Raw genomic sequence first — 53,942 nt, forward strand, 5'->3', positions numbered from 1 at the left:
GGGCCATGACCACCATGGCACGCGACGTCCCGGCGTGGCGGGCGGCGAAGCTGCGCATGAACATGTTGAGTGCTGCCTTGCTGCCACGATACACCTCGCGCCGGCCGGTCTCGTTGTTGGCGATGCTTCCTTGACCGGATGACATCACGCCAACGAGACCCGTCGCCGGGACGTATTGTTCCAGGCTCTCGAGAACGCGCATCGGGCTCAGCGAATTTGTGACCATCACTCTCACAAACTCGTCGGTCGTCACATCCGCGATCGTTTCAGCCGGGTTGTTTGACACCCCGCATTGACGAACAGCATGTCGAACACCCTGCCCGACAGACGGTCGCGCAAGGCCGCAACCTGATCCGGTTCGCAGATGTCCACCGTTTCGATTTCGAGCCGACCTTCGAATTCATCCGCGAGATCGTGCAGCTTGGTCCGGCCGCTGCTGCGGACCGTGCCGACCACGTTCCATCCCTTCTTCAGGAATTCGGCTGCCATGGCGAGCCCGAGGCCGCGAGAGGCGCCGATCAGAAGGATCGTGCCGGATGGAGTGTTCAAAACGCTAGCGGACATGGGTGCATCTCTCTCGTTGGCTGGGGTAACCGCAGATAGGAGCAACCGGATGCGAGGCGCCAGACGCGTCAAATTCAAAGTATAGTTGCGTCCGGCGCTATGTCGGGCGAAGCAGGGATAGGCTTGCCTGATGGACAATGTCGACCTGAACCTGCTCTTGGCGCTGGACGTGCTGCTTGCCGAAGGCAGTGTGACGGGAGCAGCCCGCCGCCTCGGCTTGAGTTCCTCGGCCATGAGCCGGACGCTTACACGGCTTCGGGCAGCCACAGGCGACCCGCTGCTCGTCCGGGCCGGGCGCGGGCTTGTGCCCACGCCGCACGCTGCCGAGTTGCGCGGTCGCGTCCATGAGCTTACCCGGGATGTGCGAGCGGTTCTTCGGCCACAAAACACGCAGCTGGACGTGGCTGCACTCGAACTGACGTTCACCATTCGCGCCAGCGAAGCGTTCCTGGAATTCCTTCCGGCCCCGTCGTGACTGCCATAACCCAGGCGGCGCCGCGCATCCGCCTGCGCTTTGCACCCAAGCCCGACAAGGACGCGCGTCCGCTTCGCGAAGGTCTCATTGACCTGGAGATCGGCCTGCTTGGAACGTCGGCGCCCGAAATCCGCACCCAATTCCTGTTTTATGACAGATATGTCGGCGTGGCTCGTGTGGGGCATCCGCTACTGGCTGGTGCTGGGGTTACGCCCGAACGGTATGCCGCCTGCAAACATATCGTTGCGTCACGGGAAGGCAATGTTGCCGAGCCCATCGATGGTGCTTTGCAGAAACTGGGTCTTCAAAGGACGGTAGTGGTCGTGGTGCCAGGCTACCCCGATGCCATGCGGATCGCAGGCCAATCCGATCTGGTGACGACCGTGCCGCATTCGTGTCTGGGTAACACCAGTGGCCCCGTCGCGACGACAGGTCTCGAAAGCTTCGAGCTTCCGCTCCCTGTTCCAGAGTTCAAGATATCGGCGATGTGGCATCCTCGCATGGACGCCGACCCGGCGCATCGTTGGCTGCGCGACACCGTGATGTCGGTTTGTCGGGCAGCCTATTCGCGGCGATGAGGCCAGGCGATGCTCAGTCGGATTGCTGGGTGCGCTCCGCTATGGCAAATGCCTGTCTTCGACATGGTGTTCGGAAGCTCCAATCCCACCACAACCATCGAACCGTCCAGTGCCGAGCATGAAGACCTGGCAGCTGACATCGACGGGCATGAACCAGAGAACCCGCCGCCCCTTATCGGCGCGGCGGTTACCTCAATCACCGCCTACTTGACCAGGATGGTCGCCCACATTCCGTTCATGAAGTGGCCGGGGATATTGCAAAAGACGGCATAGTTGCCTGGCTTGAGGTCGAGCGTCAGAGATCCGGTCTTGCCCGGGTCAAGCTCGGACACTTCGCCGAGATGGCCTGCCGCATCCTCGTTGACGCGGTTTTCATTTGGCACATAGGGCAGCATCGTCTTTTTGGGGTCGCTGACCGGCACCACGATCATCTCATGGACCGTGTCCTTGGAGCTGTTCTGAACTTCGAAGATAACTTTGCCCGCGGATACGACGGTCTGATCCAGCTTGATCCTCATGGTTGCCATGCTCATGTTCGCCGGCATGCCCATTCCCATCTTTGCTTCCGGGTTCGCGACGCCTTCCTTGTCCCAAAGCTTGACGTTCACGATCGAGTTGGCGAAGGCGGGTGCCGATACGGCTAGTAGGACAAGGACCAGTCCGGTTTTGAAAGGCTGCATGTTCGAAAAGCTCCTGATCGTTTGCGGCGACCCGCAAGCGCTGATTGGGAATGATTCTTGGTCGCGGCGCCGGGCTAGAACAGCCACGCTGACAACAAGCTGACAGAGGAGGTATGGCCGGCGCGATCCGGCCGCGGCACGATTTCTGCTGTCAGCCAGTTGTCAGGTTGAAATGGTTATGCCGAACCCATGACGGTCATCCGCCGTCTGACCGGAACTGATCGAATCCCACCCCAGGCTCGACCTCCGCGCCCAACCATTCCGAATGGAGCCATCATGTATCGCACTCTTATTCTAGCCGCCCTCGCCGGCGTCATTGCAGGGCCGGCATTTGCTGCCGGCGGCAGCTGCAGCACCGCCCCAAAATCGCAATTCAAGCCCAAGGCAACACTCGAGGCGCAGTTGACTGGCGAAGGCCTCACCGTGCGCCAGATCAAGGTCGAGAAGGGCTGCTACGAAGTTTACGCGGTCGACAAGGCCGGCAAGAAGGTGAACATGGCCTATAATGCCGAGACCCTTGAAAAGCTCGACAATGCCGAAGCCGGCGAAAACTGATCAGAGCGGCTCGGCAGTCATGGACGCGCACCGATCGCCAGAAATGGTGCGCGTCTGGGACCGGATCGTGCGCAGCTTCCACTGGGCGCTGGTGCTCAGCTTTGTCACCGCCTGGCTCACCTCGCATTCTTCCGAGACTATTCATCACTGGGCTGGCTATGCGGCCGCCTCGCTCGTCGCGATGCGGCTCTTGTGGGGCATTGTGGGCACGCGCTATGCGCGGTTCTCGCAATTCGTGCGCCATCCGGCAACGGTGCTGCGCTATCTCTTGGCATTAGTCAGCGGTCGTGAAGCCCGCTATATCGGCCACAATCCGGCTGGCGGCGTGATGGTGATCGTGCTGATCGCGGCAATGGGGTCGACCGCAATGACCGGTTGGTTGATGACGACAGACGCCTATTTCGGCGTGTCGTGGGTCGAAGCGGCGCACAGCCTGGCCGCGCACGGCCTACTCGTGCTGGTCCTGTTCCATATTGCCGGCGTCGCGCTGGCCAGCTTTCGCCATCGCGAAAACCTGGTCCGGGCCATGATCACGGGGCGAAAACGTGAGGCCGAACCGGCTAATATTGCCTAGTTATCCGCCGATGGATTGCAGTGGCTGCCGGATTCTTGGGGTATCGTTCAGATTGAAAGATGGCTTCGGGCGGCCGCGTGCAGAACGCTTTTTGTCGTCGAATCGGCTAGACCTTCAGGCATGAACGAGACCTCTCTTTATGCGCCGGTGAAGCGGTTCCTCGAAAATCTCGACTTCGTCGTGAAGGGGGAAATCGGCGGCTGCGACATCGTTGCGCTGCGCGAGGGCGAGCCGCCGGTGGTCGTCATCTGTGAATTGAAGCTGCAGTTCAATCTCGAACTGGTGCTGCAAGGTGTCGACCGTGCGGCCGTTTGCGACGAAGTATGGCTTGCGGCGCGCATGTCGGCTCGTGGCAAGGGGCGCGAAAGCGACGCCCGGTTCCGTAATCTCTGCCGTCGGCTTGGCTTCGGCATGCTTGGCGTGACAGCCAATGACAAGGTCGAAGTGCTTGTCAGTCCTGCCGCGCCGGAGCCGCGCAAGAATGCGCGACGGCGCTCTCGCCTTGTTGATGAGCACCAGCGCCGCCGCGGCGATCCAGTCGCTGGCGGAGGATCACGCAATCCGATCATGACCGCCTATCGCCAAAGCGCCCTCACCTGCGCCTTCGCGCTTGTGGATGGCCCCAAACGGCCGCGCGATCTGAAGGCTCTGACGCCGATCGCGCCGAAGATTCTGCAGCACAATGTCTATGGCTGGTTCGCGCGCGTCGACCGCGGCCTCTACGATCTCACGGATGCTGGCCGCGCCTCGCTGGTCCGTTGGCCACAGGCCTCGCACGATGCGCCACGACACGAGATTTTGATTGCGCCGCCCCCCTGAATGCGGCGGCCTGCCGAGCATGAAGCGCCCCTCTTGGTTGATTTTTCAGACAAAATATGCTGCTTGTCCCGCCCATGAAGACACTCTGCATGACAGCCATTGCGTCCCTGACGCTGGCATTCCCTGCCAGCGCAATGGACAACGCCTTGCGCAACGGCCTTATGAAACTCGATCCGCAAACACGCCTTGAGCAGCGCTGCGATGCAGAAATCCTGGACCGGATCACCCACGATGATCGCAAGTTCAAGGCCGACCGTGTAGTTGCTTACGCCTTTGCCACACCCGAGATGAGCGCCGATGCGATCAGGAGCACTGGCGCGGCGTTCCGCAGCAAGGGGCAGTGGTACCGGTTGAGATTCAAATGCCAGACGGGGCCGGACCATATGGAAGTCCTGCAGCTCCGCTACCGGATCGGCGACGAGATCCCCGAAGCCGACTGGGCCAAGTACAATCTCTACGACTAATTTTTATAGACTGGCTTCCGCGCAAGCTTGCACGCGGCGAGTGATGAAAATCCCCTTGTAATCCCACTGTAACAAAAGTGGTTTTCCAACGTTGTCCGATGCAGCGTCTTGACGTCAGCGGACCATGCCATTAGGCCCGTCTGGATAGTCGACGACCAACACTCGGCGAACAGGCAAGGGGCTTCCAGATCGATGGAAATATTCACTGCCGCAGGCTTATCGGCTCTTCTTCAGGTCATTGCTATCGACCTTGCGCTGGCAGGTGACAACGCCATCGTCATCGGCCTCGCCGCGGCCGGCCTGCCGGCCAGCCAACGCCAGCGGGCCATTCTCGTCGGAATTGCCGCGGCCACCGTTCTTCGCATCTTCTTTGCCTTGATCACGCAATGGCTGCTCACCATTGGCCCCATGCTGCTTATCGGCGGCGGCCTGCTGCTGTTGTGGGTCTGCTGGAAGATGTGGCGCGAATTGCGTGTCAGCCATGAGCAGGAGCGCGATGCCACCGAATCGCTGTCGAACGGCGACTTCGACAAGGACGGCGTCGTTGGCGGCAAGGGGCCGAGCAAGACCTTCTCGCAGGCCGCCTGGCAGATCGTCATCGCCGACGTTTCCATGTCGCTCGACAATGTTCTGGCCGTGGCGGGAGCGGCCATGAACCATCCGACGGTGCTGATTGTCGGACTGGCCCTGTCGATCGCCTTGATGGGCTTTGCCGCCTCGTTCGTCGCGCGCCTCCTGCACAAATATCGCTGGATTGCCTATCTCGGTTTGGCAATCATTCTCTACGTTGCGGTGAAAATGCTGCTCGACGGTGCGGTACAGCAGTACCCCGCTCACTTCGCGTTCCTGGCGCCCTGGTTCGGGTCGGGCGGGCACTGACACGTGGTCGGCGTCGAGCCGGCGCCGGTCTTGTTTGCTTGATTGCTGAACCCGTGCTATTGCGCCGCCCAAATCGAGCTCCTGCGGGAGCCGTGCAAACCGTCATATGTTGAGACTGCGGACCGGATCGATGTTTCCGGCCTCCTGTCCATTGGAAACGTGCCCTATGTCCGCCCCTCGCGTCAGTTTCGTCAGCCTTGGATGCCCGAAAGCGCTCGTGGATTCCGAGCGCATCATCACGCGCCTGCGTGCCGAGGGCTACGAAATCGCCCGCAAGCATGACGGTGCCGATCTCGTTGTCGTCAACACATGCGGTTTCCTGGATTCGGCCCGCGACGAGTCGCTCAATGCCATCGGTTCCGCACTTTCGGAAAATGGCAGGGTCATCGTCACCGGCTGCCTGGGCGCGGAGCCGGACGTTATCCGCGAGAAGCACCCCAACGTGTTGGCCATCACCGGGCCGCAGGCCTATGAGAGCGTGATGGCGGCCGTGCATGAGGCGGCACCGCCTTCGCACGATCCCTACATCGATCTCCTGCCGCCTCAGGGCGTCAAGCTGACGCCGCGCCACTATGCCTATCTCAAGATTTCGGAAGGCTGCAACAATCGCTGCACCTTCTGCATCATTCCCGCACTGCGTGGCGACCTCGTCTCCCGGCCGGCGGCCGATGTGCTGCGCGAGGCCGAGAAACTGGCCAAGGCCGGCGTCAAGGAGCTGCTGGTCATCTCGCAGGACACCAGCGCCTACGGCATCGACATCAAGTACCAGACGTCCATGTTCGGCGACCGTGAAGTGCGCGCGAAATTCCTCGATCTTTCCGAGGAACTGGGCAAGCTCGGCATCTGGGTGCGCATGCATTACGTCTACCCCTACCCGCATGTCGCCGACGTCATTCCGCTGATGGCCGAGGGAAAAATCCTTCCTTACCTGGACATCCCGTTCCAGCATGCGTCGCCACAGGTGCTGAAGAACATGCGCCGGCCGGCGCATGGCGAAAAGACGCTCGAGCGCATTCGCGGCTGGCGTGACGTCTGCCCGGATCTTGCCATCCGCTCGACCTTCATCGTCGGCTTCCCCGGCGAGACGGACGAGGACTTCGAGATGCTGCTCGACTGGCTCGACGAGGCAAAAATCGACCGCGCCGGCTGTTTCAAATACGAGCCGGTCAAGGGTGCTCGCTCCAACGATCTCGGGCTTGAGCAGGTACCCCAGGAGATCAAGGAAGCACGCTGGCATCGTTTCATGCAGCGCCAGCAGAAGATCTCGGCGACGCAACTCGCAAAGAAAGTCGGCAAGCGCCTGCCGGTGCTGATCGACGAAGCGCACGGCACGTCGGCAAAGGGCCGCACCAAATACGACGCCCCGGAGATCGACGGCTCGGTCCACATCCAGTCGCGCCGTCCAATGCGCCAAGGCGACATCGTCACCGTCAAGATCGACCGTGCCGATGCTTATGACCTCTACGGTTCGGCTGTCTGAGCTTTCCCTCGTTCTCTTAGCCGTCGGTTCTCCCGGAAATGAAAAGGGCGCCTCGCGGCGCCCTCTCCATATTCGGTATGTGATGATGCCTTATTGCGGCAGCTTGTCGTCGACGCCCTTGACGTAGAAATTCATGCCGAGCAGCGTGCCGTCGTCGGCGACTTCGCCGTCCTTCAGCCATGCCGAGCCGTCCTGCTTGGCGATCGGACCGGTGAAGGGGTTCCAGCCGCCGGCGATCTTCTTCTCGGTCGCCTCGGCCATCGCCTTCACGTCGTCGGGCATGTTGGTGTAAGGGGCGAGCTTCACCGCGCCGTCCTTGATGCCGAGCCAGACATTGTCCGGCTTCCAGGTGCCGTCGATGGCTGCCTGGACCCGGCTGATGTAGTAAGGACCCCATTCGTCGGTCAGCGAGGTCAGCTGCGCGTTCGGTGCGAACTTGATCATGTCGGAGGACTGGCCGAAGCCGTGCAGCTTGCGCTCCTCGGCCACCTGCAGGGCAGCGGTCGAATCGGTGTGCTGGACGATGATGTCGGCGCCCTGGTCGAACAGCGCCTTGGCGGCGTCGGCTTCCTTGCCCGGATCGAACCACGAATTGACCCAGACGATCTTGGCCTTGAAGTTCGGGTTGATCGACTGCGCGCCGAGCATGAAGGAGTTGATGCCCATCACCACTTCCGGGATCGGGAAGGAGACGATGTAGCCGGCGACGCCGGATTTCGATTCCTTGGCGGCGATCTGGCCGAGCACGTAGCGGCCTTCATAGAAACGCGCATTGTAGAGGCCGAGATTGTCGCCGGACTTGTAACCGGTGGCGTGCTCGAACATCACCTTTGGAAACTTCTTGGCGGCCTTCACCTCGGCGTCCATGAAGCCGAAGGACGTGCCGAAGATGAGCTTGCAGCCTTCACGCGACAGGCGTTCGAAAGCACGGTCGGCGTCGGGGCCTTCGGAGACGTTCTCCAGATAGGCGGTCTCGACCTTGTCGCCGAGTGCCTTCTGGACCTCGAGCCGCCCCTGGTCGTGCTGGTAGGAGTAGCCGAAATCGCCGATCGGGCCGGTGTAGACCCAGCAAGCCTTCAGTTTGTCGGCAGCCTGCGCGGACGCAGCCAGCGACAATGCCGCTGTCGTCGTCATCAGGGCAATAAGCAGTTTTTTCATTGTGTTACCTCTCTGAGTTTAAGCCTTGGAGCTTCCCGTTTGTTTTTATTGTCAACGATCCGGAACGAATGGCTGCCCCAGGGATGCCGGCGTGTTCATCATCGTCAGACGCTTGTTGCGCGAGATTAGAACGAGAACCACGACGGTTGCCAGATAGGGCAGAGAAGAAAGCATCTGTGAGGGCACCGGAATGCCAAAAGCCTGTGCATGAAGCTGGCCGATCCACACCGCGCCGAAGATGTAGGCGCCAGCCAGCACCCGCCACGGTCGCCAGGACGCGAACACCACCAGCGCCAGCGCGATCCAGCCGCGGCCCGCGCTCATGTTCTCGACCCATTGCGGCGTGTAGACAAGCGACAGATGGCCACCGGCAAGGCCGGCGCAGGCGCCGCCGAAGATCACCGAGAGATAGCGGTAGCGGATGACCTTGATGCCAAGCGCATGTGCCGAGGTATGGCTGTCGCCGATCGAGCGCAGCGTGAGGCCAGTGCGTGTCTTGAACAGGAACCACATCACGGCAGCGGTCAGCGCGATCGAGATGTAGAAGATCGGATCCTGGCCGAACAGCAACCTGCCGATCACAGGAATGTCGGTCAGCACCGGGATATCGAGATTGGGTAGCCTGACGCCGGGCTGGCCGACGAAGCTCGTTCCGATCATGCCGGAGAGACCGAGGCCAAGCAGCGTCAGCGACAGACCGGTTGCAACCTGGTTGGTGGCGAGCGACAGCGTCATCACGGCAAACAGCAGCGAGAACAAGGCTCCCATGGCGATCGCCGCAAGCAGGCCGATCCAGGGCGATCCGGTCAGATGGCCGGCTCCGAAGCCGCCGACTGCGCCCATGATCATCATGCCTTCGACACCGAGATTGAGCACGCCGGAGCGCTCGACCACCAGTTCGCCGATCGCCGCGATCAACAGCGGCGTCGCCGCCGTGGCAATGGTCAGGAGGATGTTGACGGCGATGTCCATCAGCGGGCTTCCTTCAGCTTGGGTGCGGCTTCGAGCTGTGCAGCACCCTTCGGCTTGGTCAGTGCGACGCCGATCAGGCGGATGCGGTAGTGGATGAGCGTGTCGCAGCCGAGCACGAAGAACAAAAGCATGCCCTGGAACACCCTTGCCACCTTGTCGGAAATGCCGAGCGCGCTTTGCACCGCCTCGCCGCCGAGATAGGTCAGCGCCAGAACCAGGCCGGCGGCGACGATGCCGAGCGGGTTGAGGCGGCCAAGGAACGCCACGATGATGGCGGTGAAGCCATAGCCGGGCGAAATCACCGGCTGCAATTGTCCGATGGCGCCGGAGACCTCCGAGATCCCGGCAAGGCCTGCCAGTGCACCCGACAGCAGGAAGGCGAAGAACACCATGCGGTTGAGGCCGAAGCCGGCGAAGCGCCCTGCCCGCGGGCTTGAACCCAGCACGCGGACCTCGAATCCCTTCAACATGCGGCTCATCAGGATCCAGACCAGCACGGCAGCAACCAGCGCAAAGACAAAACCCCAGTTGGCGCGTCCGGCGTCCGGCATCAGTTCCGGCAGCACGGCCGAGTCGCCGAACTGGATCGTCTGCGGGAAGCCGTGGCCCTGCGGATCGCGCCATGGGCCGCGCACCAGCCAGTCCAGGAAGAGCTGGGCGACATAGACCAGCATCAGGCTGGTCAGGATCTCATTGGTGTTGAACCGGGTTTTCAGAAATGCGGGTATCGCAGCGTAGGCCGCGCCGCCGACCATGCCGAGCAGAAGCATCAGCGGCAGCACCAACGGGCCTTCGAACTGCGGGAACAGCACCGGAATGGCCGAGCCGAAGATGGCGCCGAAAACGAACTGGCCTTCGGCGCCGATGTTCCAGATGTTGGCCTTGTAGCAGACCGACAGGCCGACGGCGATCAGGATCAGGGGTGCTGCCTTGATCGCCAGCTCATGCAGCTGCCAGACCTGGCTGGCCGGTTCGATGAAGTAGATCCGGAACGCGGTCAATGGATTGACGCCGAGTAGCGCGAACAGAACCGCACCGGCGATGATCGTCAGCGCGAAGGCGATGAACGGCGACAGGGCCGAAAACAATGCGGAACGCTGCGGGCGTTTGACGAGTTCGAGGCGCATCATGCCGGCTCCAGCGTGTGTTCGGCGTGGCCGGGCTCGGCACCGCCCATCAGCAGGCCGACCTTCTCGAAGGTTGCCTCGGCGATCGGCATCGGCCTGGAAAGTTCGCCATTGTGCATGACTGCGATCGCGTCCGATATCTCGAACAGCTCGTCGAGATCCTGGCTGATCACCAGCACCGCCGATCCGCTGCGTGACAGCTCGATCAGCGCCTGGCGGATATGGGCGGCGGCACCGGCGTCGACACCCCATGTCGGCTGGTTGACGACCATGACGCTTGGCCGGCGGTCGAGTTCGCGGCCGACAATGAATTTCTGCAGATTGCCGCCCGAAAGCGCTGCCGCTTCCGGATCCGGCGCGCTCTTGCGCACGTCCATCGCTACGATGATGCGTTGAGCGGCCGCATAGATCGCGGCCGCCCTGACCATCCCACCGCTGCTGACGAAAACCTTGCCGTCGGTGGCATGGCGTGACAGCAACAGGTTTTCCGAGAGTTTCATGCGTGGCGCCGCACCATGGCCGAGACGCTCTTCGGGCACGAAGGCGGCACCCAGCAGGCGCCGTCCGGTAATGGTGAGGCCACCTGCGTCCTTGCCACGGATGCGCACAGAGGCGGCATCCTGCTGTAGCACCTCGCCGGAGACGGATTCGAAGAACTCGCCCTGGCCATTGCCGGCGACACCGGCAATGCCGATCACCTCACCGGCTCGGACATTGAGGCTGATGTTCTTGAGCGGAATGGAAAACGGCGTTGCCGGCTTGCGGCTGAGGCCGCGGATTTCGAGCAACGGCTGCGCGGTTTCAATCCCTTCGACTGGCGCACGCACCACGGCCTGCACCTCGTTGCCGACCATCATGCGGGCCAGTGACGAGGCGGTTTCCTCGCGCGGGTTGCAGTGGCCAACCACCTTGCCATGCCGCAACACGGTGGCGCGGTCGCAGATGCGTTTGACCTCTTCCAGCCGGTGCGAAATGTAGAGGATCGATTTGCCTTCCGAGCGCAGCCGCTCCAGCGTCTCGAACAGCTTGTCGGCTTCCTGCGGCGTCAGCACCGAAGTCGGCTCATCCAGGATGATGAGCTGCGGTGTCTGCAGCAGACAGCGGATGATCTCGATGCGCTGGCGCTCGCCGACCGACAGGTCGCCGACCAGCGAGTCCGGATCGAGCGGCAGGCCGTAGCTGAAGGAGAGCGCCCTCGCCTTGGCGGCGATCGAACTGATCGGCGAACCGTCATCCAGTGACAGCGCGATGTTTTCGGCTGCGGTCAGGGCCTCGAACAGCGAGAAATGCTGGAACACCATGCCGATGCCGAGCTTCTTCGCGGCACCCGGGCTGGTGATCCGCACTGCCTGGCCGTTCCAGAAAACCTCGCCGGAATTGGGCTCCAGCGAGCCGAACAGCATCTTGACCAGCGTCGACTTGCCGGCGCCGTTCTCGCCGAGCAGCGCGTGGATTTCACCCTTGGCGATATTGAGGTCGATATGATCGCACGCCGTCAGCGTGCCGAATATCTTGGTCAGGCCACGAACCTCAAGCAGGTTCGCCCCGTCATGATCTGCACTCACAGTGCCTCCCATCTGGTTAGCCAGATATGTTCTGTGTTCCCGCAAGCATGGTAGGCGCCGCCGGCTCTCATCGGAAAGCGGCACGCGTCTTGAAAGAGCTTCAAGAATTTCAGCGGAAATTCAAGGGATAGCAAGGCAGAAGGGACTAAGGGATGAGAATGGTCGTCCCTGTTGTCCTGCGGCCCTCGAGGTCGGCATGCGCCTTGCCCGCATCCTTGAGCGCGTAGCGCTGGTTGATCTGGATCTTGACGGCGCCGCTGAGAACGACCTCGAACAGCGCAGCCCCGGAGGCATCGAGGTCCTCGCGTTTGGCGTTGTAGACGAACAGCGTCGGCCTGGTGGCGAACAAGGAGCCCTTCTGGGCCAGCAGCGACATCGAAAACGGCGGGATCGGTCCTGAGGATTGGCCGAAGCTGACGAACATGCCGAGTGGCTTGAGACAATCGAGCGAAGCCGGAAATGTGTCGTTACCGACTGAATCGTAGACGACGTCGCATTTCCTGCCGCCCGTAATGGCCGCGACGCCAGCGACGAAATCCTGCTCCTTGTAGTTGATGACGTGATCGAAACCATGTGCCCTGGCGAGCTCGATCTTGTCGGTTGTACTCGCCGTGCCGATGACGGTTGCGCCCAGATGTTTCGCCCATTGGCCGAGAATGAGGCCGACGCCGCCGGCCGCGGCATGGAACAGGATCGTGTCACCGGCCTTTACCTTGAAGGTCCGGCGCAGCAGATACTCCGCGGTCATGCCTTTCAGCATCATCGCGGCGGCCTGTTCGTCGCTGATGCCTTCGGGAATCTTCACCACGCGGTCGGCGGCAATGACACGCTGCTCGGCATAGGCACCGACATTCGTCGAATAGGCAATCCGGTCGCCCGGCTTCAACCAGTCGACGCCCTCACCGACCTCCAGCACCACGCCGGCGGCTTCGCTGCCCGGAATCAGAGGAAAACCGCCAGGCGGCGGATAAAGACCGGTGCGGTGGTAGACATCGATGAAGTTGAGGCCGATCGCCGTATGCCTGATCAGGATTTGCCCCGAACCTGGCTGGCCGGGATCGGTGTCCTCATAGGTCAGAACTTCCGGGCCACCATGGGCGTGGATGCGGATTGCTTTGGGCATGGATTGGGATTCCTCTGGCGGATCAGGCCTTTTTGGCGCCGAGATTTGGAAAGAACTGCATGATCCCACCGATAGAGGCGAGGTAGAGCCCGCTGACGGTGATGCCGATCTTGATGAAAGTGCTGACCTGCTCGCCCAGCACGCCGATCTGGTCGTAGAAGGCGGCAAGTGCCGCCTGCGCTAGAGCAAGCGCACCGAAAGCGCACCACAACAGGGTCATTGTGAGATTGATGCGCCGAAGCCGCACCACCCGCACCGGATGAATGAAATTGATCGGCACGAAGGTGAGAATACCGGCCACCACCACAACAGCGAACGAAACCCATTGTCCCGGTTCGATGACAAACAGCGTGAACACCACCATGTTCCAGACCACGGGAAATCCCTTGAAGAAATTCTCCTTCGTCTTCATGCCGGTATCGGCGTAGTAGATCGCGCTGGAGACGACAATGATCGCCGCCGACAGGAACGACAGGCCCTCGCCCATGAAGCCGCGCTGATAGAGCGCAAAGGCCGGGATCAGCACGTAGGTCACGTAGTCGATGATGTTGTCGAGGAGTTCGCCCGACCAGGTCGGCAGGATTTCCTTGACCTCCAGCTTCCTGGCGATCGGCCCATCGATACCGTCGACGAAAAGCGCCAGTCCAAGCCACCAGAACATCGCCGTCCAGCGCTCCTCGCTCGCCGCCACCAGCGACAGGAAGGCAAGGAACGAGCCTGAAGCCGTCAGCAAATGGACGGAGAACGCCCTTGCCTGTGGCCAGGTGACTTTCTTCTTCGGTCGCGGAATCCGGTCCGTGATCTTCTTGGCGGCTTTGCGTGCCGCCAGGTTCCTGGCCCCCATATTCCTGGCAGATGTGTTCTTGCTCACGGGCCCCGCCAATCCAGCTTGCAGATTTCGGCCGAGCGGCCGGCGAAATTCCAGTTGCGGCCAAAGGCCCGCATCTTGCTCTTGTCGGACCGAGCCACGATGATCTCCGGCGCGATCCAGTATTCCGAATTCGTGATCACCGTATCCTTGTCGCGATCCTTGCCGGCGATTGGCGTGACCGCCCCGTCGATGATCTTCGGTATCTGGAAGATTCGCGTCTTGTCGCGCGTCTCATAGGTGATCGGCACCTGTTCGACACCTAGAAATTTTCCTACCAGGATCGACAGCAGCGACGTTGTCCCGCCGGCCTTGCCGGTGAAGATCTTCGTCAATGCCTTGACCGCGTAGACCGAGGCGCGTTTGTCGATGAACAGGCCCGCGGTCCAGTTGCCGCGGCTCATGTAGCCGGGAATTTCCATGACCAACCCAAGGTTGAGGCCGGAGAGGTCGACCTCGCCGAAATGACCGGCATCGATACGGAAACCCGCCCAGGTCTGGCAATAGCCCTCGGTCGGAGGGTGATTGCCGAGCGACAGCACGCAAGGGCAAAAAACCGTGCAATTGCAGGAGAGTACGAGCTCTCCTTTCATTGCCCAGCCTTGATCTGCCATCGAATTCCCCCCACTCACAGCGAGACTACTAGCAGCGCGGCTGCCCAGACAAGCAGTATCGCACCGGCCAGCCGGGTTGGAAGGCTGGTCGCTGTCTGTTTTTCAATCAGGGTGAACACGCCGATCAGCGCCATCCAGAAGATGTTCATCACGCCTACGGCAAACATCACCAGCATCAGTGCCCAGCAGCAGCCGAGGCACCAGATGCCTTGCACAATGCCGAGCCGGAAGACGCGGATGGGTTTGGCGCTCCAGTTCGAAAACAGGATCGAGAACGGGTTGCGGCATTTCTTCAGGCAGGCTTCCTTGAGACCACTGAACTGGTAGAGGCCGGCAATCAGCAATGCCAGCGCGCCGGCAACGCCAAGCACCGGATCGAATATCCCGCCGGGCGCAGCGACTGTATGCACAGCCAGCGTCAGAGCCGCGAACAGGATCGAGGCGGCAAACCAGACGCCGAGATAGCCGGCAACCAGCACCAGCGGATGAACGACAGGCTCGCCCTTGATCCGGGCTGTATCGGCGATCTCGCAATAGGTGCGGATCATCGGCGCCGCGGACGGCAGCATCGCCGCGATCGCCATCAGCAACCACATCGCTATGAGCACCAGGGCACGCGGACCGATGCTTGCGTCCAGCGGCGCCGGCGACAGGCAAAGCGCGAAGAACCGTTCCAGGAAATCGGGCAGCGGCAACTGTGGCAGGCCGCGCAGGAGCGTGTCGCCCGGCGCGCCGCCCCCGGCCTCGGCGCCGCGTATCGCCATCGCGGCGAGCAGCAGCCAGGCGAGCAGAATGCTTGCGCCGACGACGATATTGACGGCCAAGCGCGGGTTGCGCGCGATACCAGCCGTGGCGCGGCCGGCGCGGTCGAGATGGCTGAAATCGTCGTGCTGGCCGATCATGATATCCGAATGGGCCGAATCGCCGCGTTGATCAAGCCGCATGAACTGACCTATATGCTGCTAGACTGGCAGGTTCTGGTGGACCGCCTCGCATAGCAAGCCGGAAGCCGACCTTGGAGCATCAGGAAACAGCGCGGATACTGATCGCCGGCACCGGGCCGGCAGGGCTGATCGCAGCGCTCGCTTTCGCTGATGCCGGGTTTCCGGTGACGCTGGTCGGGCCTGAGGCGTCGGCACCCGATGGCCGCACAACAGCGCTCATGAACCCAGCCCTGAGGGTGCTTGAGCGGCTCGATGTCCTCCAAGATATCAAACCCAAGGCCGCGCCCTTGCGAGTGATGCGCATCGTCGATGCGACCAGCCGGCTGATCCGCAGCCCTGTCGTCACCTTCCGCGCCAGCGAGATCGACGAGGATCAATTCGGGTTGAACCTGCCCAACAGCGTCTTTGGCCCGGCGCTTGCCGGCAAGGTGGCTGCGCATTCCGGGATCGAATGGCTGAGGTCGATGGTCAGAACCTGGACTCTCGGCGCCGACAAGGCCCATGCAATGCTCGCCGACGGCAGCGAGGTTGGCGCATCTCTGGCGGTCGCGGCCGATGGACGCCAGTCGCCTGCCCGCGAGGCCGCGGACATCTCGACTGCCGCACGCTCCTACCCGCAGGCAGCGCTGGTGCTCAATTTCGGCCATAGCCGCGAGCATGCCTTCACCTCGACGGAGTTCCACACCGAGACGGGTCCGTTCACGCAGGTTCCGCTGCCCGGCAATCGCTCAAGCCTCGTCTGGGTGGTCAAGCCGGAAACCGCCAAGGCGCTCGCCGCGCTGGATGACGCCACGCTCTCACTGCGGGTCGAGCAGCAGATGCAGTCGATGCTGGGTCGGGTGACGGTAGAGCCGGGCCGGCAGATCTATCCGCTTTCGACGGTGACTCCTTTGCGCTTCGCCCGACAGCGCGTGGCGCTTGTCGGCGAGGCCGCGCACGTGTTCCCTCCGATCGGTGCGCAAGGTCTCAACCTTGGCATCAGAGATATTGACGATCTGGTTGGCATTGCAGGTGAAAATCGTGAAGATCCGGGCGCGGCCAAGGCGCTTGCCGCCTACGATTTCAGGCGCCGACCCGACATTCTGGCGCGCAGCAGCGCTGTCAATCTGCTCAACATGTCTCTGCTCTCCGATATGCTGCCGGCGCAGATGGCGCGCGGCGCCGGTCTCAGCGTGCTCGGCGGCTTTGCACCGCTGCGCGCCTTGTTCATGCGTGAGGGGCTTCGCCCCGGCAGCGGCTTTGCGGCACTTGCGGGTGGCCTGCGAAAGCCAGTGCGGTAGCAGTAGCGATCTTGCGGGCTTTATCGCGACATCGCGACGTCAATCAAAAACCTTTGCTCCGAATTCTGCGTAGCTTGAAGGCGCTCAAACGCTTCGGGATTGAATTGACTCGGAGTCTGCGCCAAATAAAGTCAAGGAATTCAGTGGTGAGTGCAATGAAAACAGCCAAATTCGCGATCGGACAGGTGGTTCGCCACCGGCTGTTTCCGTTTCGGGGCATTATTTTCGACGTCGATCCGCAATTCGCCAACACCGACGAATGGTACGAAGCCATCCCCGCTGATGTGCGGCCGCGCAAGGACCAGCCCTTCTACCATCTGCTCGCCGAGAATTCGGAAACCGAATACATCGCTTATGTCTCGGAGCAGAACCTGCTCGAGGATCAGTCGGGAGAACCTGTCCGCCACCCGCAGATCAAGGAGATGTTCGACAAGAAGCCGGATGGACGCTACGAGCCGAAACGGCAGTCCAGGCACTGAGATCCGGGCGCTCCTGGAACGAAAAAAGCGGGGCATGCCCCGCTTTTTCTTTGGCTTTCGGTATTGGCCCGATGCCGGTGATCAGTTGGCGGTCTTTGCCTTGTCCTGCTCGTCCTTGAGCTTCTTGGCGAAGTCCTGCTGATTCTTGGCCGCGTAATCCTGAAGCTTCTTCTGCCGGTCCTCGATGTCGGACTGCTGCAGCGGCGGGCCGTCATAGGCGCCGCTGAAGCCATTCAGCGCGACCTTGATCGGGTTCGGCTGGTTCTGGAAATTGATCGAGGTCAGCGTGATCGCCTGTCCCTTCTTGAAGGCGCCGACGAGTTGGTCGGTCAGCGGCACTTCCGCCACGCAACGGTCGGGGAAGCAGACCACGTAGTCGAGCTTCTGCGCCTTGCCGGTGTCGATCTGCAGGCCGATGCCGGCACCGACCAGACGGCCGGTGGGAACGGTCACCTGGAACACCTTGCGGTTCACCTTGCCCTTCAACTCGATCAGGCTGACGCCAGTGACCAACTGGCCGTTTTGGGCGGTGGTGATGTTCTGGACGTTGCAGATATCGACGTCTTCCTGCTTGGTGCAGGCCTTGAACCAGCCCTGCGGAATCTGTTGCTGCTGCTGTGCGGAAGCAGAGGGAAGTCCTGCGCCCAGAAAGCCGATCACGCCAGCGGCCATGACCGACAGGCGGTACGCATTGCTGTTCAGGCTCGTCATGTCGTGCACTTCCTCTCAAATGATCCCGGGACCGGCTTCTTCGTGCCGTGTGGTCCAGCTACCTGTTGCCGAAATGAGGCAACAGAATGACTTCGGACGGCGTGTTACACTGCAAGCGGTGCCGAATCCAGCCCGCCCACTTGTAATTCTTGAAGACCCCATTGGCCGGCAGACCGCTGCCTCATGCTAGGGTGCGCACCGAATCATCAAGCCGACCTGTTAAGGAGACGGTCATGGGCCGCGTTCTTGTTTGGCTGATCACCGCGATATCGTTTCTCTCTCTGTCACCGCCCGCGCTGTCGGGGCCAAAATACGCGATTGCGATGCAGGGCGAACCCGCCTTGCCGCCCGACTACACGCATTTCAGCTACGTCAATCCCGACGCGCCGAAGGGCGGCAGCATTACCTATTGCGTCGTCGGAAGCTTCGACAATCTCAACCCGTTCATCCTCAAAAGCCTGCGCACGACGGCGCGTGGCATGATGGACACGATCTTCGGCAATCTGGTCTTCGAGCCGCTGATGCAGCGCAACTATGACGAGCCCTTCAGCCTCTACGGCCTGCTTGCCGACAGTGCCGACATGGATCCGGAACGCAAGTCGATTGAGTTTCACCTCAACCCGAATGCAAAATGGTCGGACGGCCAACCGGTGACACCGGAGGATGTGCTGTTCACCTACGATGTCTTCACCGACAAGGGCCGCCCCCCCTACAGCGCCCGCATGAGCCTGATCGCCAAGCTTGAAAAGACCGGTGACCACAGCGTGCGCTTCACCTTCAACGACAAGGCCAATCGTGAAACACCCCTGATCATCGCGCTTACGCCGATCATCCCGAAACATGCCTTCGACAAGGAGACTTTCGATAAGACAACGCTGAAGCCGGTCGTTGGCAGTGGACCTTACACCATTGGCCAGGTGGCGCCCGGCCAGCGCATCGTGTTCAAGCGCAATCCCGACTATTGGGGCAAGGACGTTCCGGCCAAGCGCGGCTTCGACAATTACGACCAGATCACCATCGAATATTTTCTCAACGCCAACGCCAAGCTCGAGGCCTTCAAGAAGGGTCTCTGCGCCATCGACGACGACAGCGATCCGGTCAAGCGTGAGCGCGATCTCGATTTCCCGGCCTTCCACAGGGGCGACGTGATCGCCGAGACCTTCGATACCGGCATTCCGCCTGTTGTGACCGGCTTCCTGTTCAACACCAGGCTGCCAAAGTTCTCCAACCCGGTGGTGCGGCGTGCACTTGGCATGCTCTACGACTTCGAATGGGCCAACAAGAACCTGTTCGGTGGCAAGTACGCGCGCGCCATGAGTTACTGGCAGAACTCTGAGCTTTCCGCGCTCGGCCACCCGGCCGATGACAGGGAAAAGGCGCTTCTGGCGCCCTACCCCGGCCGCGTACCGGCCGATGTCATGGACGGTACATACCGGCCACCCGTCACCGATGGTTCAGGTCAGGACCGCAAAGTGCTGAAAGCTGCCTTCGATCTGCTTAAAAGCATCGGCTATCACGTTAAGGACGGGACGATGCTCGATCCCGGCGGGCAACCCTTCGGTTTCGAAATGCTGGTTGCTTCGCAAGATGAGGAGCGCCTGGCCGGCATCTATCAGCGCACACTTGAGAAGATCGGCATCAATATCACCATTCGCAGCCTCGACGGTGATCAGATTCAATCGCGCAAGCAGCGCTTCGATTTCGAGGCCCTGATTGGTTCGAGCGGCTTCAACAATTCACTTTCGCCCGGCTTCGAACAGCTCGGACGCTGGGGATCCGAGGCGGCTAAGGCGGAAGGCTCCTTCAATCTTGCCGGGGTCGCCGACCCGGCTGTTGATGCGGCGATCGAGGCAATGCTGCGCGCTCGTTCGAAGGAAGACTATGTCGCGGCCGTGAGGGTACTCGACCGGCTGCTGATCTCGGGCAACTACATGGTGCCGACCCAATACAATACCCAGCAATGGATCGCCTATTGGAGCTACTTGGAACATCCGAAGAAGACATCCATATTTGGCTATCAACTGCCGACCTGGTGGCGCAAGGCTAACTGAAGATTCGGGAGATCGAGATGAGCGAATTGAACGCCATCACCGTTGATGTGGTGTCCGACGTCGTTTGCCCCTGGTGTTTCATTGGTCAGAAACGGCTCGACAAAGCATTATCAGCTGTTGGCGACGCCGAGGTGCATGTCCGCTGGCGGCCGTTCCAGCTCGATCCGACCATTCCGCCGCAAGGCAAGGACCGCCGGGAGTACATGCTGGCCAAGTTTGGCAGCGACGAGCGCATTCGCGAAATCCATGCCCGCATCGAACCGCTTGGCGAGGCAGAGGGCATTTCCTTCGCCTTCGATGCCATCAAGGTAGCGCCAAACACGCTCGATGCGCACCGCCTGATCCGCTGGGCCGGCGCTGCTGGCGAAGCCGTGCAAAACAAGCTGGTCCGTCGCCTGTTCCAGCTGAATTTCGAGGAGGGCGCCAATATCGGCGACCATGCCGTGTTGGTCGAAGCCGCCCGCGAGGCCGGCATGGACGCGTCCGTGGTCGCAACGCTCTTGCCGACCGACGCCGATGTCGAAGCGGTACGCACCGAGATCGCCACGGCATCTCGCATGGGCATATCAGGCGTGCCGTGCTTCCTGCTCGAAGGCAAATATGCCGTGGTGGGAGCACAGGACGTCGACACGCTGGCTGATGCCATCCGCCAGGTGGCGGCCGCCAAGGCGCGCGGTGAACTGGACAAGGTCGGCTAGGGCCTTCGCCTCCGCGGACATTGCAGCTTATTGCACCGTCACCTTGGCTTTGCTGACGAAGAACCCGTGACCATTGCTGCCGGTGCAGGTCAGCCCCTTGGTCGAAGACTGGCAGGTGAACGGCCCCTGGCTCCAGCTGTTCCCATAGTCGAGCTTGTCTACGTCGCTGCAGCAGCTCTGTTCACCGGGGTTCTTGATCAGGGTGGCCGGCCCTTTCGGGCCGAGGATTACGGTCACGTAGCTCGGTTCAACCCGGGAGCAGCTCAGCTCCGGACCGCCGTCCTGTGGTGAATAGGTACTGGTGCCGCCTTTCGGCGTGTAGATGCAGCCGATGTTGCCGGAGGGGGCATTGAATTCGACCTGCCCTTCCGAACTTGCCGGGATGGACTGATCGCCGGCATGCGCCACAGGCAACCAGGCGAAAAGCAACAGGATTGCGGGTGCGGCTGCGCGTGCAAGCATTGGAAAGCTTCCTTGTTGGAGAACCTGATATGCATTGGTGCCGACAGCCCCAGATTAGGTTCAACCTCATGTGCGTATTTTGTCAAACGGCACTCTTCGCATAACGACCCTGCCGCGAAGGCCGTCTCAGGTCATTTCTCGGCCTCCGGCAAGCACGATGACGGTAAGTCTGGTGAGACTACGAACGGCATTTTTCAGCCGTTCAGGTCCGTCCGCGGTAAAAAGTCGACCTGTTCGGACGATTTTTTGATTCACAAAACCGTGTGCGATGCTTCCCCTGGGGAAGCCTTCAAATATACGCGTCGGCTTCGGTCAACACTTTGAAATCAAGAGAAATATCCTGGTTTTCGCCAGCTGTTTTGAAGGCTATTCAGCCTTGAATCTGTTGCCTCAGGGCAACGGCTTTCGGGGCAATCCGGTCGGCTGGGTTTAAAATTAATGGAAAATGATCAATTGGTGTTACCATCCGTAACAAAACAAAAAAGGTTTGGGCGGGATCGTGATTCGGATCGGCAGACGATCGCAGGAGTCAGTACCGGATAGACTACAAAGCGATGCCCCAGGGCGTTCGCAATTAACGCCGGTATCCTCGATGCGCAGTTTCTGGGGCCTGATGAAGGCCTACTGGGTCTCGGACAGGTGGAAAGAAGCCTGGACGCTGACGCTGGTGATTGCGCTGCTCACGGCGCTGTCCAGCAAGGCGGGCGTCTGGTTCGCCGAAGCCTCGGGGGAACTGGTCAACTCGATCGCCTTCTTCCATGACGCCGCCAACACCACCCCGCTGCGGACGCTGCTGGTCAATGCCGGCATCCTTGTCTTGCTGGTCGTGCTCAAGGATGCCGGCTTCACGGGCATCCGCAATCTTGTCTCGGTGACCTTGCACCGCAAATGGCGCGGCTGGCTGGACAGCCGTTTCAACGAGGCGTTGCTGGACGGCAATCACACGCATTTCCATGCCCAGCATGCTTCGACGGGTGCCGGCACGTCGGCTCCCGACAACATCGACCAGCGCATGCAAGAATCGATCAAGGACATGACAGGTGGCGCCATCGGCCTCGCCATGGGTGTGCTTGGCGTCGCCACCTCACTCTATTTCGTCGGCCAGAAACTGCTCGAAACGTCGGTGGAGGTGAAGGGGCTGGAATTCCTTGGCAGCTACGGCAGTGCCGTCCTGGCCTTCCTGGCAGTCGCCACCTATGTGCCCCTGAACACCTGGATCGCGGTCAAGCTCGGCGGCCTGCTAGAGCGCCTGAATATTCGGATGCAGCAGGCCGAGGGCAGCTACCGCGGCGAACTGACCACCTTCCTGCGCCGCAGTTTCCATGTCGCGGCATCGCACGGTGAAGGCGTGCAGAAGACCATGCACCGCCGGCTCTATGTCGATATCGACGGAACCTGGTCGCGGCTGAACATCGTCAACACCGTCTACATGTCATTCGAGCTGATCTACAATTTCATCGGTGCCCGCATTGTCGCCTATGGGCCGGGGCTGGTGCCGTTCATCCACAATGGCCTTGATCTCAAAGGCTACATAACCGGCTCCGAACTGGTCAATTCGCTGATCGGCCAATGTTCGTGGTTCATCCATGTCATGCCTGCCATCGCCTCGCTGCGTGCCAACAGCCAGCGTGTCACCGAACTCGCCAACGCGATCGAGAATGTCCAGCATCCGCAGGAGTTCTACGGCCAGACCGGTCAGTCGGACTTCCACTACGGTACCCAGAACCCGGTTTTTGGCCTGACCATCCAGAAGCTCGAGCTGGCACATCAGGGGGAGGACGCCACACCGTTCCTGAGCGCCGCCAATTTGCGCTTCCGCCGTGGCGAATGGACGTTCCTCAAGGGCGAATCCGGTTGCGGCAAAACCTCGCTGATCAAGGCGATCAACGGCCTGTGGCCGTATGGCCGCGGCACCATCGTCTTCCCCGACGGGGTGAAGAGTTTTTATGCTGCCCAGGAGGTCAAGCTGCAGCAAGTGTCGCTGAAGCAGCTGGTCTGCCTGCCGGGCTCCGAGTACGACCATGGCGACGCCCAGGTCGCGTCCGCGCTGCACAAGGCCGGCCTCGGCGACTTCATCGAACACATGGCCAATGAGAACCGCGAAGGCAAAAGCTGGGACCAGGTTCTGTCGGGCGGCCAGAAGCAGAAGCTGGTGGTGGCTCGCATCATTCTGCAGCAGCCGGGACTGCTGTTCCTCGATGAGGCGACCGGTGCGCTCGACCCGGAGGGCAAGATTGCCTTCCATCAGGCGATCAGGGACAACTGCCCCGATGTCACCGTGATCAGCGTCATGCATGAGGCGGTGGCGCCGCGATCGGCCGCCGGCACCGAGTTCTACCACTCGATCGTCCTGATCGCCGACGGTGTCGCCACCAAGAAGCCGCTGGCGCCGGCCTTGCCTGTCGAGCTCACCACGATTCTGGCGCAGCCACGGCCGGTCGAGGACAAATGGCTGCGTTTCTCGCGCCGGCTGAAGCAGAAATAACGATGATTTCACCGTGACTTGCCGCATCTGGCGGCAGTCGGTGATCACAGTCTCGCGATCGGAGCCATCGGGCACCGTTTTCCCTCCCCACCGCGATTGACTCGGCAAGGCGCGCTCCTATGTTGCGCCGGCTTGCTGACAGTCGAATCCGAACCCGCAAGCGGAAAGGTCACCGCGCCATGCCTGGCGACAGTATTAGTCGAACGCAACCGCCGTCCGCCTAGACGTGACCTGAATGGTTCATGTCCTGCCGGACGGCAAGGAGTGAACCATGAACGATTTTTCCCCTGTAGCGGACGACGAGGCTGTCGCCATCGCCCGCATCCTTGCAAACGACCACGTCGCCGACGTGGTCGAGGCGCTCAATCATGAATCGCGCGAGACCGCGACGGATCTGCTTTGCGCCGTACCCTTCGAGCGGCTGGTCGAGATATTCGATCAGCCTGAACTCGAGGGCGCGCCCGAACTCGCGGAGGCCCTGCCCCGTCCCAAGGCAAGCAAGCTGCTCACCGCCATGTCGGTCGACCGGACGGCCGACATCCTGCGCGAACTCGATGAGCCGGCACGCTCCGAGCTGCTCGGTGCGCTAGCGCCGCCGCTGCGCGCGACGCTGCTTTCCATTCTGGGCTATCCCGAAGGCAGCGCCGCATCGATCATGACGACGGAGTTCGTCAGCGTTCCCTCGGATTGGACCGTCGGGCGCACACTCGACTACATCAAAAAAGTGGAGCGGACGCGCGAGACCGTCTACGCGATCTACATCGTCGATCCCGAGACGCACCTTCTGGTGCGGTCGACCGGCCTGCGCCGGCTCATCACCGGTGAGCCGGAAGACTCGATCATGTCGGTCGCTCCGGACCGCGTGCCGGTAACGGTCACCCCGTTGACCGATCGTGAAACCCTGGCGCAGACGATCTCCAAATATGATCTGCTGGCCGTCCCGGTGGTCGACCATGGCAAGATCCTCGGCATCGTTACCATCGACGACATCATCGATACGATGATTGAGGAGACGACCGAGGACGTGCACCGTTTCGGCGGCATGGAGGCGCTCGACGAGCCCTACATGAAGATGAGCTTCCTCGCCATGATCAAGAAGCGTGGCGGCTGGCTGTGCGCGCTGTTCATCTCGGAGATGCTGACCGCCAATGCCATGCAGAGCTATGAGGGCGAACTGGAGAAGGCGATCGTGCTGACCCTGTTCATCCCGCTGATCATGAGCTCCGGCGGCAATTCTGGCTCGCAGGCGACCTCGCTTGTCATCCGGGCGCTGGCGCTGCGCGAGATCGGTCTTCGTGACTGGTGGCGGGTGGCATTGCGTGAATTGCCCACCGGTCTCGTGCTCGGCGCCATGCTTGGTGTGGTCGGCATCTGCCGCATCGCGCTCTGGCAATACATGGGCTTCTACGACTATGGGCCGCATTGGCCGCTGATCGCCACCACGGTAGGTGCGGCACTGGTCGGCATCGTCACCTTCGGCTCTTTGTCGGGCTCGATGTTGCCGTTCGCGCTTAAAAGGATCGGTTTCGACCCTGCCAGCGCGTCGGCGCCATTTGTCGCCACGCTGGTCGATGTGACCGGGCTGGTGATCTATTTCTCGGTGGCGATGGTCATCTTGCGCGGCACGCTGCTGTAGCGGCGTCAACTGTCTCCGCTGCCGGCGATCGGCGGCGGAGAGTTCGCCTTCAGGCCGGCTTGCCGTAGATGGCGTCGCGGAGTGCATCGGGGAAGGCGCCTGTCATGCCGGCGATTGCCGTGTTTGTCAGCGCCACCACCGTCAGCTCCAACGCCGGATCCACGAACCAGGAATGACCGTAGACGCCGCCCCAGCGCCAGGTGCCGGCGGTCTGAGGCGTCGATGCGGCGAGCGGGTCGCGCAGGACGCCAAATCCCAGCCCCCAGCCCCAGCCGGGCATGGTGGTTTCCAGGCCCGGTATTGCATCGGAGGTCATCGTCGTGGCCGTTTCGGGGCGGACGACCGGCCCGCCGCCCGATCGCAGCGCCTCGAGCAGCTTGAGGACATCGCCGGCGGAGCCATTCATGCCGGTGCCGCCCGAAGCGAAGGACGCAAGGTCGAAGACACGCCCGGGCGAGAAGGAGATGAAACCGTCTCCAAAGGGCACGCGGTGATGTTCATCCATCTCGACGGCCTTGCCAGGCCCATCGGCGTAAGGCGTCGCCAGCCGGGATCGATCGCGCACGGTAAAGGCGGCGTCGTGCATGCCGAGCGGCTGGACGACCAGGCGATCGACTAACTCCGGCAACGAGGCGCCAGTGGCTCTCGCCATCGCCTCCCCCAGCACATCCATCGCCACCGAATAGCCCCAGGCCGTTCCCGGCACATAGGACAGCGGCACCGAGGCGATGCGACGGAGATTCTCGGCCATGGAGAGGCCCGGCTGGTCGAGACCGTCGGAGACATCGGCGCGATGGTAGGGTCCATCGGCTACCTGGCGAAAACCATAGTCCAGCCCAGCGGTATGGGTCAGCAACTGTAGGATGGTGGTGACAGGCTCGCTGCCATCCGCGAGCTTCGGCCGGAATTCCGGGATGAATCTTGCCACGGGATCATCGAGATCGATGACGCCGGTCTCGACAAGGGCAAGTGCCGCGGTCGCGACGACGGGTTTGGTGACCGACGCGAGCCGGAAGATCGCATCCGCCGTCATCCGTTTCTTCGCTTCGCGGTCGGCAAGACCGGCGGCGCGGCTGTAAAGGATTTCGCCGCGCCGGGCGACGAGGATCACGGTGCCGACAATGCGTCCCGCCTCGATCGCCATGTCGACGACCCGATCGACACGTCCGCCGAAGTCATGATCGAGCGGCTTGGAACCGGTTACGGACATGAATCACCCCATCGGCGGCAGGCGAATGTCAGACGCGCACGCCGTTCTTCACCCGGTAGGTAGGCTTGTACATGGTGACGAGCTCCTCCGCCGCGGTCGGGTGCACGGCCATTGTGCGGTCGAAGTCATCCTTGGTCAGGCCGGCCTTCAGCGGAATGCCGAGCAGCTGCGCCATCTCGCCGGCATCCGGGCCAAGGATGTGGGCGCCGATCACTTTCTTCGAAGCGCCGTCGACCACCAGCTTCGTCAGCATCTTTTCGTCACGACCCGACAATGTGTGCCGCATCGGCCGGAATGTGGCGCGATAAATCTCGATATCGGGGAACCGCTTGACCGCATCATCTTCGGACAGGCCGACAGTGCCGATTTCCGGTTGCGAAAAAACCGCGGTCGCGATCGTATCGTGGTCGGGTGCGGTCGGGTTGTCCTTGAATGCCGTCTCGATGAAGCACATCGCTTCGTGGATCGCCACCGGCGTCAACTGGACTCGGTTGGTGACGTCGCCGATCGCCCAGATATTGTCGATGTTGGTGCGCGAATAGTCGTCGACCTTGATCGCGCCGGCAGCGCTCATCTCGATGCCGATGCCCTCCAGGCCCATATTCTCGGTGTTGGGGATACGCCCGATGGCCAGCATGACCTGGTCGACCGTCAGTGTCTGGCCGCTGGAGAGAAGGGCATCGAGCCTGCCGTCCGGCCGCTTGCGCACGGATTGGGACACCGAATGGCAGAGTATCTTGATGCCTTTCTTCTCCATGGTCTCGTGCAGCATGCGGCGCAGATCCATGTCGAAGCGGCTGAGGATTTCCTTGCCGCGATAGACCAAGGTGGTGTCGACGCCGAGGCCGTGAAAGATGTTGGCGAACTCGACCGCGATATAGCCGCCGCCTTCGATCATGATCGCCTTTGGCAGTTCCTTGAGGTCGAAAGCCTCGTTGGAGAAGATGCAGTGTTCGTGGCCGGGCAGCGCCGGATGCGCCGCCGGACGGCCGCCTGTGGCAATCAGGATCTGGTCGGCGGTGACGGTACGGTCCTCGCCCAGAAGATGCACCACATGCGGGTCGACGATCATCGCCCGCGAATGAAAGGCCTCGCCGCCGGCGCCCTCGACGTTCTTCTTGTAGATCGCCTCCAGCCGGCTGATCTCACGATCCTTGTTGGCAACCAGCGTGCGCCAGTCGAAACTGGCTTCTGGCACCGTCCAGCCATAGCCCGCCGCATCGGCGAAATGCTCTGGAAATTGCGAGGCGTAGACATAGAGTTTCTTCGGCACGCAGCCCCTGATGACGCAGGTGCCGCCAAAACGATATTCCTCGGCGATGCCAACGCGCTTGCCGAGTGCCGCGGCGACGCGCGCCGCCCTCACCCCGCCCGAGCCGCCGCCGATGACGAAGAGATCATAGTCATAACCGGCCATGGCGCGGCTCCTTGAACGTCGGAAAATGTGAGTGACAGGTAGGCCGCAAACGGTCAAAAGAAAAGCCCGGACAAGCCGGGCTTCACCGATGGCCGCAAAGGCCGATTTGAAAACGCAGGATCAGTTCTGCGTGCCGTCGGCAGGAGCCGAACCATCGGCGGGAGCCGTGCCATCAGCGGGCGCGGCAGCGCCGTCCGCCGGCGCCGCATCGTCAGCGGGCGCGGTAACAGGTGCAACCGGCGCATTTGCCTTGGAGGCCGCCGCCAGCGTTTCACCGACCTGCTGGGCGAGATCACGGGCGAGGCCGTTTTGCCAGATGTCGGCTGCCTTGATCAGATCGCGCGTCACGGCCGGGCCGCTGTCTAGGAGTTTCTTGCCGGTGTCCGAGCCGTAGAAAGTCGCGATGTCGTTGAGTTCCTTTTCGGAAAACACCTTCGCATAGGCAAGAGCCGCTTCCTTCTCGAGATCCGCGCGGCGCGAGGCCATCTCGATTGCCTTGTCGTTGATGGTCTTGCCGATCAACTCCTGCATGTCCGGGTTCTTCTGGATGAGCTGCGATTCGAGCGCGGCCGCCGCCTGCGGCAGGATGTTGTCGAACGAATCCGTTGCATGGATCGCTGCGATCGCCGCCCGGGCCGCCTTCAGGTGCGAGTCCGTGACGTCCTGCGAGAATGCCGGCGAGGAAAGGGCAAAGACGGCCGAAGCCGCCAGAACGACGCAAAGGCTGCGAACCCGGTTATGCAACATCATGATCGGTAGAACTCCCTGGTTTTCGGGCAGCATGGACGGTTTTGATACCGTCGCCGCCGGCGATTATGGCCGCTGACGCCAGCCCGATGAAAAGACCATGCTCGACCACGCCCGGAATGGCATGGAGAGCATTCGAAAGCGCTCTTGTATCCGGAATGCGGCCAAAAGATGCATCGAGGATAAAATGGCCGCCGTCTGTAACAAAAGCCTCGCCTCCCGTCATCCTCAATGTAAGCGGACCGGAAAGGCCGAGTTTTTGAGCCGCGGCACCAATCGCAATCGTGGTTGCGCGCAGGCCGAACTGGTTGACTTCGATGGGCAGCGGAAAACGGCCGAGTGTCTTGACCATCTTCGATTGGTCGGCAATGACGATCATACGCTGCGAAGCCGCCGCCACGATCTTCTCGCGCAGCAGCGCGCCGCCGCCGCCCTTGATCAGGGTCAGTTCCGGGTCGACCTCGTCGGTGCCGTCGATGGTCAGATCGAGCTCGGGCGTTTCCTCCAGCGTCGACAGTGGCACGCCAAGCTCGCGGCACAGTGCGGCTGTGCGCTCCGAAGTCGGCACGCCGATGACGGTCATACCGGTGGCAACCTTGTCGGCGAGCAGCCGCACGAACTCTTCCGCCGTGGTGCCGGTGCCGATGCCTAGCCGCATGCCGTCGGTGACATGAGCAAGGGCCGCCCGCGCGGCCTCGACCTTCAACTGTCTCGCATCCATGCTGCTTTGCCGCCCCGGGAAACTGATGTTCGGGCTCCTAGCATTTTTGCCGGTCGGGTCAAAGCCCTTGGACGCCTGTCCACCGGTCTGCTTGCCTTCACGCGCCGCAGCCGCTATCGCCTGCCGATGCACAAACCTGCGCAGGATGGATCATGACTCGCCCGATCATCGTGTTCGACCTTGACGGAACGCTGATTGACACGGCGCCGGACCTGCTCGACAGCCTCAACCACAGCCTGGCCGCCAGCGAGCTCGCGGCCGTCGATGAAGCCGGCTTCAGGCGCTTCGTCGGCCATGGTGGCCGCGTCATGATAGAGCGCGCGCACGCCGCCCAGCAGCGCTCGCTTGATGTCGCCGAGCACGACCGGCTCCTAAAAGTGTTTCTGGATCACTACACCGACAACATTCCCGGCAAATCCCGCCCCTACCGCGGCGTCGTCGAGGCGATCGCGCGCTTCGAGAAGGCGGGCTATCTCCTGGCCATCTGCACCAACAAATACGAGGCCAACTCGCTGGCGCTGATCGAAGCGCTCGGCCTGACCAGCCATTTCGCGGCAATCGCCGGACAGGATACGTTCGCGTTCCGCAAGCCCGACCCGCGCCACCTGATCGAGACCATTAAGCTGGCCGGCGGCGACCCGCACCACGCGCTGATGGTCGGTGATTCGCAAACCGACATCGACACCGCCAAGGCCGCAGGCATTCCGGTGGTGGCGGTCGATTTCGGCTACACCGACCGGCATGTCCGCGAATTCGAGCCCTCGGCAATCATCTCGCATTTCGACGCGCTGACAGTGGATCTGGCGCAGAAGCTGATCAACGCTGCCGCAGGATACTGATCGGCGGCCGGCTTCACTCGGAAAAACAGGCTCCAAAGTGCGGCAATCCGATCCTTGTCAGAACGCGTGACACCGCCTTGACTTAACCGGCCGGCCTCCCTTATATCGCGGCTCGCTTGGCCTTCGGGCAACGAGCGGGCGATTAGCTCAGCGGGAGAGCACACCCTTCACACGGGTGGGGTCGCAGGTTCAATCCCTGCATCGCCCACCATTTTCCTTCCTGAAATTGCACTCCAGGCCAGTAAAGCTAGCAGCTGCAACTAGCCCCCTCCCCACCAAAATTCTTCTGAGCGAAATTTAGCGCGCTGCTGTAGCTCGTATAGCTCTGGAACTGGCAGACGTTGGAGCCGTTCCGCACCTTCATCTGTTCGATATCCCAGAACGACACCTCGATGTGGTCGTTGGCGCAATAGACCGTGTACTTTTCAGGTTCCAGCGCCCTGGCTTTCTGCACGGGCATGGAAACGGCCGGGATGGAAAGCACGGACAGTGCAAGCATGACGAGACGACGCGTGCGCATAGAGACCCCCAATGAAACGCCGGCAATATGGCCGGAAATATAGAAGCGGCGCATCATGGTTTTTTGGCGGACGTCTTTTTTCCCGCGCGCAGCCGCGAGTCGATGGGCTGAATGGTGCTGTATTCCGGCTACGGAACCAACCAGCACGCCAGCGAGTTTCTCTGCGTTGAAACTTGAGGGAAAACCATGTCCAGATTTCTCGTGGCAACCAGCGTTGCCTTTCTTCTCATCGCCGGCCCGGCTCTGGCCGCGGACGAGGACCCGTTGCCGCCGCCCAACGCCAAGAAGCTGTCGGAAATCCTGGCCAAGGTGGAGCAGCGCGACGGCTTTCGCTACGTGAAAGAGGTCGACTGGGACAAAGACGCCTACACCGTCACCTACTACACATCTGACAAGGCCAAGGTCGAAATCAATTACGATCCGGTGACCGCCGAACCAAAATAGGACCCTCGACCGGCATTTCTCCTGATGTCCGCGATCGCTGGCCGGACTCGCCGCAAAATGTCCATTGTTGGCGTGTGATATCCACGTCAGGCGCGGGGCAGCGCCATAGGCAATCCTGTTGGCTTGGGGGCATGCATGCGATTTTCCGTTCGAACCGGTGTCTTGCTTGTCTGCGCCATTATCCTGGCTGGCGGCATCCTTGCCGCGCCTCCGGCGCGGGCCGAGGGGCCGTCCTTCGACTGTGCCAAGGCAAGCCTGCCGGCGGAGAAGGCGATCTGCGCCGATCCGCAACTGTCGGCCATCGATCTGCTGGTTTCCAAGGCTTATAAGGGATTCGAGCCGGCATTCGGCGGCGACAAGCGCAAGATCGCACGTGGCTTGATTGCTGACCGCAACGCCTGCAAGAGCGACACCGCCTGCATCGTCAGCGCGCTCAACAACGCCCTGCAGACCTATGGCAATGCGCCGTCATGGGTGCAGGATTACAACATCGCCCTGATCGGCAAGAAGGCTCTGGACGCGGCGGCGCACAACCCCGGCAACAAGGACCAGCCCCTGCCCTCGGCCGTCGGGCAATGCGCGACCACCCACATCAAGACGCTGACCGCGCGGCTTGGCGACGATCCGCTGGAAACAGCCACGCCAGACGCGGGCAGTGCTGCGACGTTCACCAACGGTGGCGGATCTGTCTCCTATGATCGCGAGCCTGGTCTGGCATCCTCGAAGGTCGGAGAACCCGTTGTGATGTGCTTGATTGCGATTCCCCGGGACTGCCCCAAGGACGACGACCGCGGCCGGGTCTACTATTCCATCGACCTTGTCGCCAAGGGGAGTTGGGCCCTGCCGGACTCCGAGCATTTGTGTGGCGGCGCCTGATCAGCCTGCTTCGTGATCCACGAAAGCCGCCAAAGCAGCCCGCTTGCGCCTCCCCTTGCAACGGATCGTCTTTGATGGCTGACTGGACGGGTTGACTGCGCCGGACGGGGGAATGGGCATGGCGACGGCAAAACACGTGTTAAAGCGTTTGTTGATGATGTTAGCCGGCTATCTTGTGGCCGTGCTGATAGGGTTGATAGCCGTGGCGGTAATCTACGCCGCGCTCAGTTCCCTGCCCAACGCGCCTGAGTATTTCGGTTTTGCCGTCGTCACGCCGCTCGCGGCGCTGGTGGTGCCACCGCTCGGCATGTTCATATACTTTGTGACAATCGTCATAACGGGACTGCAGACCGTCACCTTCGCGCTGATTGCGGAGTTCTTTTCGCTGCGCAACGTCCTGCTGCACATGCTCTTCGGCGCTGCGGCTGCCGCCGGCGGGTTTTTCCTGATCTGGCCGAATTCGCCAGAGGACATGGATTCAGCGCGCTGGGCCGACATCGGCATCATTGCCGCTGCCGGCCTGATCGCCGGGCTGGTCTATTGGCTGATCGCCGGGCGCGACGCCGGCTTTCGACGTCCGCTCATGGAGCGCTGAAGCATTCCGGTAAAACTGTAAAAGCGGTTCGCCGTTGGTGTGAACCGGCAAACCGCTCCGATTATCAGCTTGAGGGTGAGCGAACCGCCTCGGTCGCATCCAGGGCCTGCTTCAGCTTGGAGTCGCGATCGTAGACGTCGCCGAAATACTCGACCTTGCCGGACATGTCGGGCCAGGCGGTGAAATAGGCGACATAGACCGGAATCTTGCGCGTCACGTCCTCGGTCGAGTGTCCGTGCTTCAGCTTCTCGGCGATGTAGTCGACATCCGTGCCGAGCACTGCCGCCGCCATGCCGCGCGGGTCCTGCAGGCGCACGCAACCATGGCTGAGCGCCCGCATATCCTGCTTGAAGAACGATTTCTGCGGCGTGTCATGCATGTAGATCGCATGCTTGTTGGGGAACAGTATCTTCAGCTCACCCAGCGCATTGGCCTCGCTCGGCTGCTGGCGCACATTGTAGGGAATGTTGGCGCCATAGGCGCCCCAATTGACCGAGGATGACGGGATCTTTCTGCCCTTCGCATCGGTCACTTCGTAGCCGGCGCGATCGAGATAGCCGGGATCGCTGCGCAACCGGGGCAGCATCTCGTTGACGATGATCGACTGCGGCACGCCCCAATAGGGGTGGAAGTCGACCTGCTTGATCTGGTCGTAGAAGAATGCCGTCTGGTTGGTGACCCGGCCGATGACGACGCGCGTCTTCAGCTGCTCCTGGCCATTGTCGATGTAGCTTGCGGTAAACGCCGGCTGGTTGATGAACACGCGCGGGCTGCCGAGATCGGAAGGCAGCCAGCGCAGTTCTTCCAGCGCCACCTGCACCTTGAGCAGCCTGTCGGCCTTCGAAGAGCCCGCCAGCAAGGCGACTGTGCGCGGACCGATGACGCCGTCGCCCTTCATGCCTTCTTTCACCTGCACCGCCTTGATCAGCGGAACGAGCTCGGGCACGTAGACCTCGCTGCTCGCCAGCCGCGACAGGACCTCGCCATAGGTGCCGCCCATGTCGTCATCGAGACTGCGTGCGATCAGGGTCAGCAGCTTCGGCAGTTCGGGGCTGCTTTCGCCTGGCTTGAGCAACAGCTTGGGATCGACGACGATCTCATTCTCGGCGCTTGCCTGCAGCGATTCCAGCTCGACGCGCAGCGCCTGATATTCCGCATTCTGCGGATGCCGCGATTCGAGGTATGTGCGCACTTCCTGCGTATGCGCCAGTGTCTTCAGCACGCCGCCCAAATCAAGCGGCTTGGCCGGGAAATCATAGTAGCCGGTCATCCGGTTGGGCTCGACACGGCCGTTCTGGGCGTCATGGGCGTAGCGCAACACGCGCGCCGACAGCGCCATCTCGAAGCGCACGAGGTCCTTGAACTTGGCCGCGTCATCCGCCGAGGCCGAATTCGCGGCCGGCACATCGACCGTGTAGTCGGCGGGCGTCAGGCCATAGCTGGCGGCCTCGCCAAGCACTCGCACCGCATCCTGCGCGCGGCTGTTGAGGCTGGTTCCGCTCACCCAGATGAAATCCGGGTTGGCCGAATAGTAGGCAATCAGCGCCTTGGCAATGTCCGGCTCAGCGTAAAGCTCGTAGTCGCTCAAGCTGGCAATGGCGTCGTGAAAAGCAGCCCCCGTCGCAGACGGAACGAAGGCGGCATCCTGCGGCGTTGCTGGCTGGGGCGCCGCGGACAGCGCCGAGAAGTCGACGCGCACCAGCTTGTCGGCCTTGTAGGTGTAGTAGGATGGGCTGCTGATCTTGACGCCGCCACCACCACCAGCCGGGGCCTTGGGTCTGTGCTTTGGTGGCGGGGGCGGAAACTCGCCCTGCGGCTGGTGATTGATGCCGCCGCCGAACAGCATGTCGAAGAGCCCTTGCGCGCCTGCCTGGGGCGCACCGAAGGCGAGTGTTGCCGCGATCGCCATCAGCGGCAGCGCGGTTGTATTTTTACCGAGGAGTTTCATCAATCACCCGCTCCGGCCGCAACCGGTTCCCGTTCCGCACGCTAGATCGTCTCGCTCACCGCATGGCGGATGTAAGGCGTGACTATACCGATTCATACCGATTTCGTTAAGCTTTCATAAATTTCGGAAAGCCTGTTGCAGAACGGTTTCACAACATCGTGACGGCTGCCGTGGATGCATGGCCGCGGCAATGACTGCCTGCCGGACAATGGCCTACCGGTGCGGCGTGACAAACGCTGGCCGTTGTGCTCGAAATTCGACCTGCCGCAAAGGTGGCGGCCGGGAGGGACGAGAGGGTGAAAAAGGGTTATCGCGAACTGCTGGATGAGGCGAACGCCGAGATCGAAGTGGTTTCACCGGAGGAAGCAGCAGGGCTGCTCGAGGACGAAGGCACGATCTTCGTCGACCTGCGCGACCCGCGCGAGATAGAGCGCGACGGGAAAATACCCGGCGCCAAACATGTCACCCGCGGCATGCTGGAATTCTGGATCGATCCCGACAGCCCCTATCACAAGCCGTTCTTCGCCTCGGGCAAAAGTTTTGTTTTCTTTTGCGCCGGAGGCTGGCGCTCGGCGCTCGCCACCAAGACGGCGCAGGACATGGGACTTTCCCCGGTCAAGCACATCCTTGGCGGCTACACCGCCTGGAAGGCCGCTGGATTGCCTGTCGAACCCGGCGAGAAGAAGAAATAGCCCAATGCATGTCGCTCAAAAGCGGCCCCGGTTTTGAGACAACGACATGCATGGAAACGAGGATTGCCGCTCAGTGAAGCAGCGATGGCTCTCGGGCGACGAAGGCGACGGCGCGTTCGACAACGCCCTTGTCGGCAAGAATGCGGCGGTGGCCGAGCCCATCGGCCCAGTGCAGCCGCACATGGCCGCCGGCGCCGGCGTAGCGTTTCGCGTGTTCGGCAGGCACCTCACGGTCATCGGGCGCGTGGATGACCAAGGTCGGCACGGGCGCCTGGGCGAGCTGGCGGTCGCCGGTGAATTCATGCAAAGGCCGGCCGGAAAGGTGTTCGACACGGTCCGCCATGGCGACCTGTGAACGCGGCCCGACATTGAGCATGCGGCTGAAGTCGGCGAAGATCGCCGGCAAGGAGCTGGGTGCCGCGATCAGCACAAGGCGTCCGGCGGCCAGTGGCGGAATGTTCTTCACTGAACCGGCGATGGCATTGGCGGCAACGGCGCCACCGAAGGAATGTCCAACCGCTGCCACAAACGGACCGAACCATTCGCCGGCGACCCGTACGGCCTCGACAGCATTGACCATGTTCAGGTGCCGGCCCTGCGAATGGCCATGGCCCGGCAGGTCCAGTGACACGACCCTATAGCCGGCCGCGCGATAGCCTTCGATCAACGCACGCATATATTCGGTGCGCGAACGCCAGCCGTGGACGACAAGCACCGTGCCAAGCGCCGCCCTGCCCGGCTCCGGCCGGAATTCGTGCACCATGACGCAGCCGGTCTTGGTCTTCAGCCGATGATGGCGCGCCTCGGTCATGAAGTCAGCGGCGCGGCTGATGGCGCGGCGTTCGCCGTCGGTCAGCGCTTTGGCGCTCGGCGTGCGGCAGAACAGCTCGAACGCCGCGCGCCCGGTGATGCGCGGGGCAATATGTTCGGCTGCACCAAATACGCCCCGGATGACCTTCAGCCCGATTGATGCCATAGTGAGAATCCATCCATACGTTCAAGCATGAACATAATAGTTCAAAGATGAACAATAAACAAGAGTTACCTTGGGACAACCCGCGTTTTCGCAACTGGGTCGCGGTGGCGCGCGCCTGCCATGTGCTGGAGCGCACGCTGGCGGTGAAACTCGCGCCGCTGGACCTGAAGCCGGCGCAGCTCGACGTGCTGATGAACCTCTACCGCCATCCCGGCATGTCGCAGCACGACCTTGCCCGCAAGCTGCTTGTCGGCCGCTCCAACATCACCATGCTGTTGCCGCAGCTGGAGACGCGCGGCTTGCTGCGCCGCGAAGGCGACGAGAAGGACAAGCGCATCTTGCGGCTCGCTCTGACCGAAGCCGGCGAGGCGCTACTGATGCAGGCGCTGAAAGTGCACATGGCGCTGATCGAGAAGGCGATGAGCCAGTCGACAGCAGAACAATGCGACATGATCGGCGAACAGATGCGCAAGATCTATGATGTCCTGAAGGAAGCGTGACCGACCCTTCGGTCACTCACCACATCGTCTTCTTCGCCCGCTCCGGCCATTCCTTGTCGTAGGCCTCACCATCGATGTTCTTGCGACTGGTGACTTCCAGGATTTTTCCGGGCGTTGGCAGAGACTTTGGGTCGACATGCCTTGCCGGGTTCCAGAGTTCTGACCGCACAATGGCTCGGGCGCATTGGAAGTAGACTGAATCGACGTCGATGACGGTCACTGAACGCGCCGCCTTGCCGTCGACCATGAAGGACGCGCAAAGCGCAGCATCCGTGGTGATGTGCGCCCGCCCGTTGATGCGCAGTGTGGTGCCGGAACCCGGCACCAGGAACAGCAGGCCGACACGCGGGTCGCGAATGATATTCCTCAGCGAATCGGCACGGTTGTTGCCACGCCGGTCCGGCATCATCAGCGTTTTCGGATCGACGATACGCACGAAGCCGGCGAGATCGCCGCGCGGCGAACAATCCAGCCCCTCCGGTCCGCTGGTCGCCAGCGCGACAAAGGGCGAGGCCTCGATGAAGGCGGCATATTCGGGAATGACGTGATCGAGTTCCTTGACCAGCGAGGCTTCGCCTGGAACGCCATAGAGAGCTTCGAGCTGTTCGACCGTGGTGATGCGCGACATCTCTTCCGTCTCCGAACCTTTGCCGGCGCTACTCCACATCGATGACGTTTTAACGACAGCGACGGGATTCGTTCTAGCGATCGCGGCTCAAGCCTTTTTCCTCAAGCTCCGCCAGATAGGCATTCCAGCGCTCATCCCTCTCGTGGCCGAGCGTGTGCAGGTAGTTCCAAGTGAAAATGCCGGTGTCGTGGAAATCGTCGAAGGTGATGCGCACCGCGTAGTTGCCGACCGGCTCGATCTTCAGGATCGCCACATTGCGCTTGCCGGGAACCGTCACCCGCTGCTCGGGCGAATGACCCTGCACCTCGGCCGATGGCGAGGCAACGCGCAAGAGTTCCGCCGGCAGTTCGAACGGCTGGTGATTGGGAAAGGTGACCGACAGCAGTTTGCGGTCCTTGGAGACCCTGAGTTCTTTTGGTGCGGTCATGCTGTTTGATCCCGTATCGATTGCCTTCCCTACGCCGCTTCGCGAAAAGCGAAAAGTCCTGATGAGGCCGACCGACACATCGTGTCGGCTGCGGGATGTTACCAAAGATTGAGAAGCGGTATCTTGAATGGCGGGCTGGATCGTATCACATAGCTGTATATAACGACGCCGGTACCGGCCACGGAAACGCTCAAACATGAACATGATCGACCCCTTCGGTCGCACGATCAGCTATCTCAGAGTGTCGGTCACCGACCGCTGCGATTTCCGTTGCACCTATTGCATGGCCGAGGACATGACCTTCCTGCCGAAGAAGGACCTGTTGTCGCTGGAAGAGCTGGACCGGCTGTGTACGGTTTTCATCGAAAAAGGCGTCAAGAGATTGCGCCTGACCGGTGGTGAGCCGCTTGTGCGCAAGAATATCATGCATCTGGTGCGCCAGCTGTCGCGCCATCTCGCCAGCGGCGCGCTGGAAGAACTGACGCTGACCACCAACGGTTCGCAGCTGTCGCGTTTCGCCGCTGAACTCGCCGATTGCGGCGTCAGGCGTATCAACGTGTCGCTCGACACGCTCGACGCCGACAAGTTCCACAAGATCACCCGCTGGGGCCATCTCGACAAGGTCATGGCGGGCATCGATGCGGCGCAGGCGGCCGGGCTGAAGGTCAAGCTCAACGCGGTGGCGCTGAAGGATTTCAACGACGCCGAACTGCCCGATATGATGCGCTGGGCACATGGCCGCGGCATGGATCTGACCGTCATCGAAACCATGCCGATGGGCGAGATCGACGCCGACCGCACCGACCAGTATCTGCCTCTGTCGCTGCTGCGCGCCTCGCTGGAGCGCCAGTTCACGCTGACCGACATTCCCTTCAAGACCGGTGGTCCGGCCCGCTATGTCCACGTCGCCGAGACCGGCGGCAAGCTCGGCTTCATCACGCCGATGACGCATAATTTCTGCGAAAGCTGCAACCGCGTCCGGCTGACCTGCACCGGCACGCTCTATATGTGCCTCGGCCAGGAGGATGCGGCCGACCTGCGTTCGCCGTTGCGCGCATCCGAGGGCAATGAACTGGTCGCCGACGCGATCGACGAGGCGATCGGCCGCAAGCCGAAAGGCCATGACTTCATCATCGACCGCCGCACCAGCCGGCCATCGGTATCCCGGCATATGAGTGTGACGGGCGGCTGACCTTCCCGCCGATCTGTGCAAGGATTGCCTTCAAGCATCGGCTTTGGGGCAACACATGCGGCGGTTTTCTCTGACAATGGCGGTTCTAGCGATGCTTGCAGCAAGCAGCGCAATCGCCGCGCCTTCCACCTACGTGAACGAGCGATTCGGCACCGTCTGCACCTTTCCCGACGAGATCTTCACCGATCGTCAGCCCGAGCCGGAAAATGGCGACGGACAGGTATGGCTGAGCGCTGATGGCGCCAGCCTGACCTGCTCCGGCATCCTCAACGTCGACGACGACACACCGAAAGGCTTTGTCGCCGACGAGAAGGCGAGCAAGGAACCTGGCTACACGGTCACCTACAGCAAGATCGGCAAGGGTTGGGCGGTGCTGTCGGGCATGAAGGGTGGAAAGATCTTTTATGAGCGGCGCCTGTTTGGCCGGGATGGCGTTATCCGCACGGTCTGGATCGATTATCCGCCCGCCCTCAAGTCGAAATACGATCCGCTGGTCGGCGCCATTGCCGGCAACCTCAAGGGACAGTGAGTATTTCGGATCACTCCCCAGAAAAAGTCTTGTTCGCGAACCGCCGCCGGATTTACGGCCAGCCTGTTCCGGCCTAGCCTTCCTCCGGAAGCGGCTCATCGCTCACAGGGGGAACACGTCATGCGCAAACTCATTCTTTCTCTTGCGTTGCTTGGCTTCACGGCGCTGCCCGCGGCGGCTCAGTCGATCGGCGGCACCTATACCGTCGCCGGCACGAATTTCGATGGATCGAAATATGGCGGCGAGGCAACGATCACGCTGACCAGCGAGACCACTTGCACGATCCATTGGGAGACCGGCGGCTCATCCTCTGACGGCATCTGCATGCGCAACGACGACGCCTTTTCCGCCGGCTATGTCATGGGCAAGGATATCGGCCTCGTCGTCTACAAGGTCGGGGAAGACGGGTCGCTGCACGGCCTGTGGACGATCGCTGGCAAGGACGGCAACGGCACCGAGGTGCTGACGCCGAAGAAGTAGACATCGTTGCTGCCGGATAACTTTCGGGAGGCGATGCCGCCTTCCGACAGGATTCATGCCTGATCCAGGATTGATTTCACACCAGCGGGATTGAATACCCGCCTGGCCCAGCCCTTTGCCATTGCTGTTTCGTAGCGGGCTGTTACAGGCTTGCTTGCCAAAGCAATCGGTAGATGTCTTGCCTCTGTCCCCAAATCTTCGCGGCGCGTTGTTCATGATGGTGGCGATGGTTGGCTTCACGCTCAACGACGCCATCACCAAATACTCTTCGCAATCCATGAACATGGCGCAGGTCATGCTGATCAGAGGGGCATTTGCCTCGCTCTTCGTCGGCCTGTTGGCCTGGCAACGTGGCGCGCTTTTGCGGCCGCGCCTGATGCTGCAGCCGCTGGTGGCAATCCGTGTCCTGGGCGAAGCGGGCGGCACGGTGTCATTTCTCGTGGCGCTTGCCCATTTGCCGATCGGCAGTGTCTCGGCCGTTCTTCAGGCGCTGCCGCTGGCGGTGACGATGGGCGCCGCGCTGTTTTTCGGCGAAGCGGTCGGCTGGCGGCGCTGGCTGGCGATCGCTGTCGGTTTTGTCGGTGTACTGGTCATCGTGCGGCCGGGCTTTGACGGCTTCAGCATCTATTCCCTTTGGGCGCTGGCCAGCGTCGCATGCTGCACCGTGCGTGATCTCGCCACCAAGCGCATCCCCCAGACTATACCGACAATGCTGGTCTCGACCGCCACCGCACTGGCAATGACCATCGTCGGCGCGGTGCTGTTGTCGCCGATGGGCGGCTGGACGCCGATGACCAGCGGAAGCACGGCGCTGCTGGCACTGGCCGCGGTGCTCGTGCTCATCGGTTATCAAACCATCATCATGGCAATGCGCTCGGGCGAAATCTCCTTCATCGCGCCGTTCCGCTATACGGCGCTGCTCTGGTCCATCCTGCTTGGCTTGATCGTCTTCGGCGATTTCCCTGACATGCCGATGATCGTCGGCGCAGCAATCGTCGTCGGCTCGGGTCTCTATACGCTTTATCGCGAACGGGTGGTCGGCCGGCGAAGGATCGTCGCTGAAACGACCGGGCCGGCCATGGCGCCGGATGGAATCTAAGCAGGTCTTGTGATTTCCGGCGGCTGGCGTACAGGCTCGATGCATGAGGCGAGATATTGCAGGGATCGTCCTGGCCGGCGGCCAGTCGAGGCGGATGGGCGGCGGCGACAAGAGCCTGTTGCCGCTTGGCGACGGCTGCGTGCTTGACCAGGTCTTGGCGCGCTTTGGCCCGCAGCTTGAAACCATGGCGCTGAGCGCCAATGGCGACCCCGCACGCTTCGCCCGTTTCGGCCTGCCGGTGCTTGCCGACACCGTCGGAGGCTTTGCCGGACCGCTCGCCGGAATTCTCACTGGCCTCGAATGGGCCGTTGCCAATACGCCTTGCAAGGCGATCGTCACCGCTGCCGGCGACACGCCTTTCCTGCCGCTTGATCTCGTCGACCGTCTGGCGGCGGCGGCCGGCCGACATTCCGATTCGATCGCCGTTGCATCGTCGGCCGGCCGGAGGCATCCGACCTTCGCGCTGTGGCCGGTCGGATGCCGTGACGCCTTGCGGCATTTCCTGGTCGATGAGGACAACAGGCGGGTGTCGGCCTTCATCGAGCGCCACGGCCATGTCGAGGTGGAATTCCCGGTCTTGCAATCCGCGGGGCTCGATCCTTTCTTCAACATCAATGTGCCGGAAGATCTTGCCGAGGCCCAGCGCCTGTTGCAAAGCATGACGGCATGAACAGACGCGTCTTCGGCATCACCGGCTGGAAAAACGCCGGCAAGACCACACTGACCGAAAAGCTGGTCGCCGAACTTGTGCGGCGCGGCTGGAAGGTCTCGACGGTCAAACATGCCCATCATGATTTCGACATCGACAAGCCGGGCGCGGACAGCTTCCGCCATCGCCAGGCCGGCGCCACCGAGGTCGCGATCGTGTCCGGCAATCGTTGGGCGCTGATGCACGAATTGCGTGGCGAGCATGAGCCGCCGCTGGACGAGGTCCTCTCGCGGCTCGCGCCCTGCGATATCGTGCTGGTGGAAGGCTATAAGCGCGAGTCCCACCGCAAGATCGAAACCAGGCGCCTGGAAGCCAAGGACCGGACACCGCTATCGGCGAGCGATCCCAATATTGTCGCTGTTGCCGCGGATTTCGCCGCCGCGGACAACAGCCTGCCGGTATTCGACCTTGACGACGCAAAATCCATAGTCGACTTCATCGAGCGCACGACCGGCCTCGTTGCTTGAGATGTAACGTAACGGCAGAACCCCATTACCGATTTTGGTGGTTTTGCAGTTGCTTTTTTCTTGGAAAGAGTGGGAGTATCGCGCCAGCGGGCGGTCAAAAGCACCGCCCCACAGAGCCGTTTCGGAACGACGGCCGGGACCATAAAGAGAGGACTATCATGCGTATTGCACTGCGTATCGCGCTCGCCGCATCGGCTGCGCTGCTGACGCTCGGCGTGGCCCAGGCCCAGGAAAAGACCCTGCGGATCGGCACCGAAGGCGCCTACCCCCCTTTCAACAACCTGACCTCCGACGGCAAGCTCGTCGGCTTCGACATCGACATCGCCCAGGCGCTTTGCGATCAGATGAAGGTCAAGTGCACCTTCGTCGCCCAGGATTGGGACGGCATCATCCCGGCGCTTCAGGCCGGCAAGTTCGACGCCATCGTCGCCTCGATGTCGATTACGCCGGAGCGCAAGGAGAAGGTCGACTTCTCGCACAAATACTACAACACGCCTTCGGCGCTTGCCGTGCCGAAAGACTCGACGCTGAAGGGCGTGACCAAGGCAGATCTCGCCGGCAAGACCGTCGGTGTCGCCACGACGACTACCCATTTCAACTATGCCTCGAAGACCTACACCGACAGCACCGTGAAGGGCTATCCGAGCAGCCCCGAGGAGCAGGCAGATCTTGCCAATGGTCGTCTCGACGCCATCGAGGACGATATCGTCGTGCTGCAGCAGTGGCTGGATTCGCCTGACGGCGCCTGCTGCAAGATTCTCGGCCAGCCGTCGCCGCAGCCTGTCGAGATCTTCGGACCCGGTGCCGGCATCGCGGTGCGCAAGGGTGAGACGGATCTGGTCAATCAGCTCAACTCGGCCATCGACGCCATCCGCGCTAACGGAAAATACAAGGAAATCAACGACAAGTACTTCAAGTTCGACGTCTACGGTGGCGATTCCTGATCAATATGGTCAAGACGGCGGGGTAATCCTCGCCGTCTTTCTATTCGCATCGGAATGCTCGGGAGATAAGATTCGTCAATGCCAGCCCAAAGCATATGGACACTGCTCAGTTGGGGACCTGATGGCTGGAGTGACGATATTGCGTATGGCGTCGTAGTAACGGTCCTGCTTGCGCTGGCGACGCTCCCCATTGGTTTGGCGATCGGCTTTTTTATCGCGCTGGCCAAGCAGTCTGAAGAGCCCTCGCTGCGCCTTGCCGCCAACATCTACACCACGGTCTTCCGTGGCCTGCCGGAGTTGGTGACACTTTTCCTGTTTTTCTTCGGCATGCCGATCCTGCTGCAACATCTCGTCAGATTTTTCTGGCCAGACGCGACAATCGACGTCAACAGCTTCGTTGCGGGCATGATCGTGCTCTCGCTGATCTTTTCGTCCTACGCCAGCGAGGTTTTCCTTTCGGCATTCCGCGCCATACCGAAAGGCCAGTACGAAGGCGGATACGCCATCGGTCTTTCGTACTGGCTGACAATGCGCAAGGTGATCCTGCCGCAGTTGTTACGGATCGCCTTCCCCGGCCTGGAGAATTGCTGGCTCAGCCTGTTGAAGGACACCTCGCTGGTGTCGGTCGTCGGTCTCGCCGAGACCTTGCGCAACGCCGGCGTGGCCGCTCGCGTGACCAAGCATTCCTTCCTGTTTTACGGCGTCGCGGCGCTGGTCTTTCTCTGCCTGGCAGTCGTGTCGTCTTTCGCCACCAGCGCCATTTTGCGCTCGCTCGGCCGACGTGAGGCGCAACGATGAGCGCCACGACCGCCATGGTTGAACCGCCACCGCCGCAGCTGCGCGGCTGGCCGCGCAAGCGCATCGTCGGCTATGCGCTGGTCGGTGTTTGGATAGCCTTTGGCCTTGGCATCGTCAGCTACCTGTTCTTTGCCTGGAATGCCGCCTTCTTCGCCAAATATGCGCCGGCCTATCTGCAGGGGCTGGGCGTCACCCTGTCGCTGGTGGCCATTTCGATGGTGCTTGGCGCCGCCTTGTCCGTGCCTGTTGCCTATGGGCGTATGTCCAGGAACGGTATCCTGTCCGGCCTTGCCTATTGCTACGTCTATTTCTTCCGTGGCACGCCGCTGCTGGTTCAGACGTTCCTGGTCTATTACGGGCTGGGTTCGTTCCGGCCGGAACTCCAGATGATCGGCCTTTGGGATTTTTTCAAAGACGCTTTCAACTGTGGCGTCTTCGCATTTGCGCTCAACACCGCCGCCTACCAGGCGGAAATCCTGCGCGGCGCTATCGAGAGCGTGTCAAGGGGCCAATGGGAAGGCGCTGCCTCGCTTGGCCTGCACAAATTGCAGACGCTGCGCAAGATCATCCTGCCGCAGGCGTTGATTGTCGCCTTGCGGCCTTATGGCAACGAGTTGATCCTGATGATCAAGGCGTCCGCCATCGTTGCCATCATCACCGTCTACGATCTGATGGGTAACGCGAAACTCGCTTTCGCCAACTCGTTCGACATCCAAGCCTATATCTGGGTCGCTCTGGTCTACCTTGTCATGGTCGAGTTGCTGCGCCATGGCGTGGAATGGATCGAGCGCCGGATCACCATCCACCTGAAACGCTGACCTTTTCCCACTCGGCTGTGCCAGTCGATCGGTCTGGACACGTCTTGACGAATTGAGCGCAGGGCCTAGAGCTTTCGCAGCAATTTCGTTTTTCCGTCTGAAGGGCAAGCTCATGGCATCTGTGGCATTTCTCGGTCTTGGCGTGATGGGTTATCCGATGGCCGGACACCTCCGCAACAAAGGCGGCCATGACGTCACTGTCTACAACCGCACCAAGGCCAAAGCCGAGCAATGGGTCGGCCAGCATGGTGGCGCCTTTGCCGAGACGCCGGCAGAGGCAGCCAGAGACAGGGACTTCGTCTTCTCCTGCGTAGGCAATGACGACGATCTGCGTTCGGTGACGACAGGTCCGCAAGGCGCCTTCCAATCGATGAAGAAAGGTTCGGTCTTCATCGACAACACCACGGCCTCGGCAGAGGTTGCGCGCGAACTGGCGGCTACGGCGCAAGCAGGTGGTTTTTCGTTCCTCGATGCGCCGGTCTCCGGTGGCCAGGCTGGCGCCGAGAACGGTGTGCTGACCGTCATGGTCGGCGGCGACCAGGCTGCCTTCGACATGGCACGACCGGTCATCGACGCCTTTGCCCGCATGGTCGGGCTGATGGGTCCGGCAGGCTCCGGCCAACTCACCAAGATGATCAACCAGATCACGATTGCCGGCCTTGTACAGGGCCTGGCCGAAGGCATTCATTTCGGCAAGAAGGCCGGGCTCGATATCGAGAAGGTGATCGAGGTGATCTCCAAGGGCGCGGCGGGTTCCTGGCAGATGGAAAACCGGCACAAGACGATGAATGCGGGAAAATATGATTTCGGCTTTGCCGTCGACTGGATGCGCAAGGATCTCGGCATCTGCCTGGATGAAGCCGACCGCAACGGCGCCAGGCTGCCGGTGACAGCACTTGTCGACCAGTTCTACAAGGACGTACAGGCGATGGGCGGCAAGCGCTGGGACACGTCCTCGCTGCTGGCGCGCCTGGAGAAGTAGGCGACCATGTCCCTGCCCGCTCCAGGCTGGACCGCGCAGGACATCGTCGCTCATCTGCGCTCGATCGGCACCGAGGAAAACCGCGCCGGCATGGCGCGGTTCGGCATCAACACTGCGACCGCGCTCGGCGTCGGCAATACGGATTTGCGGCCATTGGCACGCAAGCTGAAGCGCAACCATGAGCGGTCCCTGGCGCTGTGGGCCAGCGGCATTCGCGAAGCGCGGCTGATGGCGGCCTTCACCGGCGAGCCGAAAAAGATCACCATTGAGGAATGCCGCCGCTGGGCCGGGGATTTCGATTCCTGGGAAGTCGTCGACACCGTCTCCGACCTGTTCGTCGACACGCCGTTCTGGCGCGCACTGGTCGAGGCGTTCGCGGCCGACGAGCGCGAATTCGTCCGCCGCACGGCCTTTGCCATGCTGGCATGGGCAGCCGTGCACTTGAAAAATGAACCGGACGCGACGTTCCTGTCCTATTTGCCTTTGATCAAAGCGCATGCCGGCGATGAGCGCAACTTCGTCAGGAAAGCGGTCAATTGGGCGCTGCGGCAGATCGGCAAGCGATCGATGAGCTTGCACGCCCCCGCCCTTGCCCTGGCGCAGAGACTTGCGGCCTCAACGGATAAGCCGGCGCGCTGGATCGGCAAGGATGCCGCGAGGGAGTTATCCGATGCCAAGACGCTCGAACGCCTCGCCGCCAGAAAAGTTTGACGGTGCCAACGTCCGCTTCATCGAGGTGACGCAGGCGACCCGTGGCAAATTCGAGACGTTGTTCGAGCAGCCGGGCGCGCCGAAATACTGCTGGTGCATGGCCTGGCGGCAGTCCAGTGAACACATCCAGAACGACGAGAAGAAGCACCGGATGATGGCGTTCATCGATGCCGGCACGCCGGTCGGCATCCTCGCCCAAATCGACGGCAAGACCGTCGGCTGGTGCTTCGCGCCGCGCGAGACCTATCGAAAGCTTTCAAAGCAGCAGGACGACAGCGAGACAGGCGTATGGTCGATCGTCTGCTTTTTTGTGCCAAGGGCGTTGCGCGGTGGCGGCCTTGCTTCTGCATTGCTTGATGCGGCCATTGATCATGCCTTTGCCAAGGGTGCGCATGTCATTGAGGCCTATCCGGTGGACGAGGCGTCGCCGAGCTACCGTTTCATGGGCTTTCGCGAGATGTTTGTGGTTCGCGGGTTCCACGAGACCGGCAAGGCCGGTTCTCGCCGATATGTGATGCGGCTCGAGCATTGACGCCATTGGCCTTGGCGTCTTTACTTGCCCGTCGAGGAAGCGGCCATGAACCATTTCAAATCAATCATAGCGCTCACGAGCATGCTGACTGTGTCCGCTGCCGGAGCCTCGGCCGACACCATGCACATCTTCTGGAAGGATTTGCGCCCGGCGACCCAGGCGGTTGCCGAAGACGTTGGCCTGCCGATGATTGCGGCAAAATTGCCTGATCACGGCCAGACGCTGTCGCTCATTTTGCAGGATAAGAGCATACAATTAGCCGGCTATGCATTGCCGGTCGATCGCAACGGGGATCTCGTCTATCAGTTCTTGCTGGTGCCATGGACGGGCGCGTGCAGCCACATGCCGACACCGCCGCCCAACCAGATCGTACTGGTCACACCCGCCCACCCCTACAAGATGTCGCAAACCTACCAGCCGGTTGCCGTTACCGGCACCCTGGATCCGGACATGGAAAAGAGCCAGCTGTTCATTCTCGACGGCGTCAGCGTCATCCAGTCCGGTTACACCGTGCGCAAGGCGGAGGTGGTCGGCGTCGATACTGTGCCTGACACCGTGACCTTGCCGGTGAACTCGCCCTGGAGTTTCCTCAATAAGAAGAAAAAATGACCGCGCTCAAGCCGCGTTGGCTCCCGATTCCTTGTCCAGCACCATGTAGTCGAGCGGGATTTCGGTCGTGTACTTGATCTGCTCCATGGCGAAGGACGACGACACGTCACGGATTTCGATCTTGGCGATCAACCGCTTGTAGAAGGCGTCGTAGGCGGCAATGTCGGGCACCACGACGCGCAGCAAATAGTCGACATCGCCGCTCATGCGGTAGAACTCGACCACCTCGGGAAACTCCTGGATGACCTCGGAAAACCGCCGCAGCCACTCATGGCTGTGGGAATTGGTGCGGATCGAGACGAAGACGGTGACCCGCACATTGACCTTCTCATGGTCGAGAATGGCGACGCGCCGCTTGATGACGCCCTCTTCCTCGAGCTTCTGGATGCGGCGCCAGCAAGGCGTCGTCGACAGGCCGACTTTCTTGGCGACATCGGCCACCGCGAGCGTCGCGTCCTCCTGCAGGAGGCGGAGAATTTTTCGGTCAAGGCGGTCCATCGGGAGGCTCCTGGGGGAATAGTTTGTCTATGATCCCTCTTATTCGAGGCTTTAACAAGAAAGAAATTCTGCCAATCGCGGCTAAAGCGAGTGATTTCTTGCTGAATGCCTAGCCGATGCGATAGCGGATTTCCGAGCGAAGGAAAGGCAGCAAATCCATTTCAAACCAGGGATTCTGCTTCAACCAACCGCTGTTGCGCCAGGAGGGATGCGGCAGCGGCAGCACTTTTGCACCGACGGAATTCTCCCAGATGGCGCGCCAGTCCATCACCGTTTCCGTCAGTGAGGGGCGGCGCGCGGCGCCCATATGCCAGGACTGCGCATAGATGCCGATCGTCAGCACCAGGTCTATTCGCGGCATCAGGGCCATCAAGGGCGCGCGCCAGGCCGACGCGCATTCGCGCCTTGGCGGCAGGTCACCGCCCTTGTCATCCTGGCCGGGAAAGCAGAAACCCATCGGCACGATGGCGAACTTTTCGATGTCGTAGAATTCGTCGCTGGTCACATCAAGCCAGCTGCGCAAACGGTCACCGGAAGCATCGGTGAACGGCATGCCCGACAGGTGCACCTTGGTTCCCGGCGCCTGGCTGGCGATGAGGATGCGGGCGTCGGACGAAGGCCGCAGCACCGGCCGCGGCTCATGCGGCAGCGGTTTGCCGATAGGATTCTCGACGCAGATGCGGCAGGCTCGGATCGTCGCGGCAAAACTGTTCAGTTCCATACTCAAGCGGCGGCACTCGGCCGGCTGGAGATCGCCTGATACCAGCGCAGCACATTGGCGCAGTCCTCCGGCACTCTGATGCGCGCCGGCTTCATGAAGTCGATCGCGATCAGGCCGGTGATGTCGGCAATCGAATAGCTGTCGCCGGCGGCGAATTTCCGGCTTGCCAGCTCGCCGTCGAGGATTTTCAGGAATTCCACCGCCTTCGCCTTGTTGGCCTCGCCCCATTCGGGGATCTGTGGGATTTCCCATTCCTTCATCGCTGGATGGATGTGGCGAAAGGCCTGCGCGACGCAACTGAGCAGGTTGAACTCCATCCGCCTCTGCCACATCTCGACCTGGGCCTTGCCGAGCGCGCCCTGCCCGAACAGGGCCGGCTCCGGATGCAACTCCTCGAAATAGCGGCAGATGGCGACGGATTCGGTGATGATGGTGCCGTCGTCAAGTTCCAGCACCGGCAGGCGTTTCAAAGGGTTGCGCTCGCTCACCGTTTGGCTCTTGTGCTCCAGCGCCCCCATGTCGATGGACACCAGTGGAACCGTAATCCCCTTCTCGGCTAGGAAAACGCGAACCCGCCGCGGATTGGGTGCCCGGCCACCGTCAAAGAGCTTCATTTCGATCCTCCTCTTCCCTTACAGGCGATGCGCATCACCAAAAGCGAAAAATCTCCCGCACAGCATCGCCGATCGACGCCAGCGTGCCGTGCTTTCGCTCGACGACCTCGCCATGATGGCTGTTGCGCCAGTCCTGCGGCTGGTCGAACGTGCCCGCCCAGATACCGATTTTTGCCGCGCGAGCAGTCGCTTCCTGGCTTTCGAAGTCGCCATAAGAAACGGCCCAGCCCGCTTCGACCTGGGCGCGGTTGAGGTCGGTGTCGCCGGCCTTGCAATCGCCCAGCAACCGGCGATAGCGATCCCGCTGCCAGCCGCTGCAGGTGACGGGCCTGCCGGCGATCAGGCGCACCAACGACTGGCGTGCCAGCGTGCCGCAGGCATAGTCAGTGCCGTTCCTGCGGCAGGTCTGGGTGTACTCCGGAGCGTCGATACCGCGCATGCGGATGCGCTCGGTGCCGAGCGTGATCGAATCGCCGTCATTGATGATGGCCGCGCCTTGCGTCTGGCGCGTCTCCACGCGGTCGAGGCGCGCCGCCAGCAGGATCAGCAGCCCCAGAATGATAGATGCAAGCCCATAATCCAGAAGTCGCCGCCACGGGCTCCTGGGCGTCGCCGCGTACCGTTGGCGCGATCTTGGCGACCAGGAACGGCTCATATGGCAAACGGTTGGTTAATCATTCGAACGTAGCTTAACACCTTGAAACCGCTGCACGTATAAACTGAAGTTTTTGATGCCCTTGCAACGCTCGAACACAGCGGACAAGTTCATTGTGGACCGCATGAAACGGCATCGCAACAGCGATGTCGCGCGTGCGGTGCGCAAGACGCGCGACCGTCTTTCGCAGCAGGCTGGCAATCCCGATTTCGACCGCGAACTGCTGAAACTCCACGCCCGCGCCATGACAAACGGCGCCGTGGTCATCCCGTTGCTCGTGCTGGCGATCGCCGCTGCCGGCCGGCTTGCCGGTGTCGGCAACGAGATCGGGCTTTGGGCGTTGTTCACGCTCACCTGCTATACGATCGTCACCTTCATGGCGCGGCGCATCGAGCGTACAGAAGCGTCCGAACTCAACCCCTTGCAAACGCGACGGGAATTCCTGGTTGGCCATTTCCTGTGCGGCCTCGGCTGGGCCTGGTTCGTCTTGTTGGGCTGCGGCGCCTGCGAGGTCGACCAGTTCCAGGTGGTCAAGGCGGTGGTGCTGCTGTTTGCCATGGCCGGCACGGCCCTGATGGCCTCATCGCTCAGCGGAGCGCTGCTGGCAACCTTTGCCGTACCGGTGGCGCTCTATGCCTATGTCGGCACCAGGTTGTGGATGCCGGTCGATGCGATCATGGCCGGGCTGCTCGTCTTGTCGCTGCCTTTCTTCGCCTATGTCGCCCGTCACCTCAACCGCTCGTCCCTGATGCTTTTGTTGTTCCGCTCCGAAAAGGATGCGCTGATCGCCGAGCTCGAGACGGCGAAATCAATGTCGGACGAGGCGCGGCGGCGGGCCGAGGACGCCAATCTGGCAAAGTCGCGATTCCTCGCCTCGATGAGCCACGAACTGCGCACGCCGCTCAATGCCATTCTCGGCTTTTCCGAAGTGATGTCGAACGAGGTGCTGGGACCGATGAACAACCCCACCTATCGCGACTATGCGCATGACGTGCATGAATCCGGTCAGCATCTGCTCGACCTGATCAATGAAATCCTCGACCTGTCGCGTATCGAGGCCGGTCGTTACCAGCTCAACGAAGAGCCGGTGCTGTTGCTGAACATCGTCGAGGATTGCTGCCACATGATGGAACTGAAGGCGCGCAACAAGGATATCCGCGTCGTCCAGGATTTCGAGCACGAATTGCCGCGCCTGTTCGCCGACGAGCGCGCGGTGCGGCAGATCACGCTCAACCTTTTGTCCAACGCCATCAAATTCACCGCCACCGGCGGCGAAATCCGCGTCCGCGTCGGCTGGACGGCGGGCGGCGGGCAATACATCTCGATCAAGGACAATGGCCCCGGCATTCCCGAGGACGAAATCCCGATCGTACTCTCGGCCTTCGGCCAGGGCTCGATTGCCATCAAGAGCGCCGAACAGGGCACCGGGCTTGGCCTGCCGATCGTACAGGGGCTGCTTGCCATGCATGGCGGCGAGTTCGAGCTTCATTCCAAGCTGCGCGAAGGCACCGAGGCGATCGCCATCTTCCCGCTAAGCCGGGTGATGGAGGAATTGCCGGCTCTGCCGACGGCGGCGGTGGCGGCGAGAAGGCGGTAACGGACCTCGTCAGCGCCCTGTGTGTGCCTCGTGCCTAACCTCGAACAGCTGCCGCCATGCCTGAGCTGGTTAGCGCGGCCGCCTTGACCAGGCCTGCCGCCAGAGCAGCCCCTGCCCCTTCGCCATGGCTTATGCCGAGATCGAGCAGCGGACGCAAAGCGAGCAGCTCGGCGGTCTTTGCATGCGCCGGCTCCGGCGACAGGCTGGCGAGAAGGCAATGGTCTAGCGACGCGGGATTAGCGGCATAAAGCACTGCCGCGGCAGCAATTGCCGCAAAGCCATCGAGCAGCACGGGAATCTTCTGCATCCGCGCGGCAAGGATGGCGCCGGCGATCGCCGCGAACTCGCGGCCGCCGATCCGGCGCAGCACTTCCAGCGGGTCCTCGAGATGGCCGCGGTGAAAGGCCAGCGCCGCATCGACCACATCAGCCTTGCGGGCCTTCATCGCCGCGTCGGCGCCGGATCCCGGGCCGACCCAGTCGGCGCCCCTGCCTCCGAACAGCGCCGCGAGCAGGGCTGCGGCCACGGTGGAATTGCCGACACCGAGATCGCCGAGGCACAGCAGGTCGGTGCCGCCGGCAATCGCTTCCATGCCGAAGGCCATGGTGGCCGCGCACCCGCGCTCGTCCAGCGCCGCGTCCTCGGTGATGTCGCCGGTCGGGATATGCAGGGCAAGATCGAACACTTTCAGCCCGAGATCGTTGGCGATGCAGATCTGGTTGATCGCAGCGCCGCCGGCCGCGCACAGCTCGACCGCGTTGGCGGTTGCCGCCACCGGCCGCGGCGAAATGCCATGACGGGTGACGCCGTGATTGCCGGCAAAGACCGCCATTAGCGGTCTTGTCACGGCTGGTGGAGCAGGTCCGCTCCAGCCGGCGAGCCAGGCGGCGATATCCTCGATGCGGCCAAGCGAATGCGCCGGCTTGTCGGCCTTGGCAAACAGCGAGCGCACCCGCGCCTCGGCTGCCGTGTCGGCCGGCGGCAAATTGGCCAGCAGGTTGCGAAAATCATCGAAAGGCAGCGTGCTGGTCATGTCGTGGCAATCATTCCTGGAACCGATGAGCGGCATAGCCGCGTTGTGCGATCGGCACAACCTCTGGGATGATCCTTCTCACATTGCCGCAAAGGCGGCCTGGGAAGGCGCAATCGCGAGGGCTTGCATTGGCTTTGCGGTTGCACCATGTGGAGATGGAACGCGGGATTCCGGATGGAAACCCTCAAGAGAAAGTCATGACGGCCATCGAATCCCCGTGCATCCTGGTCTGTTCGATCGACATGAAAACCGGCTTCTGCTTCGGTTGCGGTCGCACGCGCGAGGAAATCGGCGCCTGGATGGGGATGACGCCGGAAACGCGCCGCAATGTCATGGCTGAGTTGCCGGCCCGGCTGGAAACGGTCGAACGCCGACCGCGCCGGGAAACGCGCCGCACGCGCATGGCGCGCGAACGCGACGCACTCTAACTCTTTGTTTTAACGCAATTCCTGTGGGAAAGCCGCTTCACATTTTTCCTGGAATTGCTCTAGCGAGGCACGGATGAGCAGCCGGCTGTTCTGGATTGTGATGGCGGTGATTGGCGTGGCAGCAGTTCTGCTCATGCTCAACGATTCCGCTGGCAGCACGCTTGGCATCGAGAATTACGATTTTGGCCGGCTGGTCTGGCTTGGCGCGTTCGGCGCCCTCATCGGCGCCGGCCTGCTGCGGTCGGCCCCGCTGGGTGTGATGGCCCGCAACCTCGGCGCCTGGGCCGCAATCGTGCTGGCGCTGATCGCCGGCTACCAGTATCGCTACGAGCTGCAGGACGTCGCCAGCCGGGTGACCGCAGGCCTGGTGCCCGGCAGTCCGCTGGCGCTTGGCGTCGAAGACGGCCACGCCACCGTAACCCTCGACAAGGCCGACAATGGCCATTTCGAAGCGCGCATCCTGGTCAACGGCAACCCGGTACGAGCCGTTGTCGACACCGGCGCGACCAGCACCGTGCTGACGTCTGAGGACGCACAGGCGGCCGGGTTCAACCCAGCCGCGCTCAACTACACCATACCGGTCTCCACGGCCAACGGCATGGCACGTGCCGCGGCGGTCAAAACGGACGCGGTGGCGATCGGCGGCATCGTGCGCAAGGACATGTCAGTGATGGTTGCCGCCCCGGGCATGCTGAGCCAAAGCCTGCTCGGCATGAACTTCATCGGCTCGCTGTCGGGCTTCGAC

61 protein-coding genes, 1 tRNA gene and 1 pseudogene (2 of these 63 running past the window's edge) are annotated in these 53,942 nt (G+C 61.8%); 36 read left to right on the plus strand and 27 right to left on the minus strand.

The genetic code is table 11. The annotated features are described in order from the left end of the window. Together A3A9_RS45900 and A3A9_RS45905 are read right to left on the minus strand one after the other, a co-directional pair. On the minus strand, positions 1–253 hold the 5' portion of the coding sequence (locus A3A9_RS45900) for an SDR family NAD(P)-dependent oxidoreductase (protein ID WP_245279143.1). Its footprint begins 149 nt before the window's first position; the window shows 253 of its 402 coding nt (coding positions 1–253); it begins with the start codon at positions 251–253; its stop codon lies off the left edge, out of view. Then, positions 250–564 carry an SDR family NAD(P)-dependent oxidoreductase gene (locus A3A9_RS45905; protein WP_245279144.1) on the minus strand — a complete coding sequence of 105 codons (315 nt, stop codon included), beginning with the start codon at positions 562–564 and terminating at the stop codon, positions 250–252. Before A3A9_RS45905 ends, A3A9_RS45900 begins: the two co-directional genes overlap by 4 nt. A gap of 130 nt (positions 565–694) precedes the next feature. Here A3A9_RS45905 and A3A9_RS41365 point away from each other — a divergent pair. Next, positions 695–1,617, plus strand: a pseudogene (locus A3A9_RS41365) (LysR family transcriptional regulator). A 203-nt stretch (positions 1,618–1,820) separates the two neighbouring features. Here A3A9_RS41365 and A3A9_RS0128440 read toward each other — a convergent pair. After that, positions 1,821–2,225, minus strand: a complete 405-nt coding sequence (locus A3A9_RS0128440; protein WP_245279145.1) for a plastocyanin/azurin family copper-binding protein — start codon at positions 2,223–2,225, stop codon at positions 1,821–1,823. 348 nt (positions 2,226–2,573) lie between these two features. On the opposite strand from A3A9_RS0128440, the gene A3A9_RS0128445 reads away from it, so the two are divergent. From A3A9_RS0128445 to rimO, 6 genes are all read left to right on the plus strand, one after another. Next, entirely contained in the window at positions 2,574–2,852 is a 279-nt protein-coding gene (locus tag A3A9_RS0128445) for a PepSY domain-containing protein (protein WP_027061667.1), read from the plus strand. Continuing rightward, the gene (locus tag A3A9_RS0128450) at positions 2,830–3,426 is read left to right on the plus strand and encodes a cytochrome b/b6 domain-containing protein (protein WP_430515899.1); all 597 of its coding nucleotides are present in this window, start codon (positions 2,830–2,832) and stop codon (positions 3,424–3,426) included. The genes A3A9_RS0128445 and A3A9_RS0128450 overlap by 23 nt, the downstream gene beginning before the upstream one ends. Before the next feature lie 120 nt (positions 3,427–3,546). Continuing rightward, positions 3,547–4,245 carry a DUF2161 domain-containing phosphodiesterase gene (locus tag A3A9_RS0128455; protein WP_027061669.1) on the plus strand — a complete coding sequence of 233 codons (699 nt, stop codon included), beginning with the start codon at positions 3,547–3,549 and terminating at the stop codon, positions 4,243–4,245. Between the two features lie 56 nt (positions 4,246–4,301). Next, positions 4,302–4,709 (plus strand): DUF930 domain-containing protein, encoded by a 408-nt coding sequence (locus A3A9_RS0128460; RefSeq protein WP_033838844.1) that lies wholly within the window; start codon positions 4,302–4,304, stop codon positions 4,707–4,709. A gap of 192 nt (positions 4,710–4,901) precedes the next feature. Then, complete coding sequence (locus A3A9_RS0128465) at positions 4,902–5,588, plus strand: TerC family protein (RefSeq protein ID WP_027061671.1); 687 nt, start codon at positions 4,902–4,904, stop codon at positions 5,586–5,588. Positions 5,589–5,754: 166 nt separating this feature from the next. Beyond that, positions 5,755–7,068 carry a 30S ribosomal protein S12 methylthiotransferase RimO gene (rimO, locus tag A3A9_RS0128470; RefSeq protein WP_027061672.1) on the plus strand — a complete coding sequence of 438 codons (1,314 nt, stop codon included), beginning with the start codon at positions 5,755–5,757 and terminating at the stop codon, positions 7,066–7,068. A gap of 90 nt (positions 7,069–7,158) precedes the next feature. Here rimO and A3A9_RS0128475 read toward each other — a convergent pair whose 3' ends face one another. The 8 genes from A3A9_RS0128475 to A3A9_RS0128510 all read right to left on the minus strand — a co-directional run bounded on the left by A3A9_RS0128475 (position 7,159) and on the right by A3A9_RS0128510 (position 15,439). Beyond that, positions 7,159–8,226: a BMP family ABC transporter substrate-binding protein gene (locus A3A9_RS0128475; protein WP_027061673.1), complete on the minus strand. Its 1,068-nt coding sequence runs from the start codon at positions 8,224–8,226 to the stop codon at positions 7,159–7,161. Positions 8,227–8,277: 51 nt separating this feature from the next. Then, positions 8,278–9,198: an ABC transporter permease gene (locus A3A9_RS0128480; RefSeq protein WP_027061674.1), complete on the minus strand. Its 921-nt coding sequence runs from the start codon at positions 9,196–9,198 to the stop codon at positions 8,278–8,280. Next, a complete protein-coding gene (locus tag A3A9_RS0128485) occupies positions 9,198–10,328 on the minus strand; it encodes an ABC transporter permease (protein WP_027061675.1) in 1,131 nt (376 codons plus the stop codon). The genes A3A9_RS0128480 and A3A9_RS0128485 overlap by 1 nt, the downstream gene beginning before the upstream one ends. Continuing rightward, positions 10,325–11,902, minus strand: a complete 1,578-nt coding sequence (locus A3A9_RS0128490; RefSeq protein WP_033838845.1) for an ABC transporter ATP-binding protein — start codon at positions 11,900–11,902, stop codon at positions 10,325–10,327. Before A3A9_RS0128490 ends, A3A9_RS0128485 begins: the two co-directional genes overlap by 4 nt. A gap of 133 nt (positions 11,903–12,035) precedes the next feature. Beyond that, positions 12,036–13,013, minus strand: a complete 978-nt coding sequence (locus A3A9_RS0128495) for a quinone oxidoreductase family protein (protein WP_027061677.1) — start codon at positions 13,011–13,013, stop codon at positions 12,036–12,038. 22 nt (positions 13,014–13,035) lie between these two features. Next, positions 13,036–13,857 carry a phosphatidylcholine synthase gene (pcsA, locus tag A3A9_RS0128500; RefSeq protein WP_051371223.1) on the minus strand — a complete coding sequence of 274 codons (822 nt, stop codon included), beginning with the start codon at positions 13,855–13,857 and terminating at the stop codon, positions 13,036–13,038. 23 nt (positions 13,858–13,880) lie between these two features. Continuing rightward, positions 13,881–14,495 carry a DUF1326 domain-containing protein gene (locus tag A3A9_RS0128505; protein ID WP_027061679.1) on the minus strand — a complete coding sequence of 205 codons (615 nt, stop codon included), beginning with the start codon at positions 14,493–14,495 and terminating at the stop codon, positions 13,881–13,883. 14 nt (positions 14,496–14,509) lie between these two features. Continuing rightward, the gene (locus A3A9_RS0128510; protein ID WP_027061680.1) at positions 14,510–15,439 is read right to left on the minus strand and encodes a DUF2182 domain-containing protein; all 930 of its coding nucleotides are present in this window, start codon (positions 15,437–15,439) and stop codon (positions 14,510–14,512) included. A 71-nt stretch (positions 15,440–15,510) separates the two neighbouring features. Here A3A9_RS0128510 and A3A9_RS0128515 point away from each other — a divergent pair, with 71 nt between their 5' ends. Continuing rightward, positions 15,511–16,719 carry a UbiH/UbiF family hydroxylase gene (locus A3A9_RS0128515; protein WP_027061681.1) on the plus strand — a complete coding sequence of 403 codons (1,209 nt, stop codon included), beginning with the start codon at positions 15,511–15,513 and terminating at the stop codon, positions 16,717–16,719. A 155-nt stretch (positions 16,720–16,874) separates the two neighbouring features. Then, positions 16,875–17,198: a heat shock protein HspQ gene (gene hspQ, locus A3A9_RS0128520; RefSeq protein ID WP_027027770.1), complete on the plus strand. Its 324-nt coding sequence runs from the start codon at positions 16,875–16,877 to the stop codon at positions 17,196–17,198. An 81-nt stretch (positions 17,199–17,279) separates the two neighbouring features. Here the strand turns inward: hspQ and A3A9_RS0128525 are convergent, their stop codons facing one another. After that, positions 17,280–17,909, minus strand: coding sequence for an invasion associated locus B family protein (locus tag A3A9_RS0128525; RefSeq protein WP_027061682.1), 630 nt, complete (start codon positions 17,907–17,909; stop codon positions 17,280–17,282). Between the two features lie 233 nt (positions 17,910–18,142). Between A3A9_RS0128525 and A3A9_RS0128530 the strand changes: the two genes are divergently transcribed. Next, the gene (locus A3A9_RS0128530) at positions 18,143–19,960 is read left to right on the plus strand and encodes an extracellular solute-binding protein (protein ID WP_027061683.1); all 1,818 of its coding nucleotides are present in this window, start codon (positions 18,143–18,145) and stop codon (positions 19,958–19,960) included. A gap of 17 nt (positions 19,961–19,977) precedes the next feature. Beyond that, positions 19,978–20,658: a DsbA family oxidoreductase gene (locus tag A3A9_RS0128535; protein WP_027061684.1), complete on the plus strand. Its 681-nt coding sequence runs from the start codon at positions 19,978–19,980 to the stop codon at positions 20,656–20,658. A gap of 27 nt (positions 20,659–20,685) precedes the next feature. On the opposite strand, the gene A3A9_RS0128540 is transcribed toward A3A9_RS0128535, so the two are convergent. After that, complete coding sequence (locus tag A3A9_RS0128540; protein WP_027061685.1) at positions 20,686–21,120, minus strand: hypothetical protein; 435 nt, start codon at positions 21,118–21,120, stop codon at positions 20,686–20,688. A 592-nt stretch (positions 21,121–21,712) separates the two neighbouring features. Between A3A9_RS0128540 and A3A9_RS0128550 the strand changes: the two genes are divergently transcribed. Together A3A9_RS0128550 and mgtE are read left to right on the plus strand one after the other, a co-directional pair. After that, positions 21,713–23,605 carry an ABC transporter ATP-binding protein/permease gene (locus A3A9_RS0128550; RefSeq protein WP_027061686.1) on the plus strand — a complete coding sequence of 631 codons (1,893 nt, stop codon included), beginning with the start codon at positions 21,713–21,715 and terminating at the stop codon, positions 23,603–23,605. A gap of 271 nt (positions 23,606–23,876) precedes the next feature. Beyond that, the gene (gene mgtE, locus A3A9_RS0128555; protein ID WP_027061687.1) at positions 23,877–25,241 is read left to right on the plus strand and encodes a magnesium transporter; all 1,365 of its coding nucleotides are present in this window, start codon (positions 23,877–23,879) and stop codon (positions 25,239–25,241) included. Positions 25,242–25,290: 49 nt separating this feature from the next. On the opposite strand, the gene A3A9_RS39660 is transcribed toward mgtE, so the two are convergent. The 4 genes from A3A9_RS39660 to rpiA all read right to left on the minus strand — a co-directional run bounded on the left by A3A9_RS39660 (position 25,291) and on the right by rpiA (position 29,336). Further along, a complete protein-coding gene (locus A3A9_RS39660) occupies positions 25,291–26,451 on the minus strand; it encodes a serine hydrolase domain-containing protein (RefSeq protein WP_033838847.1) in 1,161 nt (386 codons plus the stop codon). 28 nt (positions 26,452–26,479) lie between these two features. Further along, on the minus strand, positions 26,480–27,868 hold the full coding sequence (gor, locus tag A3A9_RS0128565) for a glutathione-disulfide reductase (RefSeq protein ID WP_027061688.1): 1,389 nt from the start codon (positions 27,866–27,868) through the stop codon (positions 26,480–26,482). 120 nt (positions 27,869–27,988) lie between these two features. After that, on the minus strand, positions 27,989–28,618 hold the full coding sequence (locus A3A9_RS0128570) for a DUF2059 domain-containing protein (RefSeq protein WP_033838848.1): 630 nt from the start codon (positions 28,616–28,618) through the stop codon (positions 27,989–27,991). Beyond that, positions 28,605–29,336 carry a ribose-5-phosphate isomerase RpiA gene (rpiA, locus tag A3A9_RS0128575; protein WP_027061690.1) on the minus strand — a complete coding sequence of 244 codons (732 nt, stop codon included), beginning with the start codon at positions 29,334–29,336 and terminating at the stop codon, positions 28,605–28,607. The genes A3A9_RS0128570 and rpiA overlap by 14 nt, the downstream gene beginning before the upstream one ends. Before the next feature lie 152 nt (positions 29,337–29,488). On the opposite strand from rpiA, the gene A3A9_RS0128580 reads away from it, so the two are divergent. Both A3A9_RS0128580 and A3A9_RS0128585 read left to right on the plus strand, forming a co-directional pair. After that, entirely contained in the window at positions 29,489–30,175 is a 687-nt protein-coding gene (locus A3A9_RS0128580; RefSeq protein WP_027061691.1) for a phosphoglycolate phosphatase, read from the plus strand. A 136-nt stretch (positions 30,176–30,311) separates the two neighbouring features. Continuing rightward, a tRNA-Val gene (locus A3A9_RS0128585) sits at positions 30,312–30,386 on the plus strand. A gap of 36 nt (positions 30,387–30,422) precedes the next feature. Here A3A9_RS0128585 and A3A9_RS0128590 read toward each other — a convergent pair. Continuing rightward, positions 30,423–30,842, minus strand: coding sequence for a hypothetical protein (locus A3A9_RS0128590; protein ID WP_152536196.1), 420 nt, complete (start codon positions 30,840–30,842; stop codon positions 30,423–30,425). A 39-nt stretch (positions 30,843–30,881) separates the two neighbouring features. Between A3A9_RS0128590 and A3A9_RS0128595 the strand changes: the two genes are divergently transcribed. From A3A9_RS0128595 to A3A9_RS0128605, 3 genes are all read left to right on the plus strand, one after another. Then, positions 30,882–31,139 (plus strand): PepSY domain-containing protein, encoded by a 258-nt coding sequence (locus A3A9_RS0128595; protein WP_027061693.1) that lies wholly within the window; start codon positions 30,882–30,884, stop codon positions 31,137–31,139. 135 nt (positions 31,140–31,274) lie between these two features. Continuing rightward, complete coding sequence (locus tag A3A9_RS0128600; protein ID WP_051371227.1) at positions 31,275–32,015, plus strand: lysozyme inhibitor LprI family protein; 741 nt, start codon at positions 31,275–31,277, stop codon at positions 32,013–32,015. 112 nt (positions 32,016–32,127) lie between these two features. Continuing rightward, positions 32,128–32,610, plus strand: coding sequence for a hypothetical protein (locus tag A3A9_RS0128605; RefSeq protein WP_027061695.1), 483 nt, complete (start codon positions 32,128–32,130; stop codon positions 32,608–32,610). 64 nt (positions 32,611–32,674) lie between these two features. Here the strand turns inward: A3A9_RS0128605 and A3A9_RS0128610 are convergent, their stop codons facing one another. Further along, complete coding sequence (locus A3A9_RS0128610) at positions 32,675–34,558, minus strand: L,D-transpeptidase family protein (protein WP_027061696.1); 1,884 nt, start codon at positions 34,556–34,558, stop codon at positions 32,675–32,677. A 296-nt stretch (positions 34,559–34,854) separates the two neighbouring features. Here A3A9_RS0128610 and A3A9_RS0128615 point away from each other — a divergent pair, with 296 nt between their 5' ends. Beyond that, positions 34,855–35,250, plus strand: coding sequence for a rhodanese-like domain-containing protein (locus A3A9_RS0128615; protein ID WP_027061697.1), 396 nt, complete (start codon positions 34,855–34,857; stop codon positions 35,248–35,250). Positions 35,251–35,320: 70 nt separating this feature from the next. Here A3A9_RS0128615 and A3A9_RS0128620 read toward each other — a convergent pair whose 3' ends face one another. Next, on the minus strand, positions 35,321–36,226 hold the full coding sequence (locus A3A9_RS0128620) for an alpha/beta hydrolase (RefSeq protein WP_027061698.1): 906 nt from the start codon (positions 36,224–36,226) through the stop codon (positions 35,321–35,323). 47 nt (positions 36,227–36,273) lie between these two features. Between A3A9_RS0128620 and A3A9_RS0128625 the strand changes: the two genes are divergently transcribed. Further along, positions 36,274–36,726 carry a MarR family winged helix-turn-helix transcriptional regulator gene (locus tag A3A9_RS0128625; RefSeq protein WP_027061699.1) on the plus strand — a complete coding sequence of 151 codons (453 nt, stop codon included), beginning with the start codon at positions 36,274–36,276 and terminating at the stop codon, positions 36,724–36,726. Between the two features lie 16 nt (positions 36,727–36,742). On the opposite strand, the gene A3A9_RS0128630 is transcribed toward A3A9_RS0128625, so the two are convergent. Then, a complete protein-coding gene (locus A3A9_RS0128630; RefSeq protein ID WP_027061700.1) occupies positions 36,743–37,354 on the minus strand; it encodes a pyridoxamine 5'-phosphate oxidase family protein in 612 nt (203 codons plus the stop codon). A 73-nt stretch (positions 37,355–37,427) separates the two neighbouring features. Next, complete coding sequence (locus A3A9_RS0128635) at positions 37,428–37,781, minus strand: gamma-butyrobetaine hydroxylase-like domain-containing protein (protein WP_027028977.1); 354 nt, start codon at positions 37,779–37,781, stop codon at positions 37,428–37,430. A gap of 196 nt (positions 37,782–37,977) precedes the next feature. Between A3A9_RS0128635 and moaA the strand changes: the two genes are divergently transcribed. The 13 genes from moaA to A3A9_RS0128700 all read left to right on the plus strand — a co-directional run bounded on the left by moaA (position 37,978) and on the right by A3A9_RS0128700 (position 47,651). After that, positions 37,978–38,973 carry a GTP 3',8-cyclase MoaA gene (moaA, locus tag A3A9_RS0128640; protein WP_027061701.1) on the plus strand — a complete coding sequence of 332 codons (996 nt, stop codon included), beginning with the start codon at positions 37,978–37,980 and terminating at the stop codon, positions 38,971–38,973. A 91-nt stretch (positions 38,974–39,064) separates the two neighbouring features. Beyond that, positions 39,065–39,502 (plus strand): hypothetical protein, encoded by a 438-nt coding sequence (locus tag A3A9_RS0128645; RefSeq protein WP_245279146.1) that lies wholly within the window; start codon positions 39,065–39,067, stop codon positions 39,500–39,502. A gap of 120 nt (positions 39,503–39,622) precedes the next feature. Then, positions 39,623–39,982, plus strand: coding sequence for a hypothetical protein (locus tag A3A9_RS0128650; RefSeq protein WP_027061703.1), 360 nt, complete (start codon positions 39,623–39,625; stop codon positions 39,980–39,982). 178 nt (positions 39,983–40,160) lie between these two features. Continuing rightward, positions 40,161–41,081, plus strand: coding sequence for a DMT family transporter (locus tag A3A9_RS0128655; protein ID WP_027061704.1), 921 nt, complete (start codon positions 40,161–40,163; stop codon positions 41,079–41,081). Positions 41,082–41,124: 43 nt separating this feature from the next. Further along, positions 41,125–41,751 carry a molybdenum cofactor guanylyltransferase MobA gene (mobA, locus tag A3A9_RS0128660; RefSeq protein WP_027061705.1) on the plus strand — a complete coding sequence of 209 codons (627 nt, stop codon included), beginning with the start codon at positions 41,125–41,127 and terminating at the stop codon, positions 41,749–41,751. After that, positions 41,748–42,257 carry a molybdopterin-guanine dinucleotide biosynthesis protein B gene (gene mobB / locus A3A9_RS0128665; RefSeq protein ID WP_027061706.1) on the plus strand — a complete coding sequence of 170 codons (510 nt, stop codon included), beginning with the start codon at positions 41,748–41,750 and terminating at the stop codon, positions 42,255–42,257. Before mobA ends, mobB begins: the two co-directional genes overlap by 4 nt. A gap of 158 nt (positions 42,258–42,415) precedes the next feature. Continuing rightward, complete coding sequence (locus A3A9_RS0128670; RefSeq protein WP_027028984.1) at positions 42,416–43,201, plus strand: ABC transporter substrate-binding protein; 786 nt, start codon at positions 42,416–42,418, stop codon at positions 43,199–43,201. A gap of 78 nt (positions 43,202–43,279) precedes the next feature. Then, positions 43,280–43,999, plus strand: coding sequence for an ABC transporter permease (locus A3A9_RS0128675; RefSeq protein ID WP_027028985.1), 720 nt, complete (start codon positions 43,280–43,282; stop codon positions 43,997–43,999). Beyond that, entirely contained in the window at positions 43,996–44,817 is an 822-nt protein-coding gene (locus A3A9_RS0128680; RefSeq protein ID WP_027061707.1) for an ABC transporter permease, read from the plus strand. The genes A3A9_RS0128675 and A3A9_RS0128680 overlap by 4 nt, the downstream gene beginning before the upstream one ends. A 112-nt stretch (positions 44,818–44,929) precedes the next feature. Beyond that, complete coding sequence (locus tag A3A9_RS0128685) at positions 44,930–45,799, plus strand: NAD(P)-dependent oxidoreductase (protein ID WP_027061708.1); 870 nt, start codon at positions 44,930–44,932, stop codon at positions 45,797–45,799. A 6-nt stretch (positions 45,800–45,805) separates the two neighbouring features. Further along, on the plus strand, positions 45,806–46,510 hold the full coding sequence (locus A3A9_RS0128690; protein ID WP_027061709.1) for a DNA alkylation repair protein: 705 nt from the start codon (positions 45,806–45,808) through the stop codon (positions 46,508–46,510). Further along, complete coding sequence (locus tag A3A9_RS0128695; RefSeq protein ID WP_051371229.1) at positions 46,470–47,042, plus strand: GNAT family N-acetyltransferase; 573 nt, start codon at positions 46,470–46,472, stop codon at positions 47,040–47,042. The genes A3A9_RS0128690 and A3A9_RS0128695 overlap by 41 nt, the downstream gene beginning before the upstream one ends. 45 nt (positions 47,043–47,087) lie before the next feature. Beyond that, positions 47,088–47,651: a DUF3299 domain-containing protein gene (locus A3A9_RS0128700; protein ID WP_027061711.1), complete on the plus strand. Its 564-nt coding sequence runs from the start codon at positions 47,088–47,090 to the stop codon at positions 47,649–47,651. Between the two features lie 6 nt (positions 47,652–47,657). Here A3A9_RS0128700 and A3A9_RS0128705 read toward each other — a convergent pair whose 3' ends face one another. From A3A9_RS0128705 to A3A9_RS0128720, 4 genes are all read right to left on the minus strand, one after another. Beyond that, a complete protein-coding gene (locus A3A9_RS0128705) occupies positions 47,658–48,149 on the minus strand; it encodes an Lrp/AsnC family transcriptional regulator (RefSeq protein ID WP_006205209.1) in 492 nt (163 codons plus the stop codon). Between the two features lie 109 nt (positions 48,150–48,258). After that, a complete protein-coding gene (locus A3A9_RS0128710) occupies positions 48,259–48,933 on the minus strand; it encodes a uracil-DNA glycosylase family protein (RefSeq protein WP_027061712.1) in 675 nt (224 codons plus the stop codon). Then, positions 48,873–49,484: a glutathione S-transferase gene (locus A3A9_RS0128715; RefSeq protein WP_027061713.1), complete on the minus strand. Its 612-nt coding sequence runs from the start codon at positions 49,482–49,484 to the stop codon at positions 48,873–48,875. The genes A3A9_RS0128710 and A3A9_RS0128715 overlap by 61 nt, the downstream gene beginning before the upstream one ends. Before the next feature lie 34 nt (positions 49,485–49,518). Then, positions 49,519–50,139 carry a thermonuclease family protein gene (locus tag A3A9_RS0128720; protein WP_027061714.1) on the minus strand — a complete coding sequence of 207 codons (621 nt, stop codon included), beginning with the start codon at positions 50,137–50,139 and terminating at the stop codon, positions 49,519–49,521. Positions 50,140–50,215: 76 nt separating this feature from the next. Here A3A9_RS0128720 and A3A9_RS0128725 point away from each other — a divergent pair, with 76 nt between their 5' ends. After that, the gene (locus A3A9_RS0128725; protein ID WP_027061715.1) at positions 50,216–51,736 is read left to right on the plus strand and encodes a sensor histidine kinase; all 1,521 of its coding nucleotides are present in this window, start codon (positions 50,216–50,218) and stop codon (positions 51,734–51,736) included. A gap of 34 nt (positions 51,737–51,770) precedes the next feature. Here A3A9_RS0128725 and A3A9_RS0128730 read toward each other — a convergent pair whose 3' ends face one another. Further along, complete coding sequence (locus A3A9_RS0128730) at positions 51,771–52,769, minus strand: nicotinate-nucleotide--dimethylbenzimidazole phosphoribosyltransferase (protein WP_027061716.1); 999 nt, start codon at positions 52,767–52,769, stop codon at positions 51,771–51,773. A gap of 197 nt (positions 52,770–52,966) precedes the next feature. Between A3A9_RS0128730 and A3A9_RS0128735 the strand changes: the two genes are divergently transcribed. Continuing rightward, complete coding sequence (locus tag A3A9_RS0128735; protein ID WP_010909481.1) at positions 52,967–53,197, plus strand: DUF1289 domain-containing protein; 231 nt, start codon at positions 52,967–52,969, stop codon at positions 53,195–53,197. A 73-nt stretch (positions 53,198–53,270) separates the two neighbouring features. Beyond that, positions 53,271–53,942 carry the 5' portion of a TIGR02281 family clan AA aspartic protease gene (locus A3A9_RS0128740; protein WP_027061717.1) on the plus strand. The gene runs 33 nt beyond the window's last position, so only the first 672 of its 705 coding nucleotides appear in the window; the start codon lies at positions 53,271–53,273; its stop codon lies off the right edge, out of view.

Origin of the sequence: Mesorhizobium loti CJ3sym, assembly GCF_000472785.1 — a bacterium.
In the GTDB taxonomy this organism is placed as follows: domain Bacteria; phylum Pseudomonadota; class Alphaproteobacteria; order Rhizobiales; family Rhizobiaceae; genus Mesorhizobium; species Mesorhizobium loti_E.

Bases quoted from the DNA above. Each gene is read 5' to 3' on its own strand.
- A3A9_RS45905 (WP_245279144.1), bottom strand. From the start codon at position 564: ATGTCCGCTAGCGTTTTGAACACTCCATCCGGCACGATCCTTCTGATC.
- A3A9_RS0128445 (WP_027061667.1), top strand. From the start codon at position 2,574: ATGTATCGCACTCTTATTCTAGCCGCCCTCGCCGGCGTCATTGCAGGG.
- A3A9_RS0128450 (WP_430515899.1), top strand. From the start codon at position 2,830: ATGCCGAAGCCGGCGAAAACTGATCAGAGCGGCTCGGCAGTCATGGAC.
- A3A9_RS0128455 (WP_027061669.1), top strand. From the start codon at position 3,547: ATGAACGAGACCTCTCTTTATGCGCCGGTGAAGCGGTTCCTCGAAAAT.
- A3A9_RS0128460 (WP_033838844.1), top strand. From the start codon at position 4,302: ATGCTGCTTGTCCCGCCCATGAAGACACTCTGCATGACAGCCATTGCG.
- A3A9_RS0128465 (WP_027061671.1), top strand. From the start codon at position 4,902: ATGGAAATATTCACTGCCGCAGGCTTATCGGCTCTTCTTCAGGTCATT.
- rimO (WP_027061672.1), top strand. From the start codon at position 5,755: ATGTCCGCCCCTCGCGTCAGTTTCGTCAGCCTTGGATGCCCGAAAGCG.
- A3A9_RS0128475 (WP_027061673.1), bottom strand. From the start codon at position 8,226: ATGAAAAAACTGCTTATTGCCCTGATGACGACGACAGCGGCATTGTCG.
- A3A9_RS0128480 (WP_027061674.1), bottom strand. From the start codon at position 9,198: ATGGACATCGCCGTCAACATCCTCCTGACCATTGCCACGGCGGCGACG.
- A3A9_RS0128485 (WP_027061675.1), bottom strand. From the start codon at position 10,328: ATGATGCGCCTCGAACTCGTCAAACGCCCGCAGCGTTCCGCATTGTTT.
- A3A9_RS0128490 (WP_033838845.1), bottom strand. From the start codon at position 11,902: ATGGGAGGCACTGTGAGTGCAGATCATGACGGGGCGAACCTGCTTGAG.
- A3A9_RS0128495 (WP_027061677.1), bottom strand. From the start codon at position 13,013: ATGCCCAAAGCAATCCGCATCCACGCCCATGGTGGCCCGGAAGTTCTG.
- pcsA (WP_051371223.1), bottom strand. From the start codon at position 13,857: ATGGGGGCCAGGAACCTGGCGGCACGCAAAGCCGCCAAGAAGATCACG.
- A3A9_RS0128505 (WP_027061679.1), bottom strand. From the start codon at position 14,495: ATGGCAGATCAAGGCTGGGCAATGAAAGGAGAGCTCGTACTCTCCTGC.
- A3A9_RS0128510 (WP_027061680.1), bottom strand. From the start codon at position 15,439: ATGCGGCTTGATCAACGCGGCGATTCGGCCCATTCGGATATCATGATC.
- hspQ (WP_027027770.1), top strand. From the start codon at position 16,875: ATGAAAACAGCCAAATTCGCGATCGGACAGGTGGTTCGCCACCGGCTG.
- A3A9_RS0128525 (WP_027061682.1), bottom strand. From the start codon at position 17,909: ATGACGAGCCTGAACAGCAATGCGTACCGCCTGTCGGTCATGGCCGCT.
- A3A9_RS0128530 (WP_027061683.1), top strand. From the start codon at position 18,143: ATGGGCCGCGTTCTTGTTTGGCTGATCACCGCGATATCGTTTCTCTCT.
- A3A9_RS0128535 (WP_027061684.1), top strand. From the start codon at position 19,978: ATGAGCGAATTGAACGCCATCACCGTTGATGTGGTGTCCGACGTCGTT.
- A3A9_RS0128540 (WP_027061685.1), bottom strand. From the start codon at position 21,120: ATGCTTGCACGCGCAGCCGCACCCGCAATCCTGTTGCTTTTCGCCTGG.
- A3A9_RS0128550 (WP_027061686.1), top strand. From the start codon at position 21,713: ATGCGCAGTTTCTGGGGCCTGATGAAGGCCTACTGGGTCTCGGACAGG.
- mgtE (WP_027061687.1), top strand. From the start codon at position 23,877: ATGAACGATTTTTCCCCTGTAGCGGACGACGAGGCTGTCGCCATCGCC.
- A3A9_RS39660 (WP_033838847.1), bottom strand. From the start codon at position 26,451: ATGTCCGTAACCGGTTCCAAGCCGCTCGATCATGACTTCGGCGGACGT.
- gor (WP_027061688.1), bottom strand. From the start codon at position 27,868: ATGGCCGGTTATGACTATGATCTCTTCGTCATCGGCGGCGGCTCGGGC.
- A3A9_RS0128570 (WP_033838848.1), bottom strand. From the start codon at position 28,618: ATGATGTTGCATAACCGGGTTCGCAGCCTTTGCGTCGTTCTGGCGGCT.
- rpiA (WP_027061690.1), bottom strand. From the start codon at position 29,336: ATGGATGCGAGACAGTTGAAGGTCGAGGCCGCGCGGGCGGCCCTTGCT.
- A3A9_RS0128580 (WP_027061691.1), top strand. From the start codon at position 29,489: ATGACTCGCCCGATCATCGTGTTCGACCTTGACGGAACGCTGATTGAC.
- A3A9_RS0128595 (WP_027061693.1), top strand. From the start codon at position 30,882: ATGTCCAGATTTCTCGTGGCAACCAGCGTTGCCTTTCTTCTCATCGCC.
- A3A9_RS0128600 (WP_051371227.1), top strand. From the start codon at position 31,275: ATGCGATTTTCCGTTCGAACCGGTGTCTTGCTTGTCTGCGCCATTATC.
- A3A9_RS0128605 (WP_027061695.1), top strand. From the start codon at position 32,128: ATGGGCATGGCGACGGCAAAACACGTGTTAAAGCGTTTGTTGATGATG.
- A3A9_RS0128610 (WP_027061696.1), bottom strand. From the start codon at position 34,558: ATGAAACTCCTCGGTAAAAATACAACCGCGCTGCCGCTGATGGCGATC.
- A3A9_RS0128620 (WP_027061698.1), bottom strand. From the start codon at position 36,226: ATGGCATCAATCGGGCTGAAGGTCATCCGGGGCGTATTTGGTGCAGCC.
- A3A9_RS0128625 (WP_027061699.1), top strand. From the start codon at position 36,274: ATGAACAATAAACAAGAGTTACCTTGGGACAACCCGCGTTTTCGCAAC.
- A3A9_RS0128630 (WP_027061700.1), bottom strand. From the start codon at position 37,354: ATGTCGCGCATCACCACGGTCGAACAGCTCGAAGCTCTCTATGGCGTT.
- A3A9_RS0128635 (WP_027028977.1), bottom strand. From the start codon at position 37,781: ATGACCGCACCAAAAGAACTCAGGGTCTCCAAGGACCGCAAACTGCTG.
- moaA (WP_027061701.1), top strand. From the start codon at position 37,978: ATGAACATGATCGACCCCTTCGGTCGCACGATCAGCTATCTCAGAGTG.
- A3A9_RS0128645 (WP_245279146.1), top strand. From the start codon at position 39,065: ATGCTTGCAGCAAGCAGCGCAATCGCCGCGCCTTCCACCTACGTGAAC.
- A3A9_RS0128650 (WP_027061703.1), top strand. From the start codon at position 39,623: ATGCGCAAACTCATTCTTTCTCTTGCGTTGCTTGGCTTCACGGCGCTG.
- mobA (WP_027061705.1), top strand. From the start codon at position 41,125: ATGAGGCGAGATATTGCAGGGATCGTCCTGGCCGGCGGCCAGTCGAGG.
- mobB (WP_027061706.1), top strand. From the start codon at position 41,748: ATGAACAGACGCGTCTTCGGCATCACCGGCTGGAAAAACGCCGGCAAG.
- A3A9_RS0128670 (WP_027028984.1), top strand. From the start codon at position 42,416: ATGCGTATTGCACTGCGTATCGCGCTCGCCGCATCGGCTGCGCTGCTG.
- A3A9_RS0128675 (WP_027028985.1), top strand. From the start codon at position 43,280: ATGCCAGCCCAAAGCATATGGACACTGCTCAGTTGGGGACCTGATGGC.
- A3A9_RS0128680 (WP_027061707.1), top strand. From the start codon at position 43,996: ATGAGCGCCACGACCGCCATGGTTGAACCGCCACCGCCGCAGCTGCGC.
- A3A9_RS0128685 (WP_027061708.1), top strand. From the start codon at position 44,930: ATGGCATCTGTGGCATTTCTCGGTCTTGGCGTGATGGGTTATCCGATG.
- A3A9_RS0128690 (WP_027061709.1), top strand. From the start codon at position 45,806: ATGTCCCTGCCCGCTCCAGGCTGGACCGCGCAGGACATCGTCGCTCAT.
- A3A9_RS0128695 (WP_051371229.1), top strand. From the start codon at position 46,470: ATGCCAAGACGCTCGAACGCCTCGCCGCCAGAAAAGTTTGACGGTGCC.
- A3A9_RS0128700 (WP_027061711.1), top strand. From the start codon at position 47,088: ATGAACCATTTCAAATCAATCATAGCGCTCACGAGCATGCTGACTGTG.
- A3A9_RS0128705 (WP_006205209.1), bottom strand. From the start codon at position 48,149: ATGGACCGCCTTGACCGAAAAATTCTCCGCCTCCTGCAGGAGGACGCG.
- A3A9_RS0128715 (WP_027061713.1), bottom strand. From the start codon at position 49,484: ATGAAGCTCTTTGACGGTGGCCGGGCACCCAATCCGCGGCGGGTTCGC.
- A3A9_RS0128720 (WP_027061714.1), bottom strand. From the start codon at position 50,139: ATGAGCCGTTCCTGGTCGCCAAGATCGCGCCAACGGTACGCGGCGACG.
- A3A9_RS0128725 (WP_027061715.1), top strand. From the start codon at position 50,216: ATGCCCTTGCAACGCTCGAACACAGCGGACAAGTTCATTGTGGACCGC.
- A3A9_RS0128730 (WP_027061716.1), bottom strand. From the start codon at position 52,769: ATGACCAGCACGCTGCCTTTCGATGATTTTCGCAACCTGCTGGCCAAT.
- A3A9_RS0128735 (WP_010909481.1), top strand. From the start codon at position 52,967: ATGACGGCCATCGAATCCCCGTGCATCCTGGTCTGTTCGATCGACATG.